General features: G+C 72.1%; 52 protein-coding genes and 1 riboswitch (2 of these 53 only partly in view). Of the genes, 14 read left to right on the top strand and 38 right to left on the bottom strand.

What is annotated here, in order from left to right; translation table 11 throughout:
- A protein-coding gene (locus tag RI578_RS32385; protein WP_210961409.1) for a hypothetical protein crosses the window boundary here: on the top strand, nt 1–109 show its 3' portion. It extends 191 nt beyond the left edge of the window; 109 of the gene's 300 nt are visible here — the last part of the coding sequence; its start codon lies beyond the left edge, outside the window; its stop codon occupies nt 107–109.
- On the opposite strand, the gene RI578_RS32380 is transcribed toward RI578_RS32385, so the two are convergent.
- Entirely contained in the window at nt 72–1,244 is a 1,173-nt protein-coding gene (locus RI578_RS32380; protein WP_310874361.1) for an acyl-CoA dehydrogenase, read from the bottom strand. The genes RI578_RS32385 and RI578_RS32380 overlap by 38 nt on opposite strands.
- Before the next feature lie 322 nt (nt 1,245–1,566).
- On the opposite strand from RI578_RS32380, the gene RI578_RS32375 reads away from it, so the two are divergent.
- Entirely contained in the window at nt 1,567–2,811 is a 1,245-nt protein-coding gene (locus RI578_RS32375) for a glycoside hydrolase family 18 protein (RefSeq protein WP_310874360.1), read from the top strand.
- 62 nt (nt 2,812–2,873) lie between these two features.
- On the opposite strand, the gene RI578_RS32370 is transcribed toward RI578_RS32375, so the two are convergent.
- The 3 genes from RI578_RS32370 to RI578_RS32360 all read right to left on the bottom strand — a co-directional run bounded on the left by RI578_RS32370 (nt 2,874) and on the right by RI578_RS32360 (nt 5,298).
- Nucleotides 2,874–3,533, bottom strand: a complete 660-nt coding sequence (locus RI578_RS32370; RefSeq protein ID WP_310874359.1) for a TetR/AcrR family transcriptional regulator — start codon at nt 3,531–3,533, stop codon at nt 2,874–2,876.
- 82 nt (nt 3,534–3,615) lie between these two features.
- Nucleotides 3,616–3,756: an SCO1431 family membrane protein gene (locus RI578_RS32365; RefSeq protein WP_121745862.1), complete on the bottom strand. Its 141-nt coding sequence runs from the start codon at nt 3,754–3,756 to the stop codon at nt 3,616–3,618.
- Nucleotides 3,757–3,918: 162 nt separating this feature from the next.
- Entirely contained in the window at nt 3,919–5,298 is a 1,380-nt protein-coding gene (locus RI578_RS32360) for a peptidase C39 family protein (protein WP_310874358.1), read from the bottom strand.
- Nucleotides 5,299–5,567: 269 nt separating this feature from the next.
- On the opposite strand from RI578_RS32360, the gene RI578_RS32355 reads away from it, so the two are divergent.
- Together RI578_RS32355 and RI578_RS32350 are read left to right on the top strand one after the other, a co-directional pair.
- Nucleotides 5,568–6,221 (top strand): hypothetical protein, encoded by a 654-nt coding sequence (locus tag RI578_RS32355; RefSeq protein ID WP_310874357.1) that lies wholly within the window; start codon nt 5,568–5,570, stop codon nt 6,219–6,221.
- A 431-nt stretch (nt 6,222–6,652) separates the two neighbouring features.
- Nucleotides 6,653–8,512: an AAA family ATPase gene (locus RI578_RS32350; protein WP_310874356.1), complete on the top strand. Its 1,860-nt coding sequence runs from the start codon at nt 6,653–6,655 to the stop codon at nt 8,510–8,512.
- A gap of 177 nt (nt 8,513–8,689) precedes the next feature.
- Here the strand turns inward: RI578_RS32350 and RI578_RS32345 are convergent, their stop codons facing one another.
- The 9 genes from RI578_RS32345 to RI578_RS32305 all read right to left on the bottom strand — a co-directional run bounded on the left by RI578_RS32345 (nt 8,690) and on the right by RI578_RS32305 (nt 16,031).
- Entirely contained in the window at nt 8,690–9,739 is a 1,050-nt protein-coding gene (locus RI578_RS32345) for a hemolysin family protein (protein ID WP_310874355.1), read from the bottom strand.
- A complete protein-coding gene (locus RI578_RS32340; protein ID WP_310874354.1) occupies nt 9,736–11,070 on the bottom strand; it encodes a hemolysin family protein in 1,335 nt (444 codons plus the stop codon). The genes RI578_RS32345 and RI578_RS32340 overlap by 4 nt, the downstream gene beginning before the upstream one ends.
- Before the next feature lie 205 nt (nt 11,071–11,275).
- Nucleotides 11,276–11,752, bottom strand: coding sequence for a PH domain-containing protein (locus RI578_RS32335; RefSeq protein WP_310874353.1), 477 nt, complete (start codon nt 11,750–11,752; stop codon nt 11,276–11,278).
- A 20-nt stretch (nt 11,753–11,772) separates the two neighbouring features.
- Nucleotides 11,773–12,630: an ATP phosphoribosyltransferase gene (gene hisG / locus RI578_RS32330; protein ID WP_310874352.1), complete on the bottom strand. Its 858-nt coding sequence runs from the start codon at nt 12,628–12,630 to the stop codon at nt 11,773–11,775.
- Nucleotides 12,631–12,678: 48 nt separating this feature from the next.
- Nucleotides 12,679–12,951, bottom strand: a complete 273-nt coding sequence (locus RI578_RS32325; protein WP_030951748.1) for a phosphoribosyl-ATP diphosphatase — start codon at nt 12,949–12,951, stop codon at nt 12,679–12,681.
- A gap of 34 nt (nt 12,952–12,985) precedes the next feature.
- Nucleotides 12,986–13,471 (bottom strand): 6,7-dimethyl-8-ribityllumazine synthase, encoded by a 486-nt coding sequence (ribH, locus tag RI578_RS32320; RefSeq protein ID WP_121745867.1) that lies wholly within the window; start codon nt 13,469–13,471, stop codon nt 12,986–12,988.
- Nucleotides 13,472–13,492: 21 nt separating this feature from the next.
- The gene (locus RI578_RS32315; RefSeq protein WP_310874351.1) at nt 13,493–14,782 is read right to left on the bottom strand and encodes a bifunctional 3,4-dihydroxy-2-butanone-4-phosphate synthase/GTP cyclohydrolase II; all 1,290 of its coding nucleotides are present in this window, start codon (nt 14,780–14,782) and stop codon (nt 13,493–13,495) included.
- Entirely contained in the window at nt 14,779–15,423 is a 645-nt protein-coding gene (locus RI578_RS32310; RefSeq protein ID WP_310874350.1) for a nicotinamide mononucleotide transporter family protein, read from the bottom strand. Before RI578_RS32310 ends, RI578_RS32315 begins: the two co-directional genes overlap by 4 nt.
- The gene (locus RI578_RS32305) at nt 15,420–16,031 is read right to left on the bottom strand and encodes a riboflavin synthase (RefSeq protein WP_310874349.1); all 612 of its coding nucleotides are present in this window, start codon (nt 16,029–16,031) and stop codon (nt 15,420–15,422) included. Before RI578_RS32305 ends, RI578_RS32310 begins: the two co-directional genes overlap by 4 nt.
- Nucleotides 16,032–16,182: 151 nt before the next feature.
- Nucleotides 16,183–16,313: riboswitch (FMN riboswitch) on the bottom strand.
- A 215-nt stretch (nt 16,314–16,528) separates the two neighbouring features.
- On the opposite strand from RI578_RS32305, the gene RI578_RS32300 reads away from it, so the two are divergent.
- The 4 genes from RI578_RS32300 to RI578_RS32285 all read left to right on the top strand — a co-directional run bounded on the left by RI578_RS32300 (nt 16,529) and on the right by RI578_RS32285 (nt 21,423).
- Complete coding sequence (locus RI578_RS32300; RefSeq protein WP_310874348.1) at nt 16,529–18,910, top strand: chitinase C-terminal domain-containing protein; 2,382 nt, start codon at nt 16,529–16,531, stop codon at nt 18,908–18,910.
- Between the two features lie 153 nt (nt 18,911–19,063).
- Nucleotides 19,064–19,951: an RNA polymerase sigma-70 factor gene (locus tag RI578_RS32295; RefSeq protein ID WP_310874347.1), complete on the top strand. Its 888-nt coding sequence runs from the start codon at nt 19,064–19,066 to the stop codon at nt 19,949–19,951.
- 105 nt (nt 19,952–20,056) lie between these two features.
- Entirely contained in the window at nt 20,057–20,821 is a 765-nt protein-coding gene (locus RI578_RS32290) for an NAD(P)H-binding protein (protein ID WP_310874346.1), read from the top strand.
- 170 nt (nt 20,822–20,991) lie between these two features.
- Nucleotides 20,992–21,423 (top strand): hypothetical protein, encoded by a 432-nt coding sequence (locus tag RI578_RS32285; protein ID WP_310874345.1) that lies wholly within the window; start codon nt 20,992–20,994, stop codon nt 21,421–21,423.
- Nucleotides 21,424–21,436: 13 nt separating this feature from the next.
- On the opposite strand, the gene RI578_RS32280 is transcribed toward RI578_RS32285, so the two are convergent.
- The gene (locus RI578_RS32280) at nt 21,437–22,651 is read right to left on the bottom strand and encodes an ROK family transcriptional regulator (RefSeq protein WP_310874344.1); all 1,215 of its coding nucleotides are present in this window, start codon (nt 22,649–22,651) and stop codon (nt 21,437–21,439) included.
- Between the two features lie 141 nt (nt 22,652–22,792).
- Here RI578_RS32280 and RI578_RS32275 point away from each other — a divergent pair, with 141 nt between their 5' ends.
- Complete coding sequence (locus RI578_RS32275) at nt 22,793–24,004, top strand: MFS transporter (RefSeq protein ID WP_310874343.1); 1,212 nt, start codon at nt 22,793–22,795, stop codon at nt 24,002–24,004.
- Here RI578_RS32275 and RI578_RS32270 read toward each other — a convergent pair.
- A complete protein-coding gene (locus RI578_RS32270; RefSeq protein WP_310874342.1) occupies nt 23,964–24,422 on the bottom strand; it encodes a thioesterase family protein in 459 nt (152 codons plus the stop codon). The two genes, RI578_RS32275 and RI578_RS32270, sit on opposite strands and share 41 nt — an antisense overlap.
- 208 nt (nt 24,423–24,630) lie before the next feature.
- Between RI578_RS32270 and RI578_RS32265 the strand changes: the two genes are divergently transcribed.
- Nucleotides 24,631–26,079, top strand: coding sequence for a solute carrier family 23 protein (locus tag RI578_RS32265; RefSeq protein WP_310874341.1), 1,449 nt, complete (start codon nt 24,631–24,633; stop codon nt 26,077–26,079).
- Here RI578_RS32265 and RI578_RS32260 read toward each other — a convergent pair.
- Nucleotides 26,061–27,191 (bottom strand): glycoside hydrolase family 6 protein, encoded by a 1,131-nt coding sequence (locus tag RI578_RS32260; protein ID WP_310875913.1) that lies wholly within the window; start codon nt 27,189–27,191, stop codon nt 26,061–26,063. The two genes, RI578_RS32265 and RI578_RS32260, sit on opposite strands and share 19 nt — an antisense overlap.
- A gap of 174 nt (nt 27,192–27,365) precedes the next feature.
- Between RI578_RS32260 and RI578_RS32255 the strand changes: the two genes are divergently transcribed.
- Entirely contained in the window at nt 27,366–28,061 is a 696-nt protein-coding gene (locus RI578_RS32255; protein WP_310874340.1) for a DUF5995 family protein, read from the top strand.
- Nucleotides 28,062–28,171: 110 nt separating this feature from the next.
- Complete coding sequence (locus RI578_RS32250) at nt 28,172–29,101, top strand: LLM class F420-dependent oxidoreductase (protein WP_310874339.1); 930 nt, start codon at nt 28,172–28,174, stop codon at nt 29,099–29,101.
- A 10-nt stretch (nt 29,102–29,111) separates the two neighbouring features.
- Here the strand turns inward: RI578_RS32250 and RI578_RS32245 are convergent, their stop codons facing one another.
- Together RI578_RS32245 and RI578_RS32240 are read right to left on the bottom strand one after the other, a co-directional pair.
- Nucleotides 29,112–30,809, bottom strand: coding sequence for an NAD(P)/FAD-dependent oxidoreductase (locus RI578_RS32245; protein ID WP_310874338.1), 1,698 nt, complete (start codon nt 30,807–30,809; stop codon nt 29,112–29,114).
- A 55-nt stretch (nt 30,810–30,864) separates the two neighbouring features.
- Nucleotides 30,865–31,653 carry a carbon-nitrogen hydrolase family protein gene (locus RI578_RS32240; protein WP_310874337.1) on the bottom strand — a complete coding sequence of 263 codons (789 nt, stop codon included), beginning with the start codon at nt 31,651–31,653 and terminating at the stop codon, nt 30,865–30,867.
- 355 nt (nt 31,654–32,008) lie between these two features.
- Here RI578_RS32240 and RI578_RS32235 point away from each other — a divergent pair, with 355 nt between their 5' ends.
- Nucleotides 32,009–32,554: a Repetin gene (locus RI578_RS32235; RefSeq protein WP_310874336.1), complete on the top strand. Its 546-nt coding sequence runs from the start codon at nt 32,009–32,011 to the stop codon at nt 32,552–32,554.
- On the opposite strand, the gene RI578_RS32230 is transcribed toward RI578_RS32235, so the two are convergent.
- From RI578_RS32230 to fmt, 10 genes are all read right to left on the bottom strand, one after another.
- Nucleotides 32,502–33,734 (bottom strand): MFS transporter, encoded by a 1,233-nt coding sequence (locus tag RI578_RS32230; protein ID WP_310874335.1) that lies wholly within the window; start codon nt 33,732–33,734, stop codon nt 32,502–32,504. The genes RI578_RS32235 and RI578_RS32230 overlap by 53 nt on opposite strands.
- A gap of 172 nt (nt 33,735–33,906) precedes the next feature.
- Complete coding sequence (locus RI578_RS32225; protein ID WP_055415902.1) at nt 33,907–34,359, bottom strand: Lrp/AsnC family transcriptional regulator; 453 nt, start codon at nt 34,357–34,359, stop codon at nt 33,907–33,909.
- 36 nt (nt 34,360–34,395) lie between these two features.
- Nucleotides 34,396–35,883 carry an amino acid permease gene (locus RI578_RS32220; RefSeq protein WP_310874334.1) on the bottom strand — a complete coding sequence of 496 codons (1,488 nt, stop codon included), beginning with the start codon at nt 35,881–35,883 and terminating at the stop codon, nt 34,396–34,398.
- Between the two features lie 299 nt (nt 35,884–36,182).
- Nucleotides 36,183–36,578, bottom strand: a complete 396-nt coding sequence (locus RI578_RS32215) for a hypothetical protein (protein ID WP_310874333.1) — start codon at nt 36,576–36,578, stop codon at nt 36,183–36,185.
- 67 nt (nt 36,579–36,645) lie between these two features.
- Nucleotides 36,646–38,088, bottom strand: coding sequence for a GuaB1 family IMP dehydrogenase-related protein (locus tag RI578_RS32210; protein ID WP_310874332.1), 1,443 nt, complete (start codon nt 38,086–38,088; stop codon nt 36,646–36,648).
- 108 nt (nt 38,089–38,196) lie between these two features.
- Nucleotides 38,197–38,550 (bottom strand): barstar family protein, encoded by a 354-nt coding sequence (locus RI578_RS32205; RefSeq protein ID WP_210961437.1) that lies wholly within the window; start codon nt 38,548–38,550, stop codon nt 38,197–38,199.
- Between the two features lie 76 nt (nt 38,551–38,626).
- Nucleotides 38,627–39,670 (bottom strand): sugar-binding domain-containing protein, encoded by a 1,044-nt coding sequence (locus tag RI578_RS32200; protein ID WP_310874331.1) that lies wholly within the window; start codon nt 39,668–39,670, stop codon nt 38,627–38,629.
- A 77-nt stretch (nt 39,671–39,747) separates the two neighbouring features.
- Nucleotides 39,748–40,434, bottom strand: a complete 687-nt coding sequence (gene rpe / locus RI578_RS32195) for a ribulose-phosphate 3-epimerase (protein ID WP_310874330.1) — start codon at nt 40,432–40,434, stop codon at nt 39,748–39,750.
- Between the two features lie 122 nt (nt 40,435–40,556).
- Entirely contained in the window at nt 40,557–41,975 is a 1,419-nt protein-coding gene (locus RI578_RS32190; protein ID WP_310874329.1) for a transcription antitermination factor NusB, read from the bottom strand.
- A gap of 80 nt (nt 41,976–42,055) precedes the next feature.
- On the bottom strand, nt 42,056–42,988 hold the full coding sequence (fmt, locus tag RI578_RS32185) for a methionyl-tRNA formyltransferase (RefSeq protein ID WP_310874328.1): 933 nt from the start codon (nt 42,986–42,988) through the stop codon (nt 42,056–42,058).
- Between the two features lie 330 nt (nt 42,989–43,318).
- Between fmt and RI578_RS32180 the strand changes: the two genes are divergently transcribed.
- Nucleotides 43,319–43,867, top strand: coding sequence for a hypothetical protein (locus RI578_RS32180; RefSeq protein WP_310874327.1), 549 nt, complete (start codon nt 43,319–43,321; stop codon nt 43,865–43,867).
- A gap of 126 nt (nt 43,868–43,993) precedes the next feature.
- Here the strand turns inward: RI578_RS32180 and RI578_RS32175 are convergent, their stop codons facing one another.
- The 10 genes from RI578_RS32175 to carA form a co-directional block, all read right to left on the bottom strand.
- Nucleotides 43,994–46,135: a primosomal protein N' gene (locus tag RI578_RS32175; protein ID WP_310874326.1), complete on the bottom strand. Its 2,142-nt coding sequence runs from the start codon at nt 46,133–46,135 to the stop codon at nt 43,994–43,996.
- A gap of 194 nt (nt 46,136–46,329) precedes the next feature.
- The gene (gene metK / locus RI578_RS32170) at nt 46,330–47,538 is read right to left on the bottom strand and encodes a methionine adenosyltransferase (protein ID WP_121745891.1); all 1,209 of its coding nucleotides are present in this window, start codon (nt 47,536–47,538) and stop codon (nt 46,330–46,332) included.
- Between the two features lie 240 nt (nt 47,539–47,778).
- Nucleotides 47,779–48,981: a bifunctional phosphopantothenoylcysteine decarboxylase/phosphopantothenate--cysteine ligase CoaBC gene (gene coaBC, locus RI578_RS32165; RefSeq protein WP_310874325.1), complete on the bottom strand. Its 1,203-nt coding sequence runs from the start codon at nt 48,979–48,981 to the stop codon at nt 47,779–47,781.
- A 122-nt stretch (nt 48,982–49,103) separates the two neighbouring features.
- Entirely contained in the window at nt 49,104–49,376 is a 273-nt protein-coding gene (rpoZ, locus tag RI578_RS32160) for a DNA-directed RNA polymerase subunit omega (RefSeq protein ID WP_003977348.1), read from the bottom strand.
- A 62-nt stretch (nt 49,377–49,438) separates the two neighbouring features.
- A complete protein-coding gene (gene gmk / locus RI578_RS32155) occupies nt 49,439–50,032 on the bottom strand; it encodes a guanylate kinase (protein WP_210961445.1) in 594 nt (197 codons plus the stop codon).
- A gap of 37 nt (nt 50,033–50,069) precedes the next feature.
- Nucleotides 50,070–50,393 carry an integration host factor gene (locus tag RI578_RS32150; RefSeq protein WP_003977346.1) on the bottom strand — a complete coding sequence of 108 codons (324 nt, stop codon included), beginning with the start codon at nt 50,391–50,393 and terminating at the stop codon, nt 50,070–50,072.
- Nucleotides 50,394–50,616: 223 nt separating this feature from the next.
- Nucleotides 50,617–51,462: an orotidine-5'-phosphate decarboxylase gene (gene pyrF / locus RI578_RS32145; protein ID WP_310874324.1), complete on the bottom strand. Its 846-nt coding sequence runs from the start codon at nt 51,460–51,462 to the stop codon at nt 50,617–50,619.
- Nucleotides 51,459–52,565, bottom strand: coding sequence for a quinone-dependent dihydroorotate dehydrogenase (locus RI578_RS32140; RefSeq protein ID WP_310874323.1), 1,107 nt, complete (start codon nt 52,563–52,565; stop codon nt 51,459–51,461). Before RI578_RS32140 ends, pyrF begins: the two co-directional genes overlap by 4 nt.
- Nucleotides 52,566–52,620: 55 nt before the next feature.
- Nucleotides 52,621–55,929: a carbamoyl-phosphate synthase large subunit gene (carB, locus tag RI578_RS32135; RefSeq protein WP_310874322.1), complete on the bottom strand. Its 3,309-nt coding sequence runs from the start codon at nt 55,927–55,929 to the stop codon at nt 52,621–52,623.
- A protein-coding gene (gene carA, locus RI578_RS32130; protein ID WP_310874321.1) for a glutamine-hydrolyzing carbamoyl-phosphate synthase small subunit crosses the window boundary here: on the bottom strand, nt 55,922–56,218 show its 3' portion. 846 nt of this gene lie beyond the right edge of the window; only the last 297 of its 1,143 coding nucleotides appear in the window; its start codon lies beyond the right edge, outside the window; it ends in the stop codon at nt 55,922–55,924. The genes carB and carA overlap by 8 nt, the downstream gene beginning before the upstream one ends.

Genomic DNA, 56,218 nt, shown 5'->3' with positions numbered 1-56,218 from the left:
GCGCGGCCTCGGGGACTTCTTCACCACCGGGGACCTGTTCACCACCGGCGACTTCCGCGTCGCCGGCACCTTCAGCGTTCCTCTGGACCCGCGAGGTGACGGGCGATGACCATCCGCTGGATCTGGTTGGTGCCCTCGACGATCTGCAGCACCTTGGCCTCGCGCATGTACCGCTCGGCCGGGAAGTCCGCGGTGTAGCCGTACCCGCCGAGGATCTGCACGGCGTCGGTGGTGGCCCGCATCGCCGTGTCGGTGCAGTGCAGCTTGGCCATGGCCGCCTGCTTGGCGAACGGCAGTCCGGCGTCGCGCAGCCGTGCCGCGGTCAGGTACAGCGCGCGGCCGGCCTCGATCTGGGTCGCCATGTCGGCGAGCATGAAGCGCAGTCCCTGGAAGTCGGAGATCGGCTTGCCGAACTGCCGCCGGTCGGCCGCGTACGACACCGCCTCGTCCAGCGCCGCCTGGGCCACACCGATGGCGCAGGCGGCGATGCCCAGCCGCCCGGAGTCGAGTGCGGACAGGGCGATCGCGAAGCCCTGGCCCTCGTCTCCGAGGCGCCGGGCGTCGGGGACCCGCACGCCGTCGAGGTGGACCTGCGCGGTGGGCGAGCCCTTCAGCCCCATCTTCTTCTCGGGCACCGCGGCGCTCAGCCCCTCGGCGTCGCCGGGGACGAGGAAGGCGGTGATCCCGCGCGGTCCCTCCTCCCCCGTGCGCGCCATGACGGTGTAGAAGTCGGCGATGCCGCCGTGCGTGATCCACGCCTTGGTACCGGTGAGCACCCAGTCGTCGCCGTCGCGTACGGCCTTGGTGCGCAGTGAGGCGGCGTCCGAGCCGGAGGCGGGTTCGGAGAGGCAGTAGGCGCCGAGCAGGCCGCCGCCGAGCATCGCGGGCAGGTGCTCGATCTGCTGTTCCTTGGTGCCGTAGGCGGCGAGCGCGTAGGAGGCGAGCGTGTGCACGCTGACGCCGAGACCGACGGTGAGGCGGGCCGCGGCGAGTTCTTCGAGGACCTGGAGGTAGACCTCGTACGGCTGCTCGCCGCCGCCGTACTCGGCGTCGTAGGGCAGGCCGAGCAGGCCGGAGTCGGAGAGCAGGGTGAAGACCTCGCGCGGGAAGCGTCCGGCGTCCTCCTCCTCGGCCGCGCTCGGGGCGATCTCACGATGCGCGATGTCGCGGACGAGCGAGATCAGATCCCGTGCCTCGTCCGTGGGCAGTTGCCGGTCCACCGGCTGCGGGGCGCGGTCGGGCATGGCGACGCTCTCCTCCCTGTCGGGCACATCGGCGGATGCGCGCCTTGGGTGGAGGCGGCCGCCGGGTCGTACGGGCCTGGCCGATGCTCGCACTCCCGGGTCGCGGAAGCGGCTGACCAGCGGCTGTGCGCTGTGAGTATGCCCGATCGGAGGCATGGAGTCACCAGTTAACGACCGCTTACTTCAAGAAATGTGCACACCGGGAAATGGTCCGCACCATTGACCCCACTGGTCTAGTCCTTCTACGGTGACGGCCCGAACGCCTTACCGCGTTCATGCCAATCGGCGCGCGTTCCCTCTTCCCCCCACGAGGAGACACCCGATGCACGTCCCGCACCTCCCCCGCGTCCGTCCCGTCCGGGCGCTCCTCTCCGCGCTGTGCTCCGTCGCCCTCGGCGCCGGGCTGCTGACCGGCGCCGGCGCGGCCACGGCAGCTCCGGAGGCACCCGCCGCAGGAGCCGCGGCCGGTTCGAAGGCCGTCGGCTACTTCACCGAATGGGGCACCTACGACCGCGAGTACCACGCCAAGAACATCGAGACGTCTGGTTCGGGCGCCGAACTCACCCACATCAACTACGCCTTCGGCAACGTCACCGGCGGCAAGTGCGCCATGGGCGACGCCTACGCGGCGACCGACCGGGCGTACACCGCGGCCGAGTCCGTCGACGGGGTCGCCGACACCTGGGACCAGCCGCTGCGCGGCAACTTCAACCAGCTGCTCAAGCTGAAGAAGAAGCACCCGGACCTCAAGATCCTCTGGTCCTTCGGCGGCTGGACCTGGTCCGGCGGCTTCGCGGAGGCCGCGAGGAACCCGGCCGCCTTCGCCCGGTCCTGCCACGACCTGGTCGAGAACTCCAAGTGGGCCGACGTCTTCGACGGCATCGACATCGACTGGGAGTACCCGAACGCCTGCGGTCTGAGCTGCGACACCAGCGGCCGGGACGCGTTCCCGAGACTGATGAGCGCGCTGCGTGCCGAGTTCGGCCCGGACTACCTGGTCACCGCGGCGATCACGGCCGACGCGACACCCGGCGGCAAGATCGACGCGGCCGACTACGCGGGCGCGGCCCAGTACGTCGACTGGTACAACCCCATGACGTACGACTTCTTCGGCGCCTGGGACGCCACCGGCCCGACCGCTCCGCACTCGCCGCTGAACTCGTACTCCGGCATTCCGAAGGCGGATTACCACACCTCGGCGACCATCGCGAAGCTCAAGGGCCTCGGCATCCCGTCGTCGAAGCTGCTGCTCGGCATCGGCTTCTACGGCCGCGGCTGGACCGGTGTCACCCAGTCCGCACCCGGCGGCACCGCGACCGGCCCGGCGAAGGGGACGTACGAGAACGGCATCGAGGACTACAAGGTGCTCAAGTCCACGTGCCCGGCGACCGGCACGGTGGCCGGCACCGCGTACGCCAAGTGCGGGAGCGATTGGTGGAGCTACGACACGCCGCAGACCATCGCGACCAAGATGACGTACAAGAACCAGCAGGGCCTGGGCGGCACGTTCTTCTGGGAGCTGAGTGGTGACACGGCCGACGGTGAGCTGATCAAGGCGATCGACTGACCGACCCACGGGGGGCGGAGGGGCGGAGGCCGGCTCGGGTCTCCGCCCCTCCGCTGCGTCTGTCAGGAGTCCCGGCGGGCAGGGGCCGGGGCCGGGTAGGCGGGGTCCAGTTCCTCGACGGCGCGCAGGGTGCCGCCGAGCGACTTCACCAGCAGGTCGCGCATGGTCTCGCGGGGCAGTCCGGGACGGCCGATCCAGTCCAGGGTGGCGCCCTCGACGCTGCACACCCAGGAGAGCAGTCCCATGCGGGCCAGCGGTCCGACGTCGGAGCGGCCGTACGCCCCTTCGGCGATGGTGGCGACGATCGCCTCGCGGACACCGTCCCGGATGGCGTGCACCTCGGCGTCGAAGCCGACTCCGCCGCTGACGATCGTGCGGTAGGCGGCCTGGTTGTGCTCGGCGTAGCGCAGATAGCCGTCGATGGTGCGGTGGACGCGGTCCACCTGGGGCAGTTCGGTGCCGCGCGCGGCGGTGGTGACCAGGTCGGCTACGGAGTCCTGGATGATCGCCAGGTAGTAGCCCCGCTTGGACTGGAAGTAGTAGTAGATCAGCCCCTTGGCGACATGCGCCTGGCGGGCGATGTCGTCCATCGAGAGCGCGTCGTAGGACGTGTCGGCGAACAACTTCCGCCCGATGGCGATGAGTTCGGCGCGGCGTGCCGCCGAGCGCTCCGTGCCGCGCGCCCGGGGACGGGCGTCGGCGCGCTGTTGACTAATATTCAATTTCGACCCTGGTCTCCTACGGGCGGCGGGACCTCCGCAGTATGGCAGGTCGGATCGTGGGGCAGGTCACACGAGGGTCACGTCACAGCAGTCCCAGCTGCACCACGAGCATCGCGAACACCACGACGAGGGTCCAGCCCATGACGTGCTCGAGGATCTTCGGACCGTCGTCCTTGGGGCCGCCGGTACGGACACGGGCGGCGGTGGCGGTGTGTGCGGTCATGGCTTCTCGCTGATCTCGACGTTCGGTGGACTCCCCCGGCCCCCAGCGGTTGACCCTGTCCACCTTGCCACCGTGAGCGGCTTTTGCGGCGGAGACCTTGGTCACAGCGGACGGCCCCCGGCGGTGCTTCCGGTGTGCCGGGGGCCGTCGTCGCGGTGCGGGTCAGCGCACGCCGACCGCCGCGAGGGCCTTGCGCTGGCGCTGGCTCGGGTGGGCCGGGAAGTACAGGTAGCAGACGCCGCCGGTGCCGGAGGCGATCTTGCCGGCGGCGTTGTACCGCTTCGTCCTGAGCCAGATGTTCTCCCACTCGCGCCGCTTGTAGACGCGGCGCACGGACTCGTTGTCGTCCGAGGCCGGGTCGTTGGCGATCACGTCGCCGTCGGCGGTGAAACCGATCACGGTCATCAGGTGCCCCGCGGTGCCGTACCCGGCCCCCGTCAGCTCCTTCTCCAGGAAGGACTGGGACGTGATGGCCGGGATGCCGGCCGCGATCAGCGTCTCCAGATCGGTGAGGGAGCCGAGGCGGGTGACCACGCCCTGGAGGCCCTTGAAGGTGGCCGCGTAGGCGGCGTTGAAGGGCCAGTTGCCGCAGCCGGCGTACTGGTAGTCGTACGTGTACCTGGCCGCGTGGCAGACCTGCGGGTCGGCGTAGGAGGGGTCGACCCAGGCGAGCTGCTCCTCGGTGAGGCGGCCGCCCCAGTACTCGATGATCATCTGCGAGGAGGTGGGGCTGCACCAAGCCTCGCCGCCGTTGTCGTACTCGGGGTACTGGCCCTTGTGGATCTCCTGGGAGTAGCGCGGAACGCGCAGCTCCTGGGCGAGGCCGGGGGTGGAGGCGGGGACGGTGAAGCGGTCGGGGACGTCGGAGCCCATCGCGCCGAGCCGCCATACGGTGGGCGTGCTCCTCGTGCCGGGGCGGCGGTAAAGGGTGAGCCTGAGCCGGTAGGAGGCCAGGCGCAGCCCCGTCGAGGCGTCGTCGACGGCGAACGTGTCCGTCCAGACACTGCTCCTGCCGTCGCCCTGGTCGTCGACCGAGGTGCGCCGGATGTCCTGGTCACCGTCGCCGGCCGCCCAGCGGCCCATCACGTACCAGGGGGTGTCCGTGCCGTCGGAGTAGGTGCCCTTGAGCTCGACCTGGAGCCAGGTGCCGCTCGGGGTGTGCGCGTTCCAGGAGGCGATGACCTCGGTCGAGGGCACGGCGAGCCGGTGGACGGGCGAGGTCCAGGTCGCGTACTCCCAGGCTGTGGTCCTGCCGGTGTGCGGGTCGGTGTAGTCGGCGGTGCCGGCCGGGGCGCCGATCACGACGCCGGGCCGGGCGCCCGCGACGGGGCGGGTGCCCTGCGCGGTTCCGCACCGCCAGTCGCGGAACGTGGTCCAGGCGCGGTAGTCGACCTGTCGGCCGGTGGCGCGGTCGGGGTCCGCGCCGCCGGTGCCCGTGCCGGGCGTGGCTTCGGCGGTGGCCGGGATCGCGCTGCCCGCCACGGCGGCGGCGACGGCTGCGGCCAGGACGGTTCTGCGGGACGGCTGTTCGGCTCTGCTCATGGGCGGAAGACCCCCAGGTGTCCGAGTCGGGCGGGTCCGTTGCACGGATGTGCGCCAACTATGGCCGCAGGCGTCCACTCCTGCCAGCACTTCTGCGCACGCCACGCCACGAATATTGGTGTCGACCAGTGGCGTGGAGGGTGGGGAGGCGGAGGAGCGGCGGGACGGAACGGCGGGAGTGGAGGCAGGGGTGGAGGCGGTGTCGCGCGGTGGGCGGGGGCCGCACGGTGGGAGGGCCGGGGGCGCACGGATAAAGTGCGGGGCGAACGATGTCCGCCCCGACACGCAGCCCAGGACCCGCCATCCACGACCTCGCAGCCCGGCTCCGCCGGCTCCCCCCTTCCTGCGGGCCCGTGCGCCTGATCGGCGTCGACGGGTACGCCGGCTCCGGGAAGTCCACGTTCGCCGGACGGTTGGCCGGCGAGCTGGGCGGCGTGCCGGTGCTGCACCTCGACGACATCGCCAGCCACGACGAACTGTTCGAATGGACCGGACGCCTGCTGAGCCAGGTGATCGAGCCCTTGCGACGCGGCGACACCGCGCACTACGCCCCCTACGACTGGCGGGCCCGGTCGTTCGGTGCGTGGCTTGCCCTGCCGCCGGCCCCGGTGGTCCTGGTGGAGGGCGTCGGTGCCGGCCGCGAGGCACTGCGTCCGCACCTGGCCCACCTCCTCTGGATGGAGTTGCCGCGCGAGGAGGCGTGGACCCGCGGGCGGGCGCGCGACGGAGCGGAGCAGCGGGCGTTCTGGGACGGGTGGATCCCGGCGGAGCGCCGGCACTTCGCCGACGACCCCTCGCGCCCCTTCGCGCATCTTCTGGTGCGGCAGATGCAGAAGGGATATGAGGTGCTTCCGGGGCCCGCGGGAACCACCACCGAGCCCTACTTCCTCACTCAGGGTGACGGGCCCTCCGCAGTGTGCTGAACTCGTGAAGATCGCTGCCCGGCAACTCACCGGAGTACCCCAACTCCGCTTGACCCGGGGGCCGTACAGGTCTTACGTTCTGAATGTGCGGCCACTCGAAGCCGCCAGCAGACGCGAAGCCCCCGGTTGTTCCCCCGTGATCGGGGGCTTCGTTCTGTCCTGAGCGCGTTTTCCGGCTGCTCCGTGGCGCGATCCGCTCACCCACCGTCACCGCCCCGCGCGCTCCCCCATCCGCTCCCACCTCGTGCAACGGCCTGTCCCGGCACCCTTCGGAGGAAAGACCGCCGCGGGTACGATGCCATCGGTGCGACCTACGGGCGGTTGCCGCGCGCACCTTGCAACTCCGGTCCGCGGCACAGCCGTTGACCGAGGCGGTCGGCGGGCGACGGCTCGGCGGCATACCGACGGGGGCACGGTACGTGGGGGACGGGATGGACTTCGGCACGCAGGGCTCACAGGCCCCGGCCGACCTCGCCTGGCTGCGCGGCGTGGACGCCTACACCATGGGGGCCTATCCGCAGGCGGAGGAGGAGTTCCGGGCCGCGGTGCGCATCGACCCCACGATGGCCGACGGCTGGCTGGGACTGCACGCGCTGCGCGTCGACACCACCAACGCGCTGCTGAGGATGTACCGGCACCGGGAGCGCTTCGGCGAGCAACGCGCCCGCCACCGCCGCACACTCAACTCCTGGTACTGGCTGGGCTGGTGGGTGCAACCCGTGCTGGAGAACCCCCGCGATCTGCTGCTGGCGCACGCCTCCCACTGGCTCGACGGCCGCCACGTCCCGGAACTGGACCGGGCCCTGGCCGGGCTGCCGCCCGTGGACGCCGACCCCCAGGTCCGCTTCCTGCACGCCTGCCGCGCCTACCTCGTCAAGGACTGGGAACAACTCGTCCGGCACACCGACCCCCTGCTCGGCGATCCCCTGCTGGGTATCGAGGCCGGCCTGTTCAGCGGCATGGCCCGGGTGCGCCTGGAGATGTACGGGCAGGCCGAACCGCTGCTGTCGGCGGCCCTCATGCGGTGCCGCAGCGAGCAGCCGCAGCGCAAGGAGCTGCGCTACTGGCTGGCGCGGGCCCACGAGGGCACGGGCCGCAGCGCCGCGGCCCTGCCGCTGTACCGGGCCGTGCACCGCGTCGACCCGGCCTTCATGGACACCTCGGCCCGGCTGGCGGCGATCGCCGAAGGCGACGGCTACGACGACTCCACCGACCTCGCGGGGCTCGCCCAGGCCGGCCTGGGACCGGAGTGCCTGGACGGTCTCGACCCCCTCTTCGGCATCGAGGAGCGCGACCTCAAGGTCTCCGCGCCCGACCCCTCGCCGGGCGCCGCGCCGCTGCCCCCGCTGAGCGGTCCGTCGGTGCGCGAGAAGCCCGACGGACCGGACCCGTCCCTGCCCACCGGGCCCACCGACCCCGCGTTACTGGAGGAGGCGCTCGCCGAGCTGGAACGCATGGTGGGGCTGGAGCCGGTGAAGCGTCAGGTGAAGGCTCTGTCCGCGCAGCTGAACATGGCGCGGCTGCGGGCCGGGCAGGGCCTGCCGGTCCAGCCACCCAAACGGCACTTCGTCTTCTCCGGCCCCTCCGGCACCGGCAAGACCACCGTGGCCCGCATCCTGGGCCGTGTCTTCTACGCCCTCGGCCTGCTCGGCGGCGACCACCTGGTGGAGGCGCAGCGGGCCGACCTGGTCGGCGAGTACCTCGGCCAGACCGCCGTGAAGGCCAACGAACTGATCGACTCCGCGCTCGGCGGCGTCCTCTTCGTCGACGAGGCGTACTCCCTGTCCAACTCCGGCTACGGCAAGGGCGACGCGTACGGCGACGAGGCGTTGCAGGTGCTGCTGAAACGGGCCGAGGACAACCGGGACCACCTGGTGGTGATCCTGGCCGGCTACCCCGAGGGCATGGACCGGCTGCTGACGGCCAACCCCGGGCTGTCCTCCCGCTTCACGACGCGGGTCGACTTCCCGTCGTACCGGCCGCTGGAGCTGACCTCGATCGGTGAGGTGCTCGCGGCCGAGAACGGGGACGTGTGGGACGAGGAGGCGCTCGACGAGCTGCGCTCGATCGCCGGGCACGTGGTGGACCAGGGGTGGATCGACGAGTTGGGGAACGGGCGGTTCCTGCGGACGCTGTACGAGAAGAGCTGTGCGTATCGGGATCTGCGGCTGTCGGTGTATCCGGGGGTGCTGAGCCGGGACGACCTGGCGACGTTGCGGTTGCCGGATTTGATGCAGGCCTATGGGGAGGTGCTGTCGGGGCGGGGGCCGCAGGACCCTCCGGGGTTGTGAGGCGACCGGTGACGGTGTGGGCCGGGGGTGGGTGTCGCGACCCGGCGTGGCGGGGGCACCCCCCACTCTCGACTCCGCTCGAGCGGGAGGTGCCCCCACCGCCCACCCGTGCCGCCCCAGCGGCACGACTGCCCGCAGATAGGGCGGCGTAGCTGCCCGCAGCTGCGGCTGGGGCGACTAGGTCGCCAGGGTCACCTCTCTGTGGGCCGGGTCTCGTACCTCTCCCACCAGTAGCTCCAGTACGTCCTCCAGGGCGACCAGGCCCAGGGCCCTGCCCGACGCGTCCGTCACCTGGGCCAGGTGGGTCGCCGCCCGGCGCATCACGCTGAGGGCGTCGTCGAGGGGCAGTTCGGGGCGGAGGGTCGCCATCGGGCGCCAGAGCTGCTGCGGGACGGCCCGGTCGGAGTCCTCGGCGTCCAGGAGCAGGTCGAGGACGTCCTTGACGTGGAGGTACCCCATGAAGGCGCCCTTCTCCGCCGCGACCGGGAAGCGCGAGTACCCGGTGCGGGCGGTGAGCGCGACGATCTCGCCCGGCGTGACCGAGGGGCTGACCGTGATCAGGGACTCGCGCCCGAGCAGTACGTCGGTGACCGGGCGGGAGCCGAGTTCCAGGGCGTCCTCCAGGCGTTCCTGCTCCTCCGGGTCGAGCAGGCCCGCCTGGCCGGCGTCCTCCACCAGCCGGTTGAGCTGCTCGCTGGTGAAGACCGCCTCGACCTCGTCCTTGGGCTCGACGTGGAAGAGCCGCAGGATGCCCTGGGCGCAGGCGCCGAGCGCGGCGGTGATGGGCCTGCAGAGGCGGGCGAAGGCGACGAGGCCGGGGCTGAGCCACAGCGCGGCCTTCTCGGGGGCGGCCATCGCGAGGTTCTTCGGCACCATCTCGCCGATGACGAGGTGGCAGAAGACCACCGCGGCCAGCGCGAGCACGTAGCCGAGCGGGTGGATCACGCCGTGCGGCAGGTGGATCCACTCGAAGACCGGCTCCAGCAGATGGGCGACCGTCGGTTCGGCGACCGCGCCGAGGGTGAGTGAGCAGACGGTGATGCCGAACTGGGCGGCGGCCATCATCTGCGGCAGCCGCTCCAGGCCGTACAGCACCTGGCGGGCGCGGGCGGTGCCGAGCGGTTCGATCTGGCTGCGGCGTACCGAGACGAGCGCGAACTCGGCGCCCACGAAGAAGCCGTTGGCGAGCACGAGCAGCGCCGCGAAGAGGAGTTGCAGGACGCTCATCGGGCGGCCTCCAGCACGGACACCGGCGCCGTTCGCACCAGCCGTATCCGTTCGGCGCGGTAGTGGCCGACCTGCCGGACGGCGAGCCGCCAGCCGGGCAGTTCCGCCCGGTCGCCGACGGCCGGGATGCGGCCGAGCAGGTCGGCGACGAGCCCGGCCACGGTCTCGTACGGTCCCTCGGGGGCGTCGAGGCCGATGCGCCGCAGGGCGTCGACGCGGCAGCTGCCGTCGACGTCCCAGGCGGGGCGGCCGTCCTCGGGCGGGGCGGGTGCGAGTTCGGGTACGTCGAGACCGTCGTGCTCGTCGCGGACCTCTCCGACGATCTCCTCCACGATGTCCTCCAGGGTGACGACGCCGGCGGTGCCGCCGTACTCGTCGATGACGACCGCGATGGGCTGCTCGCTGCGCAGGCGGGTGAGCAGCGGTCGTACGGGCAGGGTCTCGGGGACGAGCAGCGCCGGGCGGGCGATCCGGCCGGTGGGGGTGCGGAGCCGGTCGTGCGCGGGTACCGCGAGGGCGTCCTTGAGGTGGACCATGCCGACGATCTCGTCGATCTTCTCCCGGTAGACGGGGAAGCGGGACAGGCCGGTGGCGCGGGTCAGGTTGACCACGTCCTCGGCGGTGGCCGAGGACTGCAGGGCGCTGACCTTCACGCGCGGGGTCATGACGTGCTGCGCGGTCAGTTCGCCCAGCGACAGGGTCCGCACGAAGAGGTCGGCCGTGTCCTGTTCCAGCGCGCCGGCCCGGGCGGAGTGCCGGGCCAGGGAGACCAGTTCGCCGGGGGTGCGGGCGGAGGCCAGCTCTTCGGCCGGTTCGAAGCCGAGGGCGCGGACCAGGCGGTTGGCCACGGCGTTCAGCGCGGCGATCACCGGGTGGAACAGCCGGGCGAAGGCGTGCTGCGGGCCCGCGACGAAGCGCGCGACCTGCAAGGGCTTGGACACCGCCCAGTTCTTGGGCACCAGCTCGCCGATCACCATCTGGACGGCCGAGGCCAGCAGCATGCCGACGACGACGGAGACGCCCGGCACGGCGCCTTCGGGGATGCCGGTCGCGGTGAACGGGCCGTCCAGGAGCTGGGCGAGCGCCGGTTCGGCGAGCATGCCGACGACGAGCGAGGTGATGGTGATGCCGAGTTGGGTGCCGGAGAGCTGGAAGGACAGCTCCTTGAGGGACTCGACGACCCGGCGGGCACGCCGGTCGCCGTCGGCGGCGGCCTGCTCGGCGTCGGGGCGTTCGACGGTCACCAGGCCGAACTCCGCGGCGACGAAGAAGCCGTTGGCGAGGATCAGCAGGAAGGCGGCCGCCAGGAGCAGCAGGGGGGTGGTGGTCATGATGCCGCCGCCTGTGGGGAGTCACAGCAGGGGGCGGCGCAGGTACTGCAGGACGATCCGTCCATCGCCGGAGGGAGTCACTCCTCGGGTAGAGCGGGAACCCCCGCGCACCGGGCGGAGCGACAGGGGCGAGGACGCGACGGCCGCGTCCTCGTTCCCAGATTAATCACGAAAAGGGTGCCCGCGGCAGGGTCGCCGCTCCGCGTCAGCCGCGGGGAGCGTCGGGGGTGGCGGCGGAACGGGCCGCGACGAGGGCGCGCAGAGCACGCGCGTCCTGGATGGCGCGTTGCCGTGCGATGCCCGGCTGGATGCCGAGCGCGGGCAGGCTGGTGCCGTCGCTGAGGTCCAGGAAGGCCCAGGGGTCGCCGTCGCGGAGGTTGACCTGGAGGATCTCGGCCCAGGCGAGGCGCCGCTTGTTGGTGAGGTTGACGACGGTGACGCCCGCCTCGTCGGCGGTGACCCGGGGCCGGGCCAGCAGGAACAGGACCCCGGCGAGGAGGAGGGCGGTCAGCACGAAGCTGAGGCGCTCCCCCGCGCCGAGGCCGTCCAGCAGCATGCCGACCGCCGTGATGGCCGCGAACGTGGCGACGGCGAGGACGACCAGGACCGCACGGGTACGCCCCGGCCGGAAGGTCACGGGCAGTGCGGGCAGGTCGGTGGTGTCCGGCGTGGTGTCGGGCATGGCGTCGCTCCGGGTCGCGCTCAGAGACGGCAGGCGTGGATGGCCGTGGTCAGGATGGCCCGGGCACCGATCTCGTACAGGTCGTCCATGATCCGCTGGGCTTCCTTGGCGGGGACCATCGCGCGGACGGCGACCCAGCCCTCGTTGTGCAGCGGGGAGACGGTCGGGGACTCCAGGCCGGGAGTGAGCGCGACGGCCTTCTCCAGCTGCTCCACGCGGCAGTCGTAGTCCATCATCACGTACGTCCGGGCCACCAGGACGCCCTGGAGGCGGCGCAGGAACTGCTGCACCTTGGGCTCGGTCGTCTCGTCGGGCTCCGCGCCGGAGCGGCGGATGACGATGGCCTCGGACTTCATGATGGGCTCGCCGAAGACCTCCAGGCCCGCGTTGCGCAGGGAGGTCCCGGTCTCGACGACGTCCGCGATGACCCCGGCGACACCGAGTTCGATGGCGGTCTCGACGGCGCCGTCGAGGTGGACGACGGAGGCGTCGACGCCCCGGTCGGCCAGGTGGGCCGCGACGATGCCCTCGTAGGAGGTGGCGACGGTGCGGCCCTTGAGGTCCTCGACGCCGTTCGCGGTGCCCGGCTTGCCGGCGAAGCGGAAGGTCGAGCGGGCGAAGCCGAGCGGGAGGATCTCCTCGGCGTCGGCACCGGAGTCGATCAGCAGGTCACGGCCGGTGATGCCGATGTCGAGCTTGCCGGACGAGACGTAGATCGCGATGTCGCGGGGGCGGAGGTAGAAGAACTCGACCTCGTTCGTCGGGTCGACGATCCGCAGTTCCTTGGACTCGCGGCGCTGCTGGTAGCCGGCCTCATGCAGCATCTCCCCCGCGGGGCCTGACAGGGAACCCTTGTTGGGGACGGCGATGCGCAGCATGAGGTCGGCTTCCTTTGCGTGAAGGGGTGAGAAAAAGGGGGCTGGGCTTTACAGGTGGGCGTAGACGTCGTCCAGGGAGATCCCGCGGGCGACCATCATCACCTGGACGTGGTACAGCAGCTGGGAGATCTCCTCGGCCGCCGCCTCCTTGCCCTCGTACTCGGCGGCCATCCAGACCTCGGCGGCCTCCTCGACGACCTTCTTGCCGATGGCATGGACCCCCTTGTCCACCAGCTCGGCGGTGCGGGAGGTGGCGGGGTCGCCGTTCGCGGCCTTGTGCTGGAGCTCGGTGAAGAGCTCCTCGAAAGTCTTCTTGGACATGGTGGCGCCCACTTTACGCGTAGTGCCGACCGGCCTAACGCCACGGTTCGGATACTGAGCGGAGGGTGGCCGCCGTGGCCACCGCCGCGGTCACCGCCTCGTGGCCCTTGTCCTCGCTGGAGCCCTCGATGCCGGCCCGGTCCAAGGCCTGCTCCTCGGTGTCGCAGGTGAGGACGCCGAAGCCGATGGGGACGCCGGTCTCCACGGAGACCTGGACGAGGCCCTGGGTCACGCCCTGGCACACGTAGTCGAAGTGGGGGGTGCCGCCGCGGATGACGACGCCGAGGGCGACGATCGCGTCGTAGCCGCGGCCCGCGAGGACCTTGGCGACCACCGGCAGCTCGAAGCTGCCGGGAACCCTGAGCAGGGTCGGCTCGTCGATGCCCAGCTCGTGCAGGGCGCGCAGGGCGCCGTCCACCAGTCCGTCCATCACCTTGTCGTGCCACTGTGCCGCGACGACGGCGACCCGCAGGTCCCCCACGTTGCGTACGGACAGCTCCGGTGCACCCTTGCCGCTCACGTGTCTCCTCGTGTTCCTTGCTTACTGGTTGCCGCAGGTGGACACGGGGGTCGTGTCCAGCCAGGGCAGGTCGTGCCCCATCCGGTCCCGCTTGGTGCGCAGGTAGCGGAGGTTGTGCTCGCCGGCCTGGACGGGCATCGGCTCGCGGCCGGTGACCTCGATCCCGTGCCGGACGAGGGCGTCGCTCTTGTCCGGGTTGTTGGTCATCAGGCGCACGGCGCGCACGCCGAGGTCGGTGAGGATCTGGGCGCCGGCGCCGTAGTCGCGGGCGTCGGCGGGCAGGCCGAGTTCCAGGTTGGCGTCGAGCGTGTCCCGGCCCCGCTCCTGGAGCTCGTAGGCGCGCAGCTTGGACATCAGGCCGATGCCGCGCCCCTCGTGGCCGCGCAGGTAGACGACCACTCCCCGGCCCTCGGCCTGGATGCGGTCCAGGGAGGCGTCCAGCTGGGGGCCGCAGTCGCAGCGCTGTGAGCCGAAGACGTCGCCGGTGAGGCACTCGGAGTGGATGCGGACCAGGACGTCCTTCCCGTCGCCGAGGTCGCCGTGGACGAGGGCGACGTGCTCGACGCCGTCGACGGTGGAGCGGTAGCCGTACGCCGTGAACTCGCCGTGCCGGGTGGGCAGCCGGACCTCGGCCTCGCGGCGGACGGTGGGCTCCTCGCTGCGGCGGTAGGAGATGAGGTCCTCGATGGAGATGATCGTCAGCCCGTGCTTGCGGGCGAACGGGATCAGCTCGGGCAGCCGCAGCATGCGCCCGTCCTCGCCGGCGATCTCGACGATGGCGCCGGCCGGGCGCAGGCCCGCGAGGCGGGCGAGGTCGACGGCGGCCTCGGTGTGGCCGTTGCGGACGAGCACGCCGCCGGAGCGGGCGCGCAGCGGGAAGATGTGGCCCGGGCGGACCAGGTCGGTGGGTTCGGCGGTGCCGCTCGCCAGGAGCTGGAGGGTGGTGGCGCGGTCCGAGGCGGAGATGCCGGTGCTCACGCCGTGCGCGGCGGTGGCGTCCACGGAGACGGTGAAGGCGGTCTTCATCGACTCGGTGTTGTCGTCGACCATCTGCGGCAGGCGGAGCCGGTCCAGTTCCTCGCCCTCCATGGGGGCGCAGATCAGGCCGCGGCACTCGCTCATCATGAAGGCGACGATCTCCTCGGTCGCCTTCTCCGCGGCGATGACGAGGTCGCCCTCGTTCTCGCGGTTCTCGTCGTCGACGACCACGACCGGGCGGCCGGCGGCGATGTCGGCGACAGCCTGTTCGACGGGGTCGAGGGCGAGGTCCTCGTAGCCGTCCGTGCTGTAGAGGATGGGTGCCGTGCTCATGCGGGCGCTCCTTCCGGGACGGGCCGCGCCGCGGTACGGGAGCGCAGCCACCAGTCGCGCAGGCCCCACAGGACGAGCGCGCCGTAGATGACGTAGACGAAGCCGGAGAAGGCGAAGCCGTTGGCGAAGTTCAGCGGGACGCCGACCAGGTCGACCAGCAGCCAGGCGAACCAGAACTCGACCATGCCGCGTGCCTGGGCGTACATGGCGACGACGGTGCCGACGAAGATGTAGGCGTCCGGCCAGGGGTCCCAGGACAGGGTCGGGTAGGCGGTGAACAGGCCGCCCACCGCGAGGGTGCCGACGGCGGCCGCGGCGAGCAGGGCGCCGCGCTCGCGCCAGGTGGCGAACCGGACGGCGATGGAGCCGTCCTGCGTCTGCTGCCGGCCGCGGTTCCACTGCCAGAAGCCCCAGGCGGCGACGACCATGACGACGATCTGCTTGCCGGCGCTGCCGGAGAGGTGGGCGGTGGCGAAGGCCGTGAAGAGGATGAGCCCGGAGACGAACTGCACGGGCCAGGTCCAGATGGAGCGCCGCCAGCCGAGCGCGAGGCCGAGCAGACCGATCACGTTGCCGATCATGTCCGACCACTTGATGTGCTGGTCGAAGAGCGTGAACGCCTCGGAGTTGAGCCAGTTCACTTGGTGTCTCCCTGGGCGGCCCGGGCGCCGAGCAGGCGCTCGACGTACTTGGCGATGACGTCCACCTCGAGGTTGACCGGGTCGCCGGGCTGCTTCAGGCCCAGCGTGGTCAGGGCGAGGGTGGTGGGGATGAGGCTGACGGTGAAGAAGTCGGGGCCGGCGTCGACGACGGTGAGGCTGATGCCGTCGACGGTGATGGAGCCCTTCTCCACGACGTAGCGGGAGAGGTCCGCGGGCAGGGAGATCTTCACGAGCTCCCAGTGCTCGGAGGGCTCGCGCTCCAGGATCTCGCCGGTGCCGTCGACGTGGCCCTGCACGATGTGCCCGCCGAGGCGGGCGCCGACGGCGGTGGGGCGCTCCAGATTGACGCGGGAGCCGGTGGTGAGGACGCCCAGGCTGGAGCGGTTGAGGGTCTCCGCCATCACGTCGGCGGTGAACTCGTCGCCCTCGTGGTCGACGACGGTGAGGCAGACGCCGTTGACGGCGATGGAGTCGCCGTGCTGTGCCCCTTCGGTGACCAAGGGGCCGCGCAGGCGGAAGCGACAGGCGTCGTCGAGCGTCTCGACGGCGGTGATCTCGCCCAGCTCTTCGACGATTCCGGTGAACACTTCCCGGGTCCTCCTGCCTCTTCGGGCACGGACTCCGGGGCTGTCGAGAGCGACAGAGATCGCGAGCGAGGGCACAGGGAGCGACGACGCCGGACGGCCCACCCGTGACGGGCGAGCCCAGAGATCGGCGGCGCGCACGTGTGCTCGCCCGCGGCGCACTGCCTCCCATCCGGACTTTAACCGTCGGTCCAGGAATTTCACCTGGTCAACCGGTCGCTGGAGGCGACCGGGTCGCGGACTGTAACCGCCGGTTCGGACTTTCACCGACCCCGGAGTGCGCTGCTTCTGGTACAGGGTCAGTGTGCCACGCCTGATCGCCGTCCATGCGGACGGAGTGTGTGGGGTGGCTCACAGAGCGCTCCTCCGCGAGGCCCGGCCGCGTCACGGCCGCCCCAACTGGACTACTGTCGCCCGGCCTTGAGATTGGTCCATACCTATTGACTCACTGGTCTAGTCCTCTCTAGGGTCTGCGCAACTTCCGTGGAGAGGAACCGACTGTGCCTTCCCCGTCACGCTCCAGATCCCGCCACAGAGCGGGGCCCGCCCTGTTCGCGGCGGTCGCCGCCGTCGCCGGCCTGCTGCTCGCCGGCCTCCCCGCGACCGCGTCGCAGGCCGCCGACCAGGAGACCTGTCGCCCCGACGGCCTCTACCGCACCCCCGGCGTCGACGTCCCCTACTGCTCGGTCTACGACTCCGCGGGCCGCGAGAAGATGGGCGCCGACCACCCGCGCCGCGTGATCGGCTACTTCACGAGCTGGCGCACCGGCAAGGACGGCAAGCCCGCCTATCTCGCCTCCGACATCCCGTGGGACAAGATCACCCACATCAACTACGCCTTCGCGCACGTGGACGGCGGCAACAAGCTCTCCGTCGGCCCGGACAGCGCGAAGAACCCGGCGACCGGCATGACGTGGCCCGGGGTCGAGGGCGCCGAGATGGACCCGGGCCTCCCCTACAAGGGCCACTTCAACCAGCTGACCAAGTTCAAGAAGCAGCACCCGGACGTCAAGACGATGATCTCGGTGGGCGGCTGGGCCGAGACGGGCGGCTACTTCGCCGACGACGGCAGCCGCGTGGACTCGGGCGGCTTCTACTCGATGGCCACCAACGCCGACGGCTCGGTCAACCAGGCCGGCATCGACACCTTCGCGGACTCCGCGGTCGACTTCGTGCGGAAGTACGGCTTCAACGGCGTGGACATCGACTACGAGTACCCGACGACGATGAAGGACGCGGGCAACCCGCTCGACTGGTCCTTCGCCAACGGCCGCCGGGCCGGGCTGGTCAAGGGCTACGCGGCCCTGATGAAGACGCTGCGCGAGAAGCTCGACCACGCGGGCGCCGCGGACGGCAGGCACTACCTCCTCTCCGTCGCCGCGCCGTCCTCCGGTTACCTGCTGCGCGGCATGGAGACCTTCCAGGTCCAGAAGTACCTGGACTACGTCAACATCATGTCGTACGACCTGCACGGTGCCTGGAACGAGCACGTGGGCCCGAACGCCTCCCTCTTCGACGACGGCAAGGACTCCGAGCTCGCCGCCGCGGGCGTGTACACCACCTCCCAGTACGGCGGCATCGGCTACCTCAACACCGACTGGGCCTACCACTACTTCCGCGGCTCGATGCCGGCCGGCCGCATCAACATCGGCCTGCCGTACTACACGCGCGGCTTCAAGAACGTCACCGGCGGCACCGACGGGCTCTGGGGCAAGGCACCCGCCACGGACTGCCCGGCCGGCTCCGGTCTTACCAAGTGCGGCGACGGGGCGGTGGGCATCGACAACCTGTGGCACGACCTGGACACAAACGGCGAGGAGTCGCCCGCGGGTTCCAACCCGATGTGGCACGCGAAGAACCTGGAGAAGGGCGTCGTCGGCGACTACGTCACCGACTACGGCTTCCCGGCCGACACCGAGCTGACCGGGACGTACGCCCGCAAGTACGACTCCACGCTGGTCGCGCCCTGGCTGTGGAACGCCGAGAAGAAGGTCTTCCTGTCCACCGAGGACGAGCAGTCGGTCCAGGCCAAGGCGGACTACGTCGTCGACCGCGGCATCGGCGGCACGATGGTGTGGGAGCTCGCGGGCGACTACGCCTGGGACGCGGGCAAGGGGCAGTACGTGCCGGGCTCGACGCTGACCGACACGATGTACGACACGTTCAAGAACGCCTCCCCCTACGGTGCCCAGCGCGCCACGATCGACCTGCCGGCCGAGGCGCTCGACGTCGACGTGGAGTTCGGGCAGTTCCCGCTCGGCGACTCCAACTACCCGATCAGCCCCAAGCTGAAGATCACCAACAACACGAAGACGGCCCTGCCCGGCGGTACGGAGTTCCGGTTCGACTACGCCACCTCCGCGCCCGGCAACGCCAAGGACCAGTCGGGCTGGGGCACTTCGGTGATCCGCAGCGACCACACGGGCGGCAACGTGGGCGGCCTGAAGGGCGACTACCACCGGGTGTCGCTGAAGCTGCCGGCCTGGCAGTCGCTGGCGCCGGGGGCGTCCATCGAGGTGGACTTCGTGTACTACCTGCCGGTGTCGACGCCGTCGAACTGGACGGTCTCCTTCGGTGGGAAGACGTACGCCCTGGCGGGTGATCTGTCCCGGGGAACGACCGTGGTGGAGCCCGGGACGGAGACGCCGACCCCGACGCCCACGCCCACGCCCACGGGGACGGGGTCCCCGAGCCCGAGTCCGAGCCCGACGGACGGCACCGGGCAGTGCACGACCCCGGCCTGGGACGCGGCCACGCCGTACGGCGGCGGCATCACGGTGTCCCACGAGGGGCACTCGTGGAAGTCCAAGTGGTGGACGAAGGGCGAGGAGCCCGGCACCACCGGTGAGTGGGGCGTCTGGCAGGACCTCGGCGCCTGCTGACCCCGGCGAGACCGGCCCGGCGGCGGTGACGAAGGCCCTTGCCCGCCGCCGGGTCTCCCAACGCCAGTCGGTCCGCCCGACGCCCGCCGGGTCGCCCGAGGCACCCACCGGGTCGCCCGAGGCACCCGCCGGGCTTCTGGCAGGCTGAGGCGCATGACGACCGCGACCGCCGAGGAGTTCGAGCGCCACCGGCCCCGTCTGTTCGGCCTGGCCTACCGCATGCTGGGCTCGGCCGACGAGGCGGAGGACACGGTCCAGGACGCCTACCTGCGCTTCAGCGGGGCCGACCGGGCGGGCATCGAGCAGCCGGCGGCCTGGCTGGCCAAGGTCGTCACCAACCTGTGCCTCGACCGTCTCACCTCGGCCCGCGCCCGGCGCGAGACCTACGTCGGCGCCTGGCTGCCGGAGCCGGTGTTGACCTCCGACGGCACCCTCGGCCCGCTGGAGTCGGCCGAGCGGCGCGACGCCGTGTCGACGGCGATGCTCGTCCTGCTGGAGCGGCTGACGCCGACCGAGCGGGCGGTGTACGTGCTGCGCGAGGCGTTCGCGTACGGGCACCGCGAGATCGCCGAGGCGCTGGATCTGACCGAGGCGAACTGCCGTCAGCTCTACCGGCGGGCCGTGGCACGGATCGGTGAGCCGGGGACGCGTTTCCCGCCCTCGCCCGAGCGGCAGGAGGAGCTGGTCAGGTCGTTCCTCACGGCGGCCCGTGACGGCGACCTGGCCGGGCTGGAGAAGCTGCTCGCCGAGGACGTGGTCTGGTGGAGCGACGGCGGTGGCAAGGTCACCGCGGCGCGGCGCCCGATCGAGGGCCGCACGAAGGTCGTCCGCTTCGTGCTGGGCGGGCTCCCGAAGTTCTCGGCCGGCTGGGACGTCTCCGTCACCGAGGTCAACGGCGCCGGCGCGCTGGTCGCCCGGGTCGGCGACACGGTCGTGGCTGTCCTGTCCTTCGAAGTGCGCGACGGGTCCATCACGCAGGTGCAGGTCATGGTGAACCCGGACAAGCTGGACTTCGTACGCCGTCAGCTCGGGCAGCCCTGACATTTCCTCGCCGGAAGTGTCACATCCGGCACCGGCCACGCCGTCCCAGCTGACGACAGGGCGCGCCGTCCGGGAGCGTCCGCCGTGGCGAAGGGGCTGAACAGAATGACCACGATCCTGGTGACCGGCGGCACCGGCACGCTCGGACGGCTCGTCACCGAGCGGCTGCGCGCGGACGGGCACGAGGTGCGGGTGCTCAGCCGGCACGCCCAGCCGTACGCCGTCGACCTGCGGGCCGGCGGCAGTGCTCTGGACGTGGCGCTCGGCGGTGTGGACACCGTCGTGCACTGCGCGACCAGCCCGCGCGGCGGCGACGAACAGGCCGCCACGAACCTGATCGCGGCCGCACGGCGGGCCGGGGTGGGGCACCTGGTCTACATCTCGATCGTCGGCGTGGACCGGGTGCCGCTCGGCTACTACCGGTCCAAGCTCGCCGTCGAGCGGCTGGTGGAGGAGTCGGGACTCGGCTGGACAGTGCTGCGGGCGACCCAGTTCCACGACCTGGTGGTGCAGGTGCTCCAGGCGCTGGCCAAGGCGCCGGTCGTGCTGCTGCCGGCCCGCGTCTGCGACCAGCCGGTGGAGGTGGCGGAGGTCGCGGAGCGGCTCGCCGAGCTGGCCGGTGGCGCGCCCGCCGGGCGGGTGGCGGACCTGGGCGGGCCCGAGGTGCGGACCTTCGAGTCGCTGGCCCGCGCCTATCTGGGCGCGACGGGACGCCGACGGGCCGTGGTGAAGGTGCCGCTGGCGGGGAAGGCTTACCGCGGGTTCCGCACGGGCGGGCACCTCGCGCCCGAGCGAGCGGTGGGCAAGGGGACGTTCGAGGAGTACCTGGCGGGGCGGTTCGGCGGCGGGACGGACGGGCGGCGCGGATGAGCGGACGGGACCGGACGAGCGGACGGCGCGTGATGAGCGGACAGGCGCGGACGAGCGGACGGCGCGGATGAGCGGACGGCGCGGACTGGCAGGCGGCGCGGATGAGCAGACGGGCGCGGATGAGCGCACGGCGCGGATGAGCAGGCGGCGCGGATGAGCGGACGGCGCGGATGAGCAGACGGGCGGGGCTGCGGGCGGGGCTGGGGCTGCTCGCCGGTGCGCAGGTGGTGCTGGGGCTGTGGATCCTGCTGCTGCCCGAGCTGTTCTGGAAGTGGCCCTGGGTGTCGCACCTGCCGCCCTACAACGAACACCTGCTGCGGGACTTCGGCGGGGCGAGCGTCGCGCTCGCGGTGGTGCTGTGCTCGGCGGTGGCGGCGATGGAACGGCGGCTCGTGATCACGGCGCTGGTGGCCTACCTGGTGTCCTCCGTGGCCCATCTCCTCTTCCACGCCCAGCACCTGGAGCCCCTGTCCGCGGCGAGCGGTGCGGGATTCATGGCGCTGCTGGGAGTGGCGGTCCTGCTGCCGGCGGCACTGCTGTGGCTGGCGGCGGACGGGGCGGCCTTCCGGGAGCCCGAGCCCGCGGGGCGCCCCGTGCTCTGAGCGTCCGCTCGGGTCAGGGCCGTCCGGGCGGCGCGAACAGCTCGTCCTGGGCGCGGTCGCGGGCGGTCAGCAGGGCTCCGCGCAGCACGGCGCCGCCGCCCAGCGTGCTGGACCGTACCTCGGTGGCGAGCGGCGACATCCGGGTGAGGCGGTGCTGGACGCGCGCGGCGAGGGCGTCGGCGCCGGCCCGGCCGACCTCACCGGCCAGCACCAGACAGCCGGGGTCCAGGACGGAGACGACGGCGGCGGCGCCGAGGGCGACGCGGTCGGCGAGCGCGTCGAGGAACCGCTCGGCGGCCGGGTCCGGGTGGCGGCCCCGGCCCGTTGCCGACCGGCGCACCGCCTCCCGTACCAGCGCGGCGGCGTGCGGCTCGGGTCCGACGGGCGTCGCCGTCACGCCGTGCCGCGCCGCCAGGGCGGTCACCGCCGCCGCCCCGGCCACGGAGTGGAAGCCGCCGTCGCAGTCGGTGGCCGACGGCAGGCCCGAGGTGCCGGGCACCGGCATGAAGCCGACCTCGCCCGCGCCGCCGGAGACGCCCCGCCGCAGCGTGCCGTCGAGGACGACCGCGGCGCCGATGCCCAGGCCGAGCCAGAGCAGGACGAACGTGTCCCGGTCCCGGGCGGCCCCGGCGCGCTGCTCGGCCAGGGCGGCGAGGTTGGTCTCGTTCTCCACGCCGACCCGCGCCTCGGGGAACTTCTCCTGCAACGCGGCCATCAGCCGCCGGTGCCACTCGGGCAGACCGGTGGAGTCGCGCAGCTCGCCGCTCGCCGGGTCGATCAGGCCGGGTGCGCCGATGCCGACGGTGTGCAGCCGGTCGGCCCCGGCCTCCTTCGCCGCCCGCTCGACCAGACTCACCGCCTGCTCCACCGCGGGACCGGTGCCGGTGTCGTCGTCGATCGGCACGGACCCCTCGGCCAGCACCCGGCCGAGCAGGTCGGAGACGAGCACGGCGACGCCCTCGGTGCGTACGTCGAGGGCGGCGAGGTGGGCGCGCTCGGCGACGATGCCGTAGAGCTTGGCGTTCGGCCCCCGGCGCTGCTCGCCCGACTCCCCCGCCACCTCGATGAGGCCGGAGGCGGTGAGGCGTTCGACGAGGTCGGCCACGGTGGGGCGGGACAGGCCGGTCAGCTGCTTCAACTGCCCTGCCGTCAACGGGCCCTCCTGCTGGAGCAGGCGCAGGGCGAGGCGGTCGTTGATGGCCCGGGCGGTGCTCGGGGATGCGGGCATGCCGGGATCCTTCCAGATCGGCGGCGCGGGGGCCCACGCCGATAATCCCCTATCTATCAGGCAGGGTTCCTGATAGTTTACGCGGCGCGGTGACGCCAGGCGGCCGAGCCGGCGGCGCAGACCCGAGGGAGGGGCCCGAGAATGAGCGCAGTGGTCTACGAGCAGCGCACGGTGCGGCGCGCCCGGTATGCCGTGGCGGCCGTGTTCGCCGTGCACGGTGCCGTCACCGGCTCGTTCGCCACCCGCGTGCCGTGGATCCAGGACCACGCCGGGGTGAGCGCGGGCCAGTTGGGTCTGGCGCTCGCGTTCCCGGCGCTCGGCGCGTCGGTCGCCATGCCGCTGGCCGGCAGCGTCAGCCACCGCTTCGGCGCCCGCACCGCCCTGCGCGGCCTGCTCGCCCTGTGGACGCTGGCGCTGGTCCTGCCCGCCCTCGCCCCGAACCTGCTCACCCTGTGCCTCGCCCTGTTCGTCTACGGCGCCACGGCGGGCATGTCGGACGTGGCGATGAACGCGCTCGGCGTCGAGATCGAGAACCGTCTCGACAAGTCGATCATGTCGGGCCTGCACGGCATGTGGAGCGCGGGTGCCCTGATCGGTTCGGCGGCCGGCACGCTCGCCGCGCACCTGGGCTCCGACGCCCGGCTGCATCACGTACTGGCCGCCTCCGTGCTGACCGTCGCGGGCCTGGTCGCCTGCACCTGGGTGCTCGACCTCCAGCCCGCCGAGGACGAGGACCCGCCGCCGAGGTTCGCGCTGCCGCCCAGGTCGGCGCTGCTGATCGGCGCGGTCGGGTTCTGCGCGGTGTTCGCGGAGGGCGCGAGCCTGGACTGGTCGGCGGTCTATCTGCGGGACCAGTTGGAGGCCTCGGCCGGTCTGGCGGCGGCGTGCACGACGGGCTTCACCCTCACCATGGCCCTGGCCCGGTTCGCCGGCGACAAGGTGGTGGACCGGTTCGGCGCGGTGCGCACGGTCCGGGTGAGCGGTGTGCTGGCCACCCTCGGCGGCCTGCTCATCGTCGTCGGGGGCCATCCCGCGGTGGCGATGACCGGCTTCGCGCTGATGGGCCTCGGGATCGCCGTGGTCGTCCCGCTGTGCTTCGCGGCGGCCGGCCGGGCCGGCTCCAACCCCAGCCTGGCCATCGCGGGCGTCGCCACCATCACGTACACCTCCGGCCTGGTCGCCCCGAGCGCGATCGGTGGCCTGGCCCAGGCGACCAGCCTGGTGGTGTCCTTCGGTCTGGTGACCGCGCTGGCCTGCTGTCTGGTGGTGTTCGCGAAGGTGCTGCGCGCCGGGGACCGGGACCGCCCGAAGATCAGTCCGTCGAACGCAGGAGTGCCCGACCGGCAGTCCTGAAGGTGTCGCTCCACGGCGCCGGGCGCAGCGTCCCGGAGTCCAGCCGGACCAGCACCCGGGTGCCGTGGGCGTACGTGGTGGCGCCGTCCGCCGAGCAGAAGCGGAAGCCGTAGGTCAGCCCGGTCGTGCCGAGCCGGTCCAGCCAGAGGTGGACGGCGTACGCGCCCGGCCGGGTGACCGGCGCCTCGTAGGTGATGGTGAGTTCCTTGACCGCGTTGCAGGCGTCGCCGGCCGCCGCCCAGTCGCCCTCGAAGCGGAAGCCGTGCTCGGTCCACAGCTCGGCCCAGGCCCGCTCGACCATCACCGGGTAGCGGGCGTTGTGCAGCAGGCCGAGCGCGTCCAGGTCGTCGAAGTGGACGGTGACGGGGACGAGCCGGCCGTAGGAGAGAAGGGGCGCGGCGGGGGCTTCGGCGGTCACGGGCGGGGCTCCTGGTCTTGCTCGGCTGTGCTCACGTACGGCCGGCCGTACGTGCTCACGTACGGCGGCTCCTTCCATCCTAAGCGGACGCTCAGCGGCGGTCGCCGGGAAGGTGCTGGTCAGCGAGGGGGCGCGGGACGTGGGACCGTCCGGTACCCCCGACAATGGTGCGGACAGTCCTCACGTACAGAGAAAGCGAAACCTCACCATGGACCTCGGCGTGCGCTGGAAGCTGCACGGTGACGGGCGCACGCCCGCACCCGGAGCGGTGGTCCGCCCCGACGAACGGCTCTCGTGGCCCCGTACGGCCGGGCTCGGCGCCCAGCACGTGGTGGCCATGTTCGGGGCGTCCTTCGTGGCTCCGGTCCTGATGGGCCTGGACCCCAACCTCGCGATCATGATGTCGGGCGTGGCGACCGTCATCTTCCTGCTCGCCACCCGCGGCCGGGTGCCCAGCTACCTCGGCTGCTCGCTCTCCTTCGTCGGCGTCGCCGCGGTGATCCGCGCCCAGGGCGGCACCAGTGCCACGGTGACCGGCGCGGTGCTGGTCGTCGGCGCCGCGCTGTTCCTGGTGGGTCTCGCCGTGCAGCGGTTCGGGGCGCGGATCATCCACGCCGCGATGCCGCCCGTCGTCACCGGCGCGGTGGTCATGCTGATCGGCTTCAACCTGGCCCCGGTCACCGCGTCCACCTACTGGCCGCAGGACCAGTGGACGGCGCTGCTGGTGATGCTGTTCACCGGCCTGGCCGTGGTCTGCCTGCGCGGTTTCTGGTCCCGGATCGCGATCTTCCTGGGGCTGGTCTTCGGGTACGTGCTCTCCTGGGTCCTCGACCGGATCTTCGGCAGGATCCACTCGGTGGACGGCAGCGGCAAGCTCACCGACCACTGGCGGCTGGACTTCTCGGCCGTGGGCCAGGCCGACTGGATCGGGCTGCCGTCCTTCCACGGGCCGAGCTTCGAGTGGTCGGCGATCCTGGTGGCCCTGCCGGTCGTCATCGCGCTGGTCGCGGAGAACGCCGGGCACGTCAAGGCGGTCGGCGAGATGACCGGCGACCCGCTCGACGACAAGCTGGGCACGGCGATCTCCGCGGACGGCGTCGGCTCGATGCTGTCCACCGCGGTCGGCGGCCCGCCCAACACCACGTACTCCGAGAACATCGGCGTGATGGCGGCGACCCGCGTCTACTCGACGGCGGCGTACTGGGCCGCCGCGGGCTTCGCCCTCCTCTTCGGCCTCTGCCCGAAGTTCGGCGCGGTCGTGGCCGCGATCCCCGGCGGTGTGCTCGGCGGCATCACGGTCATCCTCTACGGCATGATCGGTCTGCTCGGCGCGCAGATCTGGATCAACGCCGACGTGGACCTGCGCAACCCGCTGAACCTGGTGCCGGCCGCCGCGGGCATCATCATCGGCGTCGGCAACGTCAGCATGGAGTTCACCGACACCTTCTCCCTCAGCGGCATCGCGCTCGGCACCGTGGTCGTCATCACCGGCTACCACGCGCTGCGGGCCTTCGCCCCGGCCCACCTCAAGACGCAAGCGCCGCTGCTGGACGAGGGCACGTCGTCGTACGACGAGAAGACCGGGGACAGCGGTGACGGGGACAGCGGTGACGGCGGCGACGGGTCCGGCGGCGGGTCTCAGCGCGCCAAGTCGTAGGCGTAGGACGGCGTGAACGTGCCCGGCTTGCCCTTGCAGCCGTCCGACTCCCCGGGCAGCTTGACCCACAGGTAGGCGTCGACGCGCCCCATGCCGGTGCTCAAGGTCGGTGCGCGGCCGAGCTTGCGGCCGTCCGGGTCGCACCACTCGCCGTCGGAGGGGGCGCCGTTGCCGTTGCGGCTGGTGTCGATGACGGCGCCCAGGCTCGCGGGGCCGCCGAGGGCGTCGAGGACCGCTCGGTCGTAGGCGACCTCGTCGGCGGTGGCGTGGAAGTTGGAGACGTTGCTGAAGATGCCGTCGGAGGAGGCGGCCGAGGCGGCGCCCGCCTGCTTGAGCCAGCTCGCCTGCTTGGCGGGCGCGTGCCAGCCGGAGTGCCCCGCGTCGAAGTAGACCCGGGCGTTCGGGTTGGCGTCCTTCAGCACGCGCCCCGCTCGGGCCAGCGAGGCGAAGCGGTCTCCACGCTCACCGGCGGACATGCACTCCGCCTGGGCGACCGAGTCGGGCTCCAGTACGACGATGACATCGCCGGAGCCGAGCCCGGCGGCGAAGCGGTCGATCCAGTCGTCGTAGGCGTCGAGGTCGGGCGCGCCGCCCTGGGAGTGGCCGCCGCAGTCGCGGTCGGGTATCGCGTACGGCACGACGACCGGCACCCGGCCCGCCTCGGCGCCGCCCGAGGTGACGGCGCGGACCCGGGAGGTGATGGTCGCGGGCGTGTAGTCGGCGAACCACACGGCGGCCGGATGGTCGGCTATCCGGGACCGGATGACGTCCTGGCGCGGGTCGCCGGGGTGGGTCCGGACCCAGTCGAGGACCTGGGACTCGGGGTGCCGGTAGAGCCGGGTGGAGGCCGCGGCGGCCCGGGGCTTCTCCTTCCCGGCCTTCTCGGGCTTCTCGGACTTCTTCTTCTGTGAGGGACTGGGACTCGCCTTGCTCGCCGACGGGGAGGGCGAGGCGGAGGCCGACGGGGACGGCACGACGGGCAGGGACTGCAGCCGCGGTGACCGCGTCACCTCCGGACGGGCCTCGTCCGCCCCGCCGCCGTCGTCGCCGAGCGCGGACAGCATGCCGGTCACGGTGCCCACCGCGACCACGACGGACGCCGCCGCGACCATCGCGCTCCGGCGGGCGGCACGTCTGCGCTCGACCCTGCGAGCGGCCAGGCGCCGGGCACGAAGGCCTGACACGTATGGTTCCCCCTCCCCCGCACGGCGGGCGCGTTCCCCCGTTCTGGGGAAGCGTCGGGCCCGCCGGCACTCCCGCCAGCCTAAAGCTGCGAACCTGCCGCCATGGCGCACTGCGAACAAGTCCCGGCGGCCGTCCGGACGGTCGACACGGTCCTCTCCCGGATGCGCGCCCTCGACACGACGCTGCCCGCGCGGGACGGGGTGGCCGTCTTCAACCGCGTCTACCTGGTCGTCACGGAGGCGGTCGACCGGCACATCGACACCGGTCGCTTCCCGGACGCCCGGGCGGCGACCGCGCTGGACGTGCGGTTCGCGGAGCGCTACCTGGCCGCCCTCGACGCGCTGGAGGACGGGCACCGGCCGCCCGCTTGCTGGCGGCCCCTGTTCCAGTTCCGCCGCCATCCCGGCGTACGGCCGCTGCAGTTCGCGCTGGCGGGCATCAATGCGCACATCGGCCACGATCTCGCGCTGGCCGTGGTGGACACCTGTCGTACGCTCGGCTGCGAACCCGTCGAGCTGGAGGACGAGTTCGACCGGGTGGGTGATCTCCTCGTGTCGCTGGAGGAGCGCATCCGCGACGAGCTGATGCCGGGTCCCGACCTCCTGCAGATCGCCGACCCGCTGACCCATCTGCTCGGCTCCTGGAGCCTGGAGCGCGCCCGCGACGCCACCTGGGCGGCGGCCCGCGCGCTGTGGGCGCTGCGCCGGCTGCCCGACGTCGCCGGGGAGTTCACCGAACGGCTGGACGCGGCGGTGGGCTTCGCGGGCCGCATGCTGCTCACCCCACTGCCGGACTGATCCGTCCGGCGCTCCCGGCGCGCGCTCCCGGAACTCCCGTGCGATCGCTGTACGTTGAACCCTTGGGCACCATGCAGCATCGCACCCCGACTGCGAAGGAGCACCCAGGCATGACGACCCGGCTCGGACTCGGCCTCCCCCAGATGCGGCAGTACGACCTCGGCAAGGACGTCCCCGACGTGGCCCGCACGGCGGAACGACTGGGCTACGAAAGCCTGTGGGTCTTCGAGCGGGCCCTGTTCCCCGAGCCCGCCACCCAGGGGCTGTACGGCATCGAGGGCCTCCCCTGGCCGGACGAGTACCGGAACGTGGCGGAGCCGCTGGTCACCCTGACCCTCGCCGCCGCCGCCACCGAGCGGGCGGAGCTGGGCTCCAGCGTCCTGGTCGCCCCGCTGCACGTCCCGTTCCAGCTGGCGAAGGCGCTGGCCTCGCTGGACGCGGCGAGCGGCGGCCGGGTCGTCGCCGGCTTCGGCACGGGCTGGTCCCACGACGAGTACGCGGCGGCGTCCGTGCGGCCCTTCGCCGAGCGCGGGCGGGCCCTGGACGAGCTGATCGAGGTGTGCCGCGCGGTCTGGGGGCCGGACCCCGTGGTGTACGACGGTGAGTTCACGAAGATCGCCTCCGCCGTGGTCGGCCCCAAGCCCGCCCGGCCGATCCCGGTCCTGCTGGCGGCGGGCAGCGGCAGGGCCCGGCGCCGGCTGGTCGACCACGCCGACGGCTGGCTGCCGAACGCCCTCGGCGCCGAGGCCGTCGCCGAGCAGTGGCGGCAGCTGCGGGACCTGGCCGCCGAGCGCGGCCGTACGGAGCCGATCCGGACGGTGCTGCGGGTCAACGCCCGCTACCGGAAGGCGCCCCAGGACCCCTCCGGTCGACGCCCCTTCCACGGTGACGTCGACCAGATCGTCGAGGACCTCGCCGCGCACGCCGAGATCGGCCTGGACGAGATCCTCCTCGACTTCCAGAGCACGGCACGGGATGCCGAGGAGCTGAAGGACATCGCCGCCGAGGTGTACGAGAAGGCGCGGGCGAACGGGATCTAGTCGGCGACGACTAGTCCTCGGGCAGCTCGACCGGCGCGATCTCGTCGTAGACGTCACCCGGGCCCGGGTTGGTCGAGTCGGTCTCCCCGCCGAAGTGGTGCATGACGCCCCAGACCGCGTTCAGCGCGGTCTGGACGGCGCCCTCGGCCCAGCCGGCCGTCCAGGAGATGTCGTCGCCGGCGAGGAAGATGCCCCGCTTGTCCTCGGGCAGTTCCTCCTGCATGAAGTGCGTGAACAGGCGCCGCTGGTAGCGGTAGTGCCCGGGCAGGTTGGCCTTGAACGCGCCCATGAAGTAGGGCTCGTTCTCCCAGGAGACCGTCACCGGGTTGCCGATGATGTGCTTCCTGATGTCGACCTTCGGGTAGATCTCGCCGAGCGACTTGAGCATGACCTCCATCCGCTCGTTCGCGGACAGCGGGAGCCACTTCAGGCTGTCGTCGCACCAGGTGTAGGAGAGGCAGATGACGGCGGGCTTGTCGGGTCCGTCGTCGAGGAGGTAGGTGCCGCGGGTCATGCGGTCGGTGAGCGTCATCGACATGACGTCCCGGCCCGTGACCTCGTCCTTGTCCAGCCAGAAGGGCCGGTCGACCGGCACGAAGAGCTTGCTGGACTCCATGTAGTGGGTGCGCTCGATCGCCGTCCAGTGGTCGATCGGGAACAGCGAGTCGTCGCAGGCGATCTTCGACAGCAGCATCCAGGACTGGGCGGTGAAGATCGCCGCCTGGTAGGTGCGGATGTCGCCGTCGGCGTCGGTCACGGTGATGCGGTTGCCGGCGGTGCGGGTGAGCCGGGTCACCGCCGGGCGCGGGTCGCCGTCCAGGTGCAGGGACTTCAGCGAGGTGCCGTGGGGCCAGTGGACGATCTTCTCCGGCTCGCGCTCCCAGAGCCGCAGCGGCAGTTGCTGGGAGCCGCCGACGATGCCGCGGTGGTGGTCGTCGGCCTCGGTGTAGACGACGCGGAGGATCTCCAGGATGGAGTTGGGGAAGTCGGTGTCCCAGCCGCCGGTGCCGAAGCCGACCTGGCCGAAGATCTCGCGGTGGCGGAAGGACTTGAAGGCCTCCGAGTCGCAGAGGAAGCCGTAGAAGGTCTGGTTGTCGAACTTCTCGACCAGCTTCGCCCAGATCTCGCGGATGCGCGGGACGTCGCGCTCGCGCAGGGCGCGGTTCATGTCGGAGAAGTCGGCGCCCTCTTCGAGGCACTTCGCCCAGGCGTCGGCGACGTCACGGTAGACCTGGGGCAGGTCGTCCAGCGTCTCGGCGTAGTGCGACTCGCCCTTGAGGTCGACGACGGTCGAGGGCGTCGCCTCGGCGAGGGGGTTGGGGAACGACCGGGTCTCCAGTCCCACCAGGTCGATGTAGTGCTGGAGGGCGGTGGAGGACGGCGGGAAGCGCATCGCGCCCATCTCGGCGGTCAGGGCGGGGTCGCACCCGTCGAACCCCACGGTCCGCAGTCGCCCGCCGATCTCGTCGGCCTCGTAGACGACGGGCTTGAGGCCCATCTTCATCAGCTCGTAGGCGGCCACGATGCCGGACAGCCCGCCGCCGATGACCGCGACCTCGGTGCCGTGCTCGGTCGCGGGTATCTGGCCGAGACCCGCCGGGTGCGCGAGGAAGTCGTCGTACGCGTACGGGAAGTCCGGCCCGAACATGGTGATCGGCGGCTGCTGCTCGTCTGCGTGCTCGATCGCGTTGGGCACGGTGGACGTCATGGGGTACGGGCTCCTTGCACAGGTGGAACGGGGGTGGGGGCTCGGGGCCCGGGACTCAGACGAGGGGCCCGTAGAGGCCGGGGCGGCGGTCCTTCAGGTACGGGTTGGCCTCGCGGGACGCGGCGAGGAGGACCGGGTCGACGTCGCCGAGGACCAGTTCCTCGGCGCGCCCGGCCCGGGCACGGGCGGTCCCGTCGGGTCCGGCGAGTACGGACAGGCCGACGAACTCGAACTCGCCCTCCCGGCCGACGCGGTTGACGTACGCCACGTACATCTGGTTCTCGAAGGCCCGCACCGGCACGACGGACTCGGCGACGAACTGGAACGGGTGCATCTGCGCGGTCGGGACGAGCAGCAGGTCGGTGCCGGCCAGGGCGTGGGCGCGGACGTTCTCCGGGAACTCCACGTCGTAGCAGATCATCAGGCCGACGGTCACCCCGTCCAGCTCGGCCTGGACGACGGGCTGCTCGCCGGGCGTGAAGTGGTCGCGCTCGAAGCAGCCGAAGAGGTGGGTCTTGCGGTAGTTCGCCACTCGGGTGCCGTCGGCGGAGATCAGTTGGACGGAGTTGAAGACACTCTCGCCCGCGCGCTCCGGGTAGCCGTACGCGACGGCGAGACCGTGGCGTACGGCGATCTCCGCCACGGCGTCGGCGGAGTCGCCGTCGGCCGGCTCGGCGAGGACGGCGACGTCGTCACCGATCGCGTACCCGGTCAGGAACAGTTCGGCGGTGACCAGCAGCCCCGCCCCCGCGGCGGCGGCCCGGCCCGCGGCCTCGTCGAGGACCTTGAGGTTCTCGGCGGTGGAGCCGGGCCGGCCGGAGCTCTGGAGCAGGGCGGTGCGCATGCGTGATCCTCACCGGTGGGAGGGGGGTCGGGGGGCCAGATAGACGGTACGGTCGCGGGCTCGGCCGGACAAGAAGGACCTGTTGCGCGCCGGTGAGCGGATCGTTGCGTTCGCCGGGCACCCCACGGCGATTCGTTGTGCGCCCCGCACAGCCGGGCGGCCCTGGACCACCGCCGCGTGCTCACGCCCGCCGGCTGCCGGGCCCGCGGCTCCTTCCTGAGAGGCAGATCGTGCCCCTCCTCCCCCGCCGCGCGGCGGAGGGCGTTCCCGCCCTGAGCGCGATGTGGCGGGAGCGCGGCGCCGGAACAGTGGTGGGCATCCAGTTCGCCATGTTCCGCCTGTGGAGGGGACCGCCATGAAACGCCGTACGATGACCGCCGCACTCTGTGCCGCACTGCTGCTCACCGCCGTCACGACGGGCGCCGCGGTCGCCTCCGGCCCCCACGAGGAGCGGCCGCCGAGGGAGGCCGCCGCGCTCACCGGCACCGCCAAGCTGTACCGGTCGGCCGGGGACGACATCACCTTCTCCTTCGACGCGCACCTGGCGGCCGGGGACAACGACGACCCGCTCAAGGCCACCGGAACGTTCGAGTTCAGCCACTACCTGAACGGCGAGGGCGCCCGGGCGAAGGCCGAAGTCGACTGCCTGCTGACCGGTGGTGACGTGGCCGTCGTCTCCGGTGTGATCACCGACTCCGACCTGCCCGGCGCCGAGGGCAGGCGGGTCGGCGTCACGGTCCACGACCTCGGCCGCCACGACCGCCTCGGCTACAGCTGGGCCGCGACGGGCAGCCCCGCGGAGGGCGCGGAGCTGCCCCGGTGCGTGTCCTCGGCGCCCTTCGAGAAGGTCAGGAAGGGGACCGGCGACTTCGAGGTCGTGCCCTGGCAGCCGCGGCTGTAGTGCGGGCGGCGGTGGCCAGCAGCAGCGCCGTCAGCAGATACGGCACCGCGGACAGCGCGAACGCGGTGCCGTGCCCCGTCGCCGTGGCGGCCACCGCGTACGCCCCGTAGGTCGCGAGGGTGCCCAGCTCGGTGCCGAGGCCGGCGACCGAGGTCAGCGTGGCCCGGCCGGTGTCCTCGATGCGCTCCTGGAGGCGGGCGTCGGCCAGCACGGTCGCCAGCTGGAAGCCGCCGAAGGCAAGTGCGACCAGGACCAGGGCCACCGGAGTGCCCGCCGCGGCGCCCACGGCCAGGGCCAGCGCCGAGCCGGTGAGCAGGGCGGCGAACCCGGTCGTGGTCAGGCGTGCGGCGGCACCGGCCAGCAGGCTGCCGGCCGTGGCACCGGCCCAGATCACCAGCAGCAGCCAGGGGACGGTCTCCTGCGCCACGCCGGTGTCGCGTGCCAGCAGCGGCGTGTACTCGTCGAGCGCGCCCCACACCGCGGTCACGGCCGGGACGAGGAGCAGCGCGCCGCGCACGGACCGGTCGGTACGGGCCTCCGCGAGTCCGGCGCGCAGGGTCGCGGACCATCGGTCGGCGTCGGCGGAGGGCTTGCGGTGCTCGGGGAAGCGTGTCGCCACGACCGCCCCGGCCAGGCAGACCAGCACGCTCGCCGCGCCCACCGCCTCGTAGCCGCCCCAGGCGAAGACCGGTCCGGCCAGGCCCATCGCGGTCATCGTCGCGGTGATGCCGACCGCCCGGGCCCGGCCCATGACGCGGGCGTACCGGTCGGCGGCGCCGACCCGGTCCAGTTCGTCGTAGACCAGCGCCTCCAACGCTCCCGAGCCGAGCGCTCCCCCGGCGCCCCACAGCACGAAGCCGAGCGCGAAGGTGCCGTAGGAGGGCACGAGCACCCACAGGGCGAACCCGGCGGCGGTGAGCAGCGGGCCCAGCACCAGCAGCAGCCGCCGGGAGACGGCGTCGGCCCAGGCGCCGGAGGGCACCTCCAGAACCACGCTGGTCAGCGACCACACGGCGAACAGGGAGGACATCTGCCAGACGGACAGACCGGTGTCGCTGAACAGCAGCGCGTACACCGGGTACAGCAGGACGAACTCGTCGCAGAACGCGGAGCCGTACAGCGTGCGCGTCAACCGCCGGGTACCGGCGGTGGCGGGGGCACGTTCGGGTGAGAGAGTCATGAGGCCTTCCCGAGGGGGCGGATCGGACACCGGAGGTACGGCGTCCGAGGCGGCCCTCGGGAGGAGGCGCTGCTGGTGGATCAATGTCGCCAGGTCATGACACCGATGCTAGACGGCACACGCCCCGCTGCCCACCGATTACCCGGGCCCACCCACTGCCCGGGCCCACCGACTACGTGGGTGACCCCGACGAGAAGCGTCGCAGCAGCGGCGACAGCACCAGCACGGACCGGGTCCGCTCCACGAACGGCTCCCCGGCGATCCGCTCCAGTACCCGTTCGAAGTGCCGCATGTCGGAGGCGAAGACCTGGGCGACCGCGTCCGCGTCCCCGGTGACGGTGGACGCGGCCACGACCTCCTGGTAGCGCTCCAGGCCCCGCTGGATGGTCTCCGGCGAGGTGTTGCGGCGGCAGAAGATCTCGACGAATCCCTCGGTCTCCCAGCCGAGCGCGGCGGGATCGACCCGTACGGTGAATCCGGTGATGGCTCCGGTGGCGCGCAGCCGGTCCACGCGCCGTTTCACGGCGGGCGCGGACAGGCCGACCGACTGCCCGATGTCCGCGTAGGAGCGGCGGGCGTCCTCGGCGAGGGCGTGCACGATGCGTTCGTCGAGATCGTTCAGCACTGCGGGTGGTTCACTTCGTTTCTGGAGCTGCTGGAGCTACTGCTGCTTCTGGGCTTCCGAGGTGTCCGGCGTGGCGAGCCGGGAACGACGATGGCCGTACACGAAGTAGAACACGAGCCCGACGGCCATCCAGACACCGAAGACCACCCAGGTGACGGTGGACAGGCTGCCCATCATCCAGACGCAGAAGGCGAAGCCCAGCGCCGGCAGGACCGGTGCCAGCGGCACCCGGAAGGTGCGGTGCATGTCCGGACGGGTCCGGCGCAGCACCACGACGGCCACGTTGACCAGGGCGAAGGCGAAGAGGGTGCCGATGCTGGTGGCGTCGGCGAGCTGCCCGAGCGGGATCGCGGCGGCCAGGACGCCGCAGAACAGGGAGACGATCAGCGTGTTGGCCCGGGGCGCGCCGCTCTTCGGGTGGACGCGGGAGAACACCTTGGGCACGAGCCCGTCGCGGGACATGGCGAACAGGACGCGGGTCTGGCCGTACAGCACGGTCAGGACGACGCTGGCGATGGCGACGACCGCGCAGAACGCCAGCAGGGTGCCCCAGAACTCCTGCCCGGTGACGTCGGTCATGATCTGGGCGAGGGAGGCCTCGGAGTCGGTGAAGGTCCGCCAGGGCCTGGCGCCGACGGCGACGGCCGCGACGAGGACGTACAGCACCGTGACGATGATCAGGGACAGCATGATCGCCCGGGGCAGGTCGCGCTGGGCGTTCTTGGCCTCCTCACCGGCGGTGGAGGCGGCGTCGAAGCCGATGTACGAGAAGAAGAGCGTCGCACCGGCCGCGCTGACGCCGGCCATGCCGAGCGGCATGAAGTTCTCGTAGTTGCCGGAACGGAAGCCCTGCACGCCGATCGCGCAGAACAGCACCAGCGCGGCGATCTTGACGACGACCATGATCGTGTTGGCCCGGGCGGACTCGCGGGCACCGCCCAGCAGGAAGGTCATGGCGAGGAGCACGACGATCAGCGCGGGCAGGTTGAAGATGCCGCCGTCGCCGGGCGGGGCCGACAGCGCGGCCGGGATGGTGACGCCGATGGTGCCGTCGAGGAGTTCGTTGAGGTACTCGCCCCAGCCGACGGCGACGGCGGCGACCGACACGCCGTACTCCAGGACCAGGCACCAGCCGCAGATCCAGGCGACCAGCTCACCCATGGTGGCGTAGGCGTACGAGTACGAGGAGCCGGCGACCGGGATGGTGCCGGCCAGCTCGGCGTAGGACAGCGCCGAGAAGAGTGCCGTGAGGCCGGCGATGACGAAGGAGAGGGTGACGGCCGGGCCGGCCTTCGGGACGGCTTCGCCGAGGACGACGAAGATGCCGGTGCCGAGGGTGGCGCCGATGCTGATCATCGTGAGCTGCCACAGGCCGAGGGAGCGGCGGAGGGTGCCGCCCTCGCCCTGGCCGCCCTCGGCGACCAGCCGTTCCACGGGTTTGCGGCGCATGAGGCGCGCGGCCAGGCCCGGGGACGAGGGGGTGGCCGGTCCGTCGTGGTGCGGGGGTGCGCCTTGGTCGAGCACGCGTTGACTCCTTTGTCGCTGCCGGTCGCGCCCGTCGGTGTGAGCGGACGGGCTCGCGGCGGGCTCTGGAGCGGCGGGGACCGGCGGGCACGCTCGTGAAGAGCGGGAACCCACCGAGCGGAGTCCCCGCCACGCCACGTACAGCGCAGAACACTACGAGGGGTGCGGGCCCTCGGTAATGCAGCAACCTTGCGCATCTCCGCACGATCGTTGCGTTCACCGGGGCGGGGCGCGTGTTCGTTGCGCGGAGGCTGTGGAGCGTTGCGTACGGGGGTCGGTGGGCGGGGGATCGGCCCTGGTCAGCGGCCGTCCGGCTCGCCCGCGGTCGCCCGTGCCTCAGCCGCGTCCGCCGCGTCGAACCCGATCTCTCCGGGCCGGCCGCAGGCGGCCTCCTGGGCGTCGATCCAGCGCAGGTGCGCCTCCCAGGCGGCCTGCTTGCTGGTGCCCAGCGCGGCCCCGATCTGCGACCAGGAGGCGCCGGCCTCCCGGGCCGACCGGACGGTGAGCTGGCGCCCGTAGGCCGCCTTGCGGGCCACCACCTCGCTCAGCGCGAGCAGTTCGAGGAGCTGGGTGCGGTCGAGGGCCTCTTCGTCGCTGCCGTCACCGGCCAGGGACTCACGCGTGCGCAGCTCGTCGAGACGGGCCACGGCGGTCAGCAGGGTGTACTGCGGCTCGATGCTCTGCGGTGTCGTCATGCGCCCAGCGTCGCGTCAGGGCGGCTTGACGTCAAGCCGTCCTGACGATATCCGGACTCAGGCGCGCTCAGCTCCAGCTGGCGTGCAGCGGCTTGCCCTCGGCGTAGCCCGCGGCGCTCTGGATGCCGACGACGGCCTTCTCGGCGAACTCCTCCAGGGAGGCGGCACCGGCGTAGGTGCAGGAGGAGCGGACGCCCGCGATGATCGAGTCGATCAGGTCCTCGACGCCCGGGCGGGTCGGGTCGAGGAACATCCGGGAGGTGGAGATGCCCTCCTCGAACAGCGCCTTGCGGGCCCGGTCGTAGGCCGACTCCTCGGAGGTGCGGTTGCGCACCGCGCGGGCGGAGGCCATGCCGAACGACTCCTTGTAGGGGCGGCCGTTGGCGTCGTGCTGGAGGTCGCCCGGGGACTCGTACGTGCCCGCGAACCAGGAGCCGACCATGACGTTGGACGCACCGGCCGCGAGGGCCATCGCCACGTCGCGCGGGTGGCGGATGCCGCCGTCGGCCCACACGTGCTTGCCGTACTTCTTCGCCTCGGCGGCGCACTCCAGGACCGCGGAGAACTGCGGCCTGCCAACGCCGGTCATCATGCGGGTGGTGCACATGGCACCGGGTCCGACGCCGACCTTGATGATGTCGGCGCCCGCCTCGATCAGGTCGCGCACGCCCTCGGCGGAGACGATGTTGCCCGCGACGATCGGGACCTGCGGGTCGAGGTCGCGCACCACCTTGACGGCGCCGATCATCGACTCCTGGTGGCCGTGCGCGGTGTCGATGACGAGGGTGTCCACGCCCGCGTCGAGGAGCTGCTCGGCCTTGCCCGCCACGTCGCCGTTGATGCCGACGGCGGCGGCGATGCGGAGCCTGCCGTTCGCGTCGGTCGCCGGGGTGTACAGCGTGGCGCGCAGGGCGCCCTTGCGGGTCAGGATGCCGGCGAGGCGGCCGTCCTTGCCGACGGCGGGCGCGTAGCGGCGGTTGGCGGTGTCGAGGGTGTTGAAGGCCTCGCGCGGGTCCATGTCCGCGTCGATGAGGATCAGGTCCTTGGACATGACCTCTTCGAGCTGGGTGAAGCGGTCCACGCCGGTCAGGTCGGTGTCGGTGACCACGCCGATCGGCTTGTGGTCCGCGTCGACGACGACACCGGCGTTGTGCGCGCGCTTGGGCAGCAGGGACAGCGCGTCGGCGACGGTCTGGTGCGGGGCCAGCACGATCGGGGTGTCCAGGACGTGGTGGCGGCTCTTCACCCAGGAGACGACGTCGGTGACGACCTCGATCGGGATGTCCTGCGGGATGACCACCAGGCCGCCGCGCCGGGCCACCGTCTCGGCCATGCGGCGCCCCGCGATGGCGGTCATGTTGGCGACGACGAGCGGGATGGTGGTGCCCGTACCGTCCGGGGAGCCGAGGTCCACGCCCTGCCGGGAGCCCACGGCGGAGCGGCTCGGCACCATGAACACGTCGTCGTACGTCAGGTCGTACGAGGGCTGGATGTCATTCAGGAAACGCACGTGCTGCACATCCCAGTCGATCAGAGGTGGCCCCCGGACAGGTCAGCCAGGGGGAAAGAGCACGTACTTCATTCTCCCATGACCGATGACCGATAACCCCCGGGCAGATCATCCAGGCTGGTCAGCGACCTCCTTGGAGGATCCTCCAGGGCCGAGGGTCACGAAGAGCCCCGGACCGCGGTCCGTCGCCTCGGCGAAGACCTCCTCGGCGACGGACCACTCGTCCGGCCGCGCCTCGGCGTACTCCCGCCAGCCCCGCACGACGAGGACCAGCCCTCGCTCCGCCGCCTCCTCGGGCCAGACGGAGGGGTCGGCGAGGGAGTCGGCGAGCGCGTCCCAGTTCCGGCCGAACCAGTCGGGCAGCGCCAGGTCACGGGCGCAGCGGTCCATCAGGCCCGCCTTGTCCGTGACCCCGGCGAGGTCCAGCGTGACCACGAGCCGTCCCGCGGGGTCCTCGTTCATGTCGCGCCCTTCTCCCTCTGCTGATCGCCTGATCGCCCGTCGCCCGATCGCCCGCGCCCGATCGCCCGATGCGCCGTCAGATGCCGTCCGGATCCGTCCGGTTGAGCGTCGACTTCGGCGCCGAGCCCACCGTCATCAGGTAGTCCGCGGCCGACGTGTCCGTCACCAGGCTGGTGACCAGACCGGAGCGCAGCACCGCGTCGATGGCCGCCGCCTTGCGCGCCCCTCCCGCGATCGCCACGACCTCGGGGATACGGCGAAGCTGGTCGGCCTTGACCGTGATGCACCGCTCTCCCAGGTCCCGGCCGACCCGGCGCCCCTCGGCGTCGAAGAGGTGCGCGGACATCTCGGCGGCGACACCGAGCGAGGCGTAGTGCGCGCGCTCCTCGTCGCTGAGCATGTCGTGCACCGTCGAGATGCCGGGCTCCCAGGAGCCGATGGAGACGCAGGCGACCGTGACCTTGTCGAAGTACTCGAAGGCCCGGGCGATCCCGGTCTGGTGGCGCAGCGCCTGTGCGGTGGCCGCGTCCGGCAGCAGCATCGGCGCGTAGATGGGGTGGGCGTCGCCACCCGACACCTGGGCGGCGCGGCGCACGGCCTCGACCGAGCCGCGCTCGGCGGTCCCGGCGTCGTACACGCCCGTCAGCTGCACCACCGTGCACGGCGGCAGCCGGTCGAGCGCCGCCGCCATGTGGATGGTGGACCGGCCCCAGGCCAGGCCCAGCACGTCACCCTCGTTGACCAGCTCGCCGAGCAGGTCGGCGGCCACCTCTCCCAGGTTCTCCGGGTCGGGCGTCTCCTCGGCGTCGGCCGGGGACTCCACCACGACGGCGTGCCTGAGCCCGTAGCGGGCCCGCAGGGCGTCCGAGCGCTCGGCGTCCAGCTCGGCCGGCACCCGGATCTCGATTCGTACTAGGTCTCTCTCGAGGGCGGTCTCGAGGACCCTGGCCACCTTGAAGCGGCTGACGCCGAACTCCTCCGCGATCTGGATCTTGGACTTGCCCTCGAGGTAGAAGCGGCGGGCCATGGCCGCCGCCTGGACCAGCTCAGCGGGTCCCATCCGCATGGCTGAACGGCCCGCCGACATACCCGACACGGCGATCTCCTCACTGCTGTTCACACTCTGGATACGCCGTTCATCCTTGCAGATTCGGCGCACTTGATCAGCCCTGATGGGAGCCGTTCACGTTCTGTTCCTCAGTGGTCGCACGCCCAGGACGCCTTGGCGGTCGCCGCCTCGGCCTGCGTGCGCAATGCACGTACCGCTTCGGCCGGGTCGGACGCCCCGTACACGGCGGAACCCGCGACGAAGACGTCGGCGCCGGCGTCGGCGCACCGCTCGATCGTCGATGCCGACACCCCGCCGTCGACCTGGAGCCACAGCTCCAGGCCGTGCTTCTTGATCAACTCACGGGTGCGCCGGATCTTCGGGAGCATGATGTCGAGGAACGCCTGCCCGCCGAAGCCCGGTTCAACCGTCATGATCAGCAGCATGTCGAGTTCCGGGAGCAGATCCTCGTACGGCTCGATGGACGTCGCGGGCTTCAGCGCCATGGAGGCGCGGGCGCCCTTGGCCCGGATCTCCCGCGCGAGGCGCACCGGCGCGGCGGCCGCCTCGACGTGGAAGGTGACGGAACCGGCGCCCGCCTCCACGTACTGGGGCGCCCAGCGGTCGGGGGCCTCGATCATCAGGTGGCAGTCCAGCGGGGTGTCCGTCGCCCTGGCCAGGGACTCCACGACCGGCACGCCGAGCGTGAGGTTGGGGACGAAATGGTTGTCCATGACGTCGACGTGGAGCCAGTCGGCTCCCCCGACCGCCTCGGCCTCGTCCGCGAGGCGGGCGAAGTCGGCGGACAGGATGCTGGGGTTGATCTGCGCGGCCATGCCCCAAGACTGCCATGCCCTCCGGGGGTGGGACGGGACGGGTCCCCGGGGGATGCGGTTGTTCTTCGGCTGCGGGCAGTATGTGGCTGGTCGCGCAGTTCCCCGCGCCCCTTTGGGGCGCGTTACGCGGTGCGGCGGATCAGAGCGAGGTACATGGCGTCCGTGCCGTGGAGGTGAGGCCACAGCTGTACGTCGGGGCCCTCGCCGAGGTCGGGGACGTCCGGAAGAAGGGGGCGGGCGTCGAAGAGTTCCGCTTCGGGGAACTGCTTGAGGACGTCCGCGACGACGGCCCGGGTCTCGGCGAGGTGGGGCGAGCACGTCGCGTAGCCGACGACGCCGCCGACCCGCACCGCTTCCAGGGCGCTGCGCAGCAGCCCGCGCTGGAGCGGGGCGAACCCGTCCAGGTCCTCGGGACGGCGCCGCCAGCGCGCCTCGGGCCGACGGCGCAGGGCGCCGAGCCCGGTGCACGGCACGTCGACCAGGACGCGGTCGAAGCCGCCCGGCCGCCACGCCGGGCGGGTCCCGTCGGCCGTGATCACCTGGTACGGCCCCGGGTTCCCGTCCAGTGCCTTGGCCACAAGACCGGCCCGGTGCGGCTGCTTCTCGGAGGCGAGCAGGAAGGCACCGCGCTCCGCGGCCAGGGCCCCGAGCAGCGCGGCCTTGCCGCCCGGCCCGGCGCATCCGTCCAGCCAGCGCCGGTCCGGCCCGTCCAGGGGCGCGTTGGCCAGCGCGAGCGCGACGAGCTGGCTGCCCTCGTCCTGCACGCCGGCCCGGTTCTCCCGTACGGCGTCGACGGCCCCGGGCTCGCCGCCCTCGCTCAACCGCACCGCGTACGGCGACCAGCGCCCCGGTACGGCGGCCTCCTCGCCCAGCAGCTCGTCGGCCGTGGCCCGTCCGGGGCGGGCGACGAGGGTGACCTCGGGCCGCTCGTTGTCCGCGGCCAGCAGCCCCTCGATGCCGGACCGGCCGCCGCCGAGCGAGTCCCACAGCGCGGAGACGACCCAGCGCGGATGCGAGTGCACGACGGCGAGGTGGTCCTCGGGGTCCTCGTCGTAGGGCGGGGCGACCCGCTCCAGCCACCCGTCGAGATCGTCCCGCGCGACCTTGCGCAGCACGGCGTTGACGAACTTGGCGCGCCCGTCGCCGAGCACGACCCGCGCCAGCTCCACGGTGGCGGACACGGCGGCGTGGCTCGGGATCCGCGTCCCGAGCAGCTGGTGGACACCGAGGCCGAGCACGTCCAGCACCGGCGGGTCGACCTCCCGCAGCGGCCGGTCGACGCAGTCGGCGATGATCGCGTCGTACGTCCCCTGCCGGCGCAGCGTCCCGTACACCAGCTCGGTGGCGAGGGCCGCGTCCCGGGCGTCGAAGTCGTCCCGTTCCCGCGCCTTGCGCAGCAGCGGCGGAAGCACGAGATTGGCGTACGCGTCCCGCTCGTCGACGGCCCTGAGCGCCTCGAAGGCGAGGATGCGGACGGGATCCTTCTGGGGCCTGCGGTACGGCTTGCCGGGCTTGCGGGGACGACGAGGCTGCTCGCTCACGAAAAAGGTGCTCCGGGTGTGGGATGAAGTGCGCTCACCAGCGTACGCCGGGCCGGTGAGCGGTGCTGCTCAGGCGCAGGTCAGCCGCCGAGCGACTCGCCCTCGGTGATCCGCACGCCGCGCGCCCAGTCCGCGGCCCGCATCGGCTTCTTGCCCTGGGCCTGCACCCACAGCAGCTCGACGGCGTGGGAGCCGGTGCCGACGTGCACGTTGTTCTTGCCGGCGGCGAGCTGCCCCGGGGCGAGGTCCGTCCGGTCGGGCGCGGGCAGGGCCTGCACGAGCTTGAGCCGCTCGCCCCGGAACGTGGTCCAGGCGCCGGGGGCCGGGGTGCAGCCGCGCACCACCCGGTCGACGCGCAGCGCCGGGGCGGTCCAGTCGACCCGGGCGTCCTCGACGGTGATCTTCGGGGCGAGGGTGACGCCGTCGGCCGGCTGCGGTACGGCCTTCAGGCTGCCGTCCTCGATGCCGTCCATGGTGGCGGCGAGCAGCCCGGAGCCGGCGAAGGCGAGCCGGGTCAGCAGGTCGCCGCTGGTGTCGGTGGAGCGGATGGTCTCCGTGACCGTCCCGTAGACGGGGCCGGAGTCGAGGCCCTCCTCGATCAGGAAGGTGGACGCGCCCGTGATCTCGTCGCCCGCCATCAGCGCGTGCTGCACGGGAGCGGCGCCGCGCCAGGCGGGCAGCAGCGAGAAGTGCAGGTTGACCCAGCCGCGGGCGGGCACGTCGAGGGCCACGCGGGGCAGCAGCGCACCGTAGGCGACGACGGGGCAGCAGTCCGGCGCGATCTCGCGCAGCCGCTCCAGGAACTCCGGATCGCGCGGCTTCGCGGGCTTGAGCACCTCGATGCCGGCCTCCTCCGCACGCTCGGCCACGGGAGAGGCGACCAGACGGCGCCCTCGCCCGGCCGGAGCGTCGGGCCGCGTGACGACGGCGGCCACCTCGTGGCGCCCGGAGGCGATCAGGGCGTCCAGGGCGGGAACGGCGACCTCGGGGGTACCGGCGAAGACGAGCTTCATGGGTGGGACGGGCCTCTCGGGCGGGGCGGATGTCGGGCAGCGCCCCAGTCTACGAGCCCACCCCCGGACGGACAGCCGCCGACGGCGACGCACCCCTACGGCAGACCCGAGCCTCTCGACCGACTGGAAACGGGTGATGCGCGGGTGGGAGAGAACACCGCCGACGGCCGAACGCCGAGGCGCACACCCCGCGAACCCAGGCGCACGCATATGCCGCCACGCCCCCACCCCGTGACCACCGGAGCGCCCACGCGTTGGTCAAGGAAGAGTTGACCACCGGACCGCCCGCGCGGCCCGATTCCTTTCAACGCCGGTTCGAGAGGCTTGTTCATGGCCGACCACGCAACCCACGACGCCCAGGCTCGGGCCAGCCTGCACTTGCTGGTGCGGGACATCGAGCGGGTCCGCCGGCAGGTGGACGCACTGCGCACCCTCACCGCCCAGTTGGGCAACGTCTACCGCCCGCGCCGCTCCGGCCCCTCCACGGGCTTCGTCGTCTACGGGCGGGCCCCCGCCCCGACGGTCCGTCTCGCCCAGGAGCTGCGGGACAGCGTCGAGACCCTGGTCACGGCCGCCGTGGACTTCGACCGTTCGCTCGGCTTCTCGTGGGACGCGGTGGGCTCCGCACTCGGCGTCACCAAGCAGGCGGTGCACCGCCGCTACGGCTCCCGCCGCGCCGCGACCCAGGCGGCTCCCGCCGAGACCCCCGAGCACGCACCGGAACCGACGGGCCCCCACCCGGTCAACGTGGGCCCCGGCCTCCCCACCGTGCCCACGGTCCCGGCCGCCCGGTCCATGCCGACCCAGCCGACGGCGGGCAGTCCGGCCCTGCGCGACGACGTCCGGCCGACGGCCTTCCCCGGCCCGCGCAACGGCTGAGCCACAACAGCTGAGCCGCAACAACTCAGCCGCGACGGTGGAGCCGCGACGGCCCACCAGCCCGCTGTCCGCCCCGTTCACGCGGGAGGACGGCGGGCTGCCGTGTGTACGCCTCCGCGTTCGCCCTCACCCGATGTCGGGCGGGTCGATCCGCACCCAGACCGCCGCGTCGCTCCCCCGCGCCACCTGAGCGGCCTTCAGCGCACCGGCCAGCGCCGCCCCGCGCCCCGGCGGCACCCGGACCAGCGCCCGCACCCAGTGCTCTCCGGGCGGTGGCCCACCCACCCGCCGCGGACGCCCCGCGGGCGTGACCGGCAGCGGCACCGGACCCAGCACCTCCGCCTCGCGCGGCAGCTCGACCGCGCCGAGGAAGGCGGCCACCGCCTCCGCCGGTCCCGCCACGGCTGCCATCCGCGACACCGGCGGAAAGCCCAACTCGGCCCGCTCCGCCAGTTCCCGCACCGCGTGACCGACGGGATCCCAGCGCACGAGCGCCTGCACCGGCCGCAGGGTCGGCTCGGCGACCGCGACGACGGTGCCCCCGGCGCTCTGCGGGCGCACCAGCGCGGAGGCGGCCAGCCAGCGCCGCAGCGCGTCCTCACCGGCGCGCAGGTCCGGCCGCCCGAGCATCGCCCAGCCGTCCAGCAGCAGGGCCGCCGCATAGCCGCCCTCGGCGACGGGTTCGGCCCCCGGGGTGCTCACGACCAGCGCGGGCGTCTCCGGCACGGTGTCCAGCACCTGCTCGCGCCCCGAGGTGCGCACCGGCACCGCCGGGAACGCCCGCCCCAGTTCCTCGGCGGTGCGGCGGGCCCCCACGATCTGGGCGCGCAACCGGAACGCCCCGCACTCCGGGCAGTGCCACCCGCCCTCCTCGCGCCCGCACCAGCCGCACCGCAGCGCGGCCCCGGACTCCTGCCCCTCCAGCGGCCCCGAGCAGTGCCGGCAGCGCGCGGGCGTCCGGCACGCGGCGCACGCCATCCGCGGTACATAGCCCCGCCGGGGCACCTGCACGAGCACCGGTCCGTGCCGCAGCCCGTCCCTGACGGCCTGCCAGGCGAGGGTCGGCAGCCTTGCGGCGCGGGCGGCCTCGTCCCGGGCGAGGTCCTGGTCCCCCACCGTCCGCACCAGCGGGGCGGCGGCCCGCACCTGCTCCCGCGCGGCGACCAGTGGCCGGGCCCAGCCGGTCTCCACGAGCTGGGCGGCCTCCACGGTGCAGTTCCAGCCGCCCAGCAGGAAGGCGCACCTGTCCTGGGCGGCGCGCAGCAGCAGCACCTCGCGCGCGTGCGGCTGCGGGGCGTGCGGCTCGCTGTGGCTGTCGTCGCCGTCGTCCCAGAGGGCGACCAGCCCCAGGTCCCGCACCGGCGCGAACATGGCGGCGCGGGTCCCGACGACGGCCCGTACGGCCCCTCGGCGCACCGCGAGCCACTGCGCGTACCGCTTCTCGGGTCCGGCGTCGGCGGTGAGCACCGCGTGCCGTCCCTCGCCCAGCAGGGCGGTCAGCGCGGCGTCGGCGCGGGCGACGGCCCTCCCGTCGGGCAGGACGACGAGCGCGCCCCGGCCGGAGGCCAGCGTCGCCGCCACGGCCCGGGCCAGCTCCTCGCTCCACCGCGGACCGGGCAGCGCGTTCCACACGGCGCGTGGCGTACCCCCCGAGGCGAGGGCCGCCACGAACGCGGCCCCCTGCTCGTACCGCGTCCAGGACCCCGGCTCGGGCACCGGCGGCGGGGGCAGCGGCTCGGGTGACGTCCGCTTCTCGGCGCGCGCGTTGCGCGGTGGTACGGCGAGTTGCAGCACGTCGGCGAGGCTGCCCGCGTACCGGTCGGCGACCGCCCGCGCGAGCCCCAGCAACTCCTCGTCGAGCACCGGCTCGGGCGAGACAACCTGGGCCAGCGCGGCGAGGGGGCCCGAGTAGTCGGACTCGGCGAGCCGCTCGACGAGGAAGCCGTCGATGAGCCCCCCGCCCTCGCGCCGTCCGTCCCGCACCCGGTGCCGCCCGGCCCCGAACCGCACCCGCACCCGCACGCCGGGCTGGGCGTCGGCGTCGAGCTCCTCGGGCACGGCGTAGTCGAAGTACCTGTCAAGGTGGAGTACGCCCTTGTCGACGAGGACCCGGGCGACGGGCAGTTCCCCGGCGAGCGCGGCTCCACGCCAGGTCCGCGGCTTGGCCCGCGGCGCCTTCGCCTCGCGCACGCTCTCCCGGATGAGCGCGAGCTGCTCGGGCGGCGGGTCCTGAGCGCCACCGCCCGCCGGTTCGTTCTCGCTGCTCACGCCTGCATTCCTACCAAAGGCCACTGACAAACGACGGCACTGACAAACGACGGCACTGACAAACGACGGTGCCCGGACGCGCACCGCCGCCCCACGTGCCCGCCCCGCCCGCGCGCGGACACGCCGAGGCCCGGCGTCCCCACCGGGGACACCGGGCCTCGCGACGTGCCGTCGGGCGGGACGCGTCGGGCGCCTTACAGCCCCGCTGCCTGCCGCAGCGCCTCCACGCGGTCCGTGCGCTCCCAGGTGAAGTCGGGAAGCTCGCGGCCGAAGTGGCCGTACGCCGCGGTCTGGGCGTAGATCGGGCGGAGCAGGTCGAGGTCACGGATGATGGCGGCCGGACGGAGGTCGAAGACCTCGTCGATCGCCTTCTCGATCTTCTCGGTGTCGATCTTGGCGGTGCCGAAGGTCTCCACGAAGAGACCGACCGGCTCGGCCTTGCCGATGGCGTACGCGACCTGGACCTCGCAGCGGGCGGCGAGGCCCGCGGCGACGACGTTCTTGGCGACCCAGCGCATCGCGTACGCGGCGGAGCGGTCGACCTTGGACGGGTCCTTGCCCGAGAAGGCGCCGCCGCCGTGGCGGGCCATGCCGCCGTAGGTGTCGATGATGATCTTGCGGCCGGTCAGGCCGGCGTCGCCCATCGGGCCGCCGATCTCGAAGCGGCCGGTCGGGTTGACCAGGAGGCGGTAGTTCTCCGTGTCGAGCTTGATGCCGTCGTCCAGCAGCGCCTTGAGCTCGGGCTCGACGACGAATTCCTTGATGTCGGGGGCGAGCAGCGACTCCAGGTCGATGTCGCTCGCGTGCTGGGAGGAGACGACGACCGTGTCGAGCCGGACGGCCTTGTCGCCGTCGTACTCGATGGTGACCTGCGTCTTGCCGTCCGGGCGCAGGTAGGGGATCGTGCCGTTCTTGCGGACCTCGGACAGGCGCTTGGACAGGCGGTGCGCCAGGAAGACCGGGAGCGGCATCAGGGTCGGCGTCTCGTCGGACGCGTAGCCGAACATGAGGCCCTGGTCACCGGCGCCCTGCCGGTCCAGCTCGTCCTCGTCGCCCTCGACCCTGTTCTCGTACGCCGTGTCGACGCCCTGCGCGATGTCCGGGGACTGGGCACCGATCGAGACCGAGACGCCGCAGGAGGCGCCGTCGAAGCCCTTCTTCGAGGAGTCGTAACCGATCTCCAGGATCTTGCCGCGGACGAGGTTGGCGATGTCCGCGTAGGCCTTGGTGGTGACCTCTCCGGCCACGTGCACCAGACCGGTGGTGATCAGGGTTTCGACGGCGACCCGAGAGGTCGGGTCCTCACGCAGTAGCGCGTCGAGAATCGTGTCGCTGATCTGGTCAGCGATCTTGTCGGGGTGACCTTCGGTCACGGACTCCGAAGTGAACAGGCGACGGGACACAACGCTCCCTGGGGTTGCAGCGGCTGCTGGCTGATCATTGGTGGACGGCACGGGGAGCTGCACCCGGCGACGTCCGAGAACAGTTTATCGGTCGCACTCCACCACGGGCCCACCCGTCTCGCCTCTCGGAAGGGCTGTGACCTGCGGCACGGGCATTCTGCCTGGAACGATGCACCCTTGGCCAGGGCCGCCACGCTCGAATGCGCGGGGTTCGCGAGCCGGGTGGAGTGAATGAGTCATTCAGCCGAGCCGTTCCGCCACGAGGTCCCACACCGTTTCGGCCAGGGCTTCCTTGGGGCCGTGCGCCACCGGGGTCTCGCTGCCGTCGGCGCCGAGGATCACGGCCTCGTTCTCCTCGGATCCGAAGGTCTTGCGCTCCCCCACCTCGTTGACCACGAGGAGGTCGCAGCCCTTGCGCTTCAGCTTCGCCCGGCCGTTGGCGAGGACGTCGTCGGTCTCCGCGGCGAAGCCGACGACCACCTGTCCGGAGCGGGCCCGGTCCGTGGAGATCTCCGCGAGGATGTCCGGATTGCGCACCAGGGTGATCGGCGCGGGTTCCTGGTCGTCCTTCTTCTTTATCTTCCCGGCGGCGTACGTCGCCGGCCGGAAGTCCGCGACCGCCGCGGCCATGACGACGGCGTCGGCGTCCGCCGCGGCGCGCAGCATCGCCTCGCGCAGTTCCACGGCCGTGCCCACCGGGACCACGTCCACGCCGGCCGGGTCCGGCAGCGACGGGTTGGCCGCGACCAGCGTGACGCGGGCGCCCCGGGCGGCGGCGGTGCGGGCGAGGGCGTAGCCCTGCTTGCCGGAGGAGCGGTTGCCGAGGAAGCGGACCGGGTCGAGGGGCTCCCGGGTGCCGCCGGCGCTGACGACGACGTGCCGTCCGGCGAGGTCCGGCTCGCGCACACCGCGGGCGAGCACCCGGCGGCAGACCTCGAAGATCTCGCCCGGGTCGGGCAGCCGGCCCTTGCCGGTGTCGACGCCGGTGAGGCGGCCGACGGCCGGTTCGATCACGAGGGCGCCGCGTCGGCGGAGCGTCGCCACGTTCTCCTGGGTGGCCGGGTGCTCCCACATCTCGGTGTGCATGGCGGGGGCGAAGACGACCGGGCAGCGGGCGGTGAGCAGTGTGTTGGTGAGGAGGTCGTCGGCGAGGCCGTGGGCGGCCTTGGCGAGCATGTCGGCGGTGGCCGGGGCGACGACGACCAGGTCGGCGTGCTGGCCGATGCGCACGTGCGGGACCTGGTGGACGTCGTCCCACACCTCGGTCGACACGGGGTTGCCGGACAGCGCGGACCAGGTGGCGGCGCCGACGAAGTGCAGCGCGGAGGCGGTGGGGACGACCCGGACCTCGTGCCCCGACTCCGTGAACCTGCGCAGCAGCTCACAGGCCTTGTACGCGGCGATGCCGCCGCTGACCCCCAGAACGACCTTGGGCTTGTCCACCGTCTCTCCCCGTCTCCCCGGCTCGGATGTCGCGTACGACCCATCACACACCACAGGCCCGACAGTCGGACTGCCGGGCCTGTGGAAAAGTCAGCGTGAGGCTGAAAATAATACCGCCGGTGTTACTGCGCCGGACCCTCGATGGCCTCGGAGGTCAGCAGCCCCGCGTTGATCTCGCGCAGGGCGATCGAGAGCGGCTTCTCGTGGACGTGGGTGTCCACGAGGGGACCGACGTACTCGAGGAGGCCCTCGCCGAGCTGCGAGTAGTAAGCGTTGATCTGGCGGGCCCGCTTGGCCGCGTAGATCACGAGGCTGTACTTCGAGTCCGTGGCCTCGAGGAGCTCGTCGATCGGCGGGTTGATGATGCCCTCGGGCGCGGAGATGGAAGAGGACACGCTCTACCTTCCGATGGATGGGAAAGATTCAGTCGGGATGACCACAGGGTGACCAGTGGCGATCACACGACGTTCGTCAAGGCTAGCAGCTCGCGCGCCACGTCCTCGACGGAGGTGTTGACCAGGGTCTGGTCGAACTCCGGCTCGGCCGCCAGCTCGACCTTGGCCGCGGCGAGACGGCGCTCGATCACTTCCGGCGGCTCGGTGCCCCGGCCGGTGAGCCTGCGCACCAGCTCCTCCCAGGAGGGCGGGGCCAGGAACACCAGCTGGGCCTCGGGCATGGACTCGCGGACCTGCCGCGCGCCCTGGAGGTCGATCTCCAGGAGCACCGGCTCACCGGCCTCCAGGCGCTCCAGTACGGCCGCACGCGGTGTGCCGTAGCGGTTGCCGGCGAACTCGGCCCACTCCAGCAGCTCACCGTTGGCGATCAGCTTGTCCATCTCCTCGTCGGTGACGAAGAAGTAGTGGACACCGTGCTGCTCGCCGGGGCGGGGCCTGCGGGTCGTCGCCGAGACCGACAGCCAGACCTCGGGGTGTTCCTTGCGCATATGGGCGACGACCGTGCTCTTGCCGACCCCCGAGGGGCCGGAGAGCACGGTCAGCCGCGGACGTGCGTCCGGGGGTACGGGGGACGTCCCCCGGGGTGTTGCAGCCATGCAGCGATTATTCCAGCAATCCCGGAGTGGTCCGGACTCAGCTGCCGGTGCTGCCGAACTCGCGCTCCAGGGAGGCGATCTGGTTGGAACCGAGCCCGCGCACGCGGCGGCTCTCGGAGATGCCCAGTCGCTCCATGATCTGCTTGGCGCGGACCTTGCCCACGCCCGGCAGGGACTCGAGGAGGGCGGAGACCTTCATCTTGCCGATGACGTCGTTCTCCTGGCCCTGCTTGATGACCTCGTGGAGGGAGGCGCCGGAGTGCTTGAGTCGATTCTTGACCTCGGCCCGCTCCCGGCGAGCCGCGGCGGCCTTTTCGAGCGCGGCTGCGCGCTGTTCAGGGGTAAGGGGCGGAAGAGCCACGCCTACGTCACCTCGGATGTCGAACTGTCGGATACGGACCGGTGAGGAACCTAGTCGCCCCACACCTGGGGAGCCACGAGCAACACGCTTGCCCGCGGACTCTCGTCGGAGACTAGCGGTCAAGTCCGCCGGAGTCAGCGAGAACAGCGGAAAAGTCCTGGTCAGCCTCCGTCAGGACGGACATTTAGGACATACTGCCTCGGATTTGAGGATGTATCCAGAGTCAGGACGCCGTGACGGCGGTCCTGATCTCCTCCGCGAAACGGTCCGCGGCCTTCCGCAACGCGGCCACATCGGGACCGTGACGCAGAACACCCCGGCTGACGTTCGGAACGACGTTGCGCACCGCGGCGCCGAAGACCCGCGGCAGATCCGCGGGGGTGGCGCCCTGGGCGCCGATGCCGGGCGCGAGGAGCGGGCCGTTGATGCCCAGGTCGTACGACGACAGGTCGCCGAGGGTGGCGCCGACCACCGCGCCGAAGGACCCGAGGGGCTCCTCCCCGGCGTTCTCGGCGGCCAGGTGCGCCAGGATCGTCGCCCCGACGCCGCGCCCGTCGGCCCGGACCGCGTGCTGGACCTCGGCGCCCTCCGGGTTGGAGGTCAGCGCCAGCACGAACAGGCCCGCACCGCTCTCGCGCGCCATGTCGACGGCCGGCTTCAGGGACCCGTAGCCGAGGTACGGCGAGACGGTCAGCGCGTCCGAGAACAGCGGGGCGTCCTTGCGCAGGAACGACTCGGCGTACGCGGCCATGGTCGAGCCGATGTCGCCGCGCTTGGCGTCCATGACGACCAGGGCGCCGGCCGCCCGCGCCTCCTCGACCGACTTCTCCAGCACGGCGACGCCGCGCGAGCCGAAGCGCTCGAAGAAGGCGCTCTGCGGCTTGAGCACGGCGACCCGGCCGGCCACCGCCTCCACGACGGTGCGGCTGAAGCGCTCCAGACCGGCCACGTCGTCGTTCAGACCCCACTCGGCGAGCAGGGAGGCGTGCGGGTCGATGCCGACGCACAGCGGCCCGCGCTCGTCCATCGCGCGGCGCAGCCGGGCGCCGAAGGGTTCGAGTACCGTCATGCGTTCTTCCTGACGTCGGCGCCGACCGCGTCGGCGAGGGTGGCGTAAGGGCTCTGCCGCAGGCGCGCGGCGAGTCCCTTGTGGATGGCTCGGCCCCAGAACGGGCCCTCGTAGATGAACGCGCTGTAGCCCTGGACCAGCGTGGCCCCGGCCAGGATGCGCTGCCAGGCGTCCTCGGCGGTCTCGACGCCACCGACGCCCACCAGGGTGATCCGGTCGCCCACGCGCGCGTAGAGGCGGCGCAGCACCTCCAGGGAGCGCTCCTTGAGCGGTGCGCCGGACAGGCCGCCGGTCTCCCGGACGAGCACCGGCGAGGACGTGAGGCCGAGTCCCTCGCGCGCGATGGTGGTGTTGGTGGCGATGATCCCGTCCAGGCCCAGCTCCACGGCCAGGTCGGCGACCGCGTCGACGTCCTCGTCGGCGAGGTCGGGCGCGATCTTGACCAGAAGCGGGACGCGCCGCGCGGTGACGGCGCGGTCGGCGGCCTCGCGGACGGCGGTCAGGAGGGGACGCAGGGCCTCCGTGGCCTGGAGGTTGCGCAGTCCGGGCGTGTTCGGGGAGGAGACGTTGACCACGAGGTAGTCGGCGTGCGGGGCGAGCCGCTCGGCGGACTTCACGTAGTCGCCGACGGCCTCCTCCTCCGGGACGACCTTCGTCTTGCCGATGTTGACGCCGACGACGGTCCGCAGGACGGGCGTACGGGAGGCCAGACGGGCGGCGACGGCCAGCGAGCCGTCGTTGTTGAAGCCCATGCGGTTGATCAGCGCCCGGTCGCTCACCAGACGGAACAGCCGCTTCTTGGGGTTGCCGGGCTGCGGCTCCCCCGTCACGGTGCCGATCTCGACGTGGTCGAAGCCGAGCATCGCCATGCCGTCGATGGCGACCGCGTTCTTGTCGAAGCCGGCGGCCAGCCCGAAGGGGCCGTGCATGCGCAGGCCGAAGGCCTCGGTGCGCAGCTCCTTGAACCGGGGCGCCAGCACGGCCGCGACGAAGGTGCGCAGGACGGGGACGCGGACGGCGAGGCGGATCCAGCGGAAGGCGAGGTGGTGCGCCCGCTCCGGGTCCATCCGCTTGAAGACGAGGGAGAAGAAGGTCTTGTACATGGTGTCCTCATGAAGAGGGGGACACCGTTTCCGGTGTCCCCCTCGGGGCTGGCTGCTAGTCGCGGGCGGCGGTCAGGAATTCCGCGTGTTCCTGGAGTGAGCGCACTCCCACGTCGCCGTGGTTGAGGGCGTCGATGCCCTGGACCGCCGCGGCGAGCGCCTGGACCGTCGTCAGGCACGGCACGGAGCGGGCCACGGCCGCCGTACGGATGTCGTAGCCGTCGAGGCGGCCGCCGGTGCCGTACGGGGTGTTGACGATGAGGTCGACCCCGCCGTCGTGGATGAGCTGGACGATGGTCTTCTCACCGTTCGGGCCGGTGCCCTCGGACTGCTTGCGCACGACTGTGGCGTTGATGCCGTTGCGCCTGAGCACCTCGGCGGTGCCGGAGGTGGCGAGCAGCTCGAAGCCGTGGGCGACCAGCTCGCGGGCCGGGAAGATCATCGAACGCTTGTCGCGGTTGGCGACCGAGATGAACGCCCGTCCCTTGGTCGGCAGCGGCCCGTAGGCGCCCGCCTGCGACTTGGCGTACGCCGTGCCGAAGACGGAGTCGATGCCCATGACCTCGCCGGTGGAGCGCATCTCCGGGCCGAGGACCGTGTCGACGCCGCGGCCGTGGATGTCCCGGAAGCGGGACCACGGCATCACGGCCTCCTTGACGGAGATCGGCGCGTCCAGCGGCAGCTCGCCGCCGTCGCCGGTGGCCGGGAGCAGGCCCTCGGCGCGCAGTTCGGCGATGGTGGCGCCGAGCGAGATGCGGGCGGCGGCCTTGGCCAGCGGCACCGCGGTCGCCTTCGAGGTGAAGGGGACGGTGCGCGAGGCGCGCGGGTTGGCCTCCAGGACGTAGAGGATGTCGCCCGCCAGCGCGAACTGGATGTTGATCAGGCCGCGCACGCCGACGCCCTTGGCGATGCCCTCGGTGGAGGCGCGCAGCCGCTTGATGTCGAAGCCGCCCAGCGTGATCGGGGGCAGGGCGCACGCCGAGTCGCCGGAGTGGATGCCGGCCTCCTCGATGTGCTCCATGACGCCGCCGAGGTACAGCTCCTCGCCGTCGTACAGGGCGTCGACGTCGATCTCGATCGCGTCGTCCAGGAAGCGGTCGACCAGGACCGGGCGGGACGGGCTGATCTCGGTCGACTCGGCGATGTAGGCCTCCAGGCGGGTCTCGTCGTAGACGATCTCCATGCCGCGTCCGCCGAGGACGTAGGAGGGCCGCACCAGGACCGGGTAGCCGATCTCGTCGGCGATGGCCTTGGCGCCGGCGAAGGTGGTGGCGGTGCCGTGCTTGGGGGCGGGCAGGCCCGCCTCGGCGAGCACCTGGCCGAAGGCGCCGCGGTCCTCGGCGGCGTGGATGGCCTCGGGCGGGGTGCCGACGACCGGCACGCCGTTGTCCTTGAGCGCCTGCGACAGGCCCAGCGGGGTCTGGCCGCCGAGCTGGACGATCACGCCCGCGATCGGGCCGGCCTGCTGCTCCGCGTGGACGACCTCGAGCACGTCCTCCAGGGTGAGCGGCTCGAAGTACAGCCGGTCGGAGGTGTCGTAGTCGGTGGAGACGGTCTCCGGGTTGCAGTTGACCATCACGGTCTCGTACCCGGCGTCGCTGAGCGCGAAGGAGGCGTGGACGCAGGAGTAGTCGAACTCGATGCCCTGGCCGATGCGGTTCGGGCCGGAGCCCAGGATGATGACGGCCGGCTTCTCGCGGCGCGCGACCTCGGTCTCCTCGTCGTAGGACGAGTAGAAGTACGGCGTCTTCGCGGCGAACTCGGCGGCGCAGGTGTCGACCGTCTTGTAGACCGGGCGGATGCCGAGCGCGTGCCTCACCTCGCGGACGACGTCCTCGCGCAGGCCGCGGATCTCGCCGATCTGCTGGTCGGAGAAGCCGTGCCGCTTGGCCTCGGCGAGCAGCTCGACGGTCAGCTCGGGGGCCTCGGCCAGCTCGTCGGCGATCTCCTTGATGAGGAAGAGCTGGTCGACGAACCAGGGGTCGATCTTCGTGTACTCGAAGACCTCCTCGGGCGTGGCGCCCGCGCGGATGGCCTGCATGACGGCGTTGATCCGGCCGTCGGTGGGCCGCACGGCCTCGCGCAGCAGCTCGCCCTTGTCGCCGGGCTCGCCGACGAACGTGAACTGGCTGCCCTTCTTCTCCAGCGAGCGCAGCGCCTTCTGGAAGGCCTCGGTGAAGTTGCGGCCGATGGCCATGGCCTCGCCGACCGACTTCATGGTGGTGGTCAGCGTGGAGTCCGCGCTCGGGAACTTCTCGAAGGCGAAGCGCGGGGCCTTGACGACCACGTAGTCGAGGGTCGGCTCGAAGGAGGCCGGGGTCTCCTGGGTGATGTCGTTCGGGATCTCGTCCAGCGTGTAGCCGACGGCGAGCTTGGCCGCGATCTTGGCGATCGGGAAGCCGGTCGCCTTGGAGGCGAGCGCCGAGGAGCGCGACACGCGCGGGTTCATCTCGATGACGATCACACGGCCGTCGGCGGGGTTCACCGCGAACTGGATGTTGCAGCCGCCGGTGTCGACGCCGACCTCGCGGATGATCGCGATGCCGACGTCGCGCAGCACCTGGTACTCGCGGTCGGTCAGCGTCATCGCGGGCGCGACGGTGATCGAGTCACCGGTGTGGACGCCCATGGGGTCGAAGTTCTCGATGGAGCAGACGACCACGACGTTGTCGTTCTTGTCGCGCATCAGCTCCAGCTCGTACTCCTTCCAGCCGAGGATGGACTCCTCCAGGAGCACCTCGGTGGTCGGCGAGAGGGTGAGGCCCTGCCCGGCGATGCGGCGCAGCTCCTCCTCGTCGTGCGCGAAGCCGGAGCCGGCGCCGCCCATGGTGAAGGAGGGGCGGACGACGACCGGGTAGCCGCCGAGCTCCTCGACGCCCTTGAGGACGTCGTCCATGGAGTGGCAGATGTAGGAGCGGGCCGACTCGCCGTGGCCGATCTTCTTGCGGACCTCCTCCACGACGTCCTTGAACAGGTCGCGGTCCTCGCCCTTGTTGATGGCCTCCACATTGGCGCCGATCAGCTCGACGCCGTACTTCTCCAGGACGCCGTTGCCGTGCAGCGAGATGGCGGTGTTCAGGGCCGTCTGGCCGCCCAGGGTGGGCAGGAGCGCGTCGGGCCGCTCCTTGGCGATGATCTTCTCGACGAACTCGGGGGTGATCGGCTCGACGTAGGTGGCGTCGGCGATCTCCGGGTCGGTCATGATCGTCGCCGGGTTGGAGTTCACGAGGATGACCCGCAGGCCCTCGGACTTCAGGACCCGGCACGCCTGGGTGCCGGAGTAGTCGAACTCGGCGGCCTGGCCGATGACGATCGGGCCGGAGCCGATGACCAGGACGGACTGGATATCGGTGCGCTTAGGCACGCTGGCCCTCCATGAGCTTCACGAAGCGGTCGAACAGGTAGGCGGCGTCGTGCGGGCCGGCCGCCGCCTCGGGGTGGTACTGGACGCTGAAGGCCGGCTTGTCGAGGAGCTGGAGGCCCTCCACCACGTTGTCGTTGAGGCAGACGTGGGAGACCTCGGCGCGGCCGTAGGGGGTGTCGGAGACCTTGTCGAGCGGGGCGTCGACGGCGAAGCCGTGGTTGTGCGCGGTGACCTCGACCTTGCCGGTCGTACGGTCCTGCACCGGCTGGTTGATGCCGCGGTGGCCGTA

The sequence above is a fragment of the Streptomyces sp. BB1-1-1 genome (assembly GCF_031597775.1).
Lineage (GTDB): Bacteria > Actinomycetota > Actinomycetes > Streptomycetales > Streptomycetaceae > Streptomyces > Streptomyces thinghirensis.
Note: the sequence above shows the minus strand (reverse complement) of the source record. Positions and strands in the feature narration are given on the sequence as shown.

Coding starts and splice junctions, on each gene's coding strand:
- RI578_RS32380 (WP_310874361.1), bottom strand. CDS start 1,244: ATGCCCGACCGCGCCCCGCAGCCGGTGGACCGGCAACTGCCCACGGAC.
- RI578_RS32375 (WP_310874360.1), top strand. CDS start 1,567: ATGCACGTCCCGCACCTCCCCCGCGTCCGTCCCGTCCGGGCGCTCCTC.
- RI578_RS32365 (WP_121745862.1), bottom strand. CDS start 3,756: ATGACCGCACACACCGCCACCGCCGCCCGTGTCCGTACCGGCGGCCCC.
- RI578_RS32360 (WP_310874358.1), bottom strand. CDS start 5,298: ATGAGCAGAGCCGAACAGCCGTCCCGCAGAACCGTCCTGGCCGCAGCC.
- RI578_RS32355 (WP_310874357.1), top strand. CDS start 5,568: ATGTCCGCCCCGACACGCAGCCCAGGACCCGCCATCCACGACCTCGCA.
- RI578_RS32350 (WP_310874356.1), top strand. CDS start 6,653: ATGGACTTCGGCACGCAGGGCTCACAGGCCCCGGCCGACCTCGCCTGG.
- RI578_RS32345 (WP_310874355.1), bottom strand. CDS start 9,739: ATGAGCGTCCTGCAACTCCTCTTCGCGGCGCTGCTCGTGCTCGCCAAC.
- RI578_RS32340 (WP_310874354.1), bottom strand. CDS start 11,070: ATGACCACCACCCCCCTGCTGCTCCTGGCGGCCGCCTTCCTGCTGATC.
- RI578_RS32335 (WP_310874353.1), bottom strand. CDS start 11,752: ATGCCCGACACCACGCCGGACACCACCGACCTGCCCGCACTGCCCGTG.
- hisG (WP_310874352.1), bottom strand. CDS start 12,630: ATGCTGCGCATCGCCGTCCCCAACAAGGGTTCCCTGTCAGGCCCCGCG.
- RI578_RS32325 (WP_030951748.1), bottom strand. CDS start 12,951: ATGTCCAAGAAGACTTTCGAGGAGCTCTTCACCGAGCTCCAGCACAAG.
- RI578_RS32315 (WP_310874351.1), bottom strand. CDS start 14,782: ATGAGCACGGCACCCATCCTCTACAGCACGGACGGCTACGAGGACCTC.
- RI578_RS32295 (WP_310874347.1), top strand. CDS start 19,064: ATGACGACCGCGACCGCCGAGGAGTTCGAGCGCCACCGGCCCCGTCTG.
- RI578_RS32290 (WP_310874346.1), top strand. CDS start 20,057: ATGACCACGATCCTGGTGACCGGCGGCACCGGCACGCTCGGACGGCTC.
- RI578_RS32285 (WP_310874345.1), top strand. CDS start 20,992: ATGAGCAGACGGGCGGGGCTGCGGGCGGGGCTGGGGCTGCTCGCCGGT.
- RI578_RS32280 (WP_310874344.1), bottom strand. CDS start 22,651: ATGCCCGCATCCCCGAGCACCGCCCGGGCCATCAACGACCGCCTCGCC.
- RI578_RS32275 (WP_310874343.1), top strand. CDS start 22,793: ATGAGCGCAGTGGTCTACGAGCAGCGCACGGTGCGGCGCGCCCGGTAT.
- RI578_RS32265 (WP_310874341.1), top strand. CDS start 24,631: ATGGACCTCGGCGTGCGCTGGAAGCTGCACGGTGACGGGCGCACGCCC.
- RI578_RS32260 (WP_310875913.1), bottom strand. CDS start 27,191: ATGGTCGCGGCGGCGTCCGTCGTGGTCGCGGTGGGCACCGTGACCGGC.
- RI578_RS32255 (WP_310874340.1), top strand. CDS start 27,366: ATGGCGCACTGCGAACAAGTCCCGGCGGCCGTCCGGACGGTCGACACG.
- RI578_RS32250 (WP_310874339.1), top strand. CDS start 28,172: ATGACGACCCGGCTCGGACTCGGCCTCCCCCAGATGCGGCAGTACGAC.
- RI578_RS32245 (WP_310874338.1), bottom strand. CDS start 30,809: ATGACGTCCACCGTGCCCAACGCGATCGAGCACGCAGACGAGCAGCAG.
- RI578_RS32240 (WP_310874337.1), bottom strand. CDS start 31,653: ATGCGCACCGCCCTGCTCCAGAGCTCCGGCCGGCCCGGCTCCACCGCC.
- RI578_RS32235 (WP_310874336.1), top strand. CDS start 32,009: ATGAAACGCCGTACGATGACCGCCGCACTCTGTGCCGCACTGCTGCTC.
- RI578_RS32230 (WP_310874335.1), bottom strand. CDS start 33,734: ATGACTCTCTCACCCGAACGTGCCCCCGCCACCGCCGGTACCCGGCGG.
- RI578_RS32215 (WP_310874333.1), bottom strand. CDS start 36,578: ATGACGACACCGCAGAGCATCGAGCCGCAGTACACCCTGCTGACCGCC.
- RI578_RS32205 (WP_210961437.1), bottom strand. CDS start 38,550: ATGAACGAGGACCCCGCGGGACGGCTCGTGGTCACGCTGGACCTCGCC.
- rpe (WP_310874330.1), bottom strand. CDS start 40,434: ATGGCCGCGCAGATCAACCCCAGCATCCTGTCCGCCGACTTCGCCCGC.
- fmt (WP_310874328.1), bottom strand. CDS start 42,988: ATGAAGCTCGTCTTCGCCGGTACCCCCGAGGTCGCCGTTCCCGCCCTG.
- RI578_RS32180 (WP_310874327.1), top strand. CDS start 43,319: ATGGCCGACCACGCAACCCACGACGCCCAGGCTCGGGCCAGCCTGCAC.
- gmk (WP_210961445.1), bottom strand. CDS start 50,032: ATGGCTGCAACACCCCGGGGGACGTCCCCCGTACCCCCGGACGCACGT.
- pyrF (WP_310874324.1), bottom strand. CDS start 51,462: ATGACGGTACTCGAACCCTTCGGCGCCCGGCTGCGCCGCGCGATGGAC.
- RI578_RS32140 (WP_310874323.1), bottom strand. CDS start 52,565: ATGTACAAGACCTTCTTCTCCCTCGTCTTCAAGCGGATGGACCCGGAG.